The sequence below is a fragment of the Exiguobacterium sp. s141 genome (assembly GCF_018618085.1).
Classification (GTDB): Bacteria; Bacillota; Bacilli; order Exiguobacteriales; family Exiguobacteriaceae; genus Exiguobacterium; species Exiguobacterium mexicanum_A.
This window is the reverse complement of the sequence record NZ_JACSLJ010000001.1, coordinates 680,486-736,763: the sequence shown is the minus strand read 5'-3', so window position 1 is coordinate 736,763 and position 56,278 is coordinate 680,486. Positions and strand designations below refer to the sequence as shown.

Genomic DNA, 56,278 nt, shown 5'->3' with positions numbered 1-56,278 from the left:
GATCACGGCCGTGACGACACTGGGTTCATCGTTCCTGGACTTGATGATCCGTCAAGACATCGCGGATAACGGGGAATGGCACGTCAAATATGTCAACACGAACGAAGAACAAGTCGAGGCGATTCGGAATGACGCATCGACGAAGGACGTCATCCTATCGAGTGACGGCTATGCGACATTAACGGAATCGCAGAATGCGTATAAACCGTACTTATACGTCCGGAACTATAACACGTCGGGGCTGAAAAACTTTCCCATCGAGTTGACGGACGGGCGTTTGCCGAACAAAGAAGGCGAAGTCGTCATTTCCGAGGCCATCCGTCAAAATGCGCAAGTCACGTACAACATCGGTGATCAATTGACGCTTGATGTCGGTGAGCGCGTGGACGAGTCGTCCGGTCGGGTGTTGACCCAAAACGATGGATTGATCCGCGAAGGGGAGACAATTCTTGAACAGTTGAAGGTCGAAGATACGGTAACGTTGACCGTCGTCGGCACAATGACGCGCCCGGCCTGGGAGCCGACTTGGTCGCCAGGGTATACGGTCGTCGGATACATTGACGACAAAGCGTTGAACGGTGCGACCGTCGATACGTTCGTTGCCTTGAACGATGTCGATAACTCGATTTACTCGGATACGGAACGAGTGATGAACGAACAGAAAATTGAAGGGGTCGCCTATAACTCATCGTTGCTTCGCTATTACGGAGTGACAGACGACGGCGGATTGCGTAAGACGTTGTATGGTTTCGTCGGGATCATCATGACGGTCATCGTCATCGGCTCGATTTCGCTCATCTATAACGCGTTCGCCATCAGCGTATCTGAGCGCTCCCGTTATCTCGGGATGCTCGCGAGTGTCGGGGCGACGAAACGGCAAAAACGAAACTCGGTCTTCTTTGAAGGACTGATTATCGGAGGGATTAGCATCCCGCTCGGTATCCTTGCCGGGGTGACCGGGATCGGGGTCACGTTCCTGTTTATTAACGCCTTTGCTGAGAAAGCGCTCAATGTGACGGAGAAGTTTGAGGTCGTCGTCACACCAATCACGCTCCTGTTGACGGTGCTCATTTCGAGCGTGACGATTTTCATCTCGTGTTATCTGCCGGCACGCCGCGCTTCGAAGATTTCTGCGATTGACGCGATTCGTCAGACCCAGGACGTGCGACTGACGTCGAAGAACGTGAAGACGTCGAAACTCGTGCGACGAATCTTCGGATTGGAAGCGGAGATTGGGCTGAAAAACACAAAACGCAACCGGAAACGGTATTTGGCGACGGTGTTCTCGCTCGTCATCAGTATCGTGCTCTTTTTAGTCGTCAGTTACTTCACAGATCGACTCGAACAGTCACTCGAGATGTCACAAGGCACGTATGAGTTCGATATTCTCGTGAACGGGTCGAATCTCAGTAAAGATGACTTACGTCGCTATGAGACGTTGGACCATGTGACGAGCGGGACGTACTTCGAGAACACGACCGTCCAGACGATGGTCGACGAAGCACGGTTACCGAGCGCGGTCATCGAGAACGAAGACTTGGCATTCAACTTCGATGATGGGAAATTCATGTATTATGTCTCCCTCTATCAATTAGATGATGAAAGTTTCGATGCGTACTTGAAACAGATCGGGGCAGCCGCCAGCAATTTTGAAGAAGGAGAGATACCGGGTGCCGTCTTGATTGATGAAGTATCGTATCAAGACGTCGACAAGAAGAAATTTGTGAACTCGAAGACGATTGAGACCGAAATCGGCGATACGCTTGAACTCCGGGACGAGAACGCAACGGACGACACGGCACCGCTCAAAACAATCAAAATCGGCGCCATGACCGACGTCCCCCCGACCGGTGTGATGACGAGCTCACTTGGATGGCTTGATGTGATCGTTCGGGAAGGGACGTTTGAAGAGGATGCGATTGGTCAATTGATGAAACAATCAAGTCCATCAATCGCCTTGAACACGAGTAATCCTGAGGCGACGCAACAAGTGATTGAGGCGGAACAAAATATGGACCAATACATCTTCAACGTGTCGGAGCAGCGTGAACAACAAGAGCAGGTGTTGTTGCTGTTATCGATTTTCGTCTATGGATTCATCGTCTTGATCTCGCTCATCTCGGTGGCGAACATCTTCAACACAATCTCGACGAGCGTCTCACTCCGACGCCGCGAATTCGCGATGCTGCGGTCGGTCGGGATGACACCGAAGGGATTCAACAAGATGGTGTATTATGAGAGCATTTTCTACGGCATGAAAGCATTGGCGTATGGGGTGCCAATCAGTGTGCTCATCATGTACTTGATTTACCGGGCGCAAATCAACACGTTCGAAGCACCGTTCACATTGCCGTGGGGCGATATTGTGTTCGTCACGGTCGTAATCTTCCTCATCGTTGGTTCTTCGATGCTGTACGCGATTTCGAAAGTGAAGTCGGATAATATCATCGACCGGTTGAAGCAAGAGAACAATTGATGATTGACGGAGAGTCACTCAAAAAATAGATGGAACGGGATTCAGTGTCTACTGGGTCCCGTTTTTTGTAAAATGAGAAAGAAGAAAGAGGTGGGAGAATGGACATCCGAGAAGTATTGAGTGGTGGGGATTTGCGCTCGGTTGGTCATGTCGATGCGGTCGTCGCTTACGTCGGGAACGACCCGGACCGATTCAGCGAATTGATGACCGGCTTGACCGATGACCGTCCCGTCGTTCGGATGCGGAGTGCGGACGCGATGGAGAAAGTGACCCGCCGCCATCCAAAGCTGCTTCGAGCTCATCGGGCGTCCTTGTTCGAGCAGTTACAGATTGTCACCCAACAAGAAGTGAGGTGGCACTTGGCCCAACTCATGCCACGGATGACGTTGACAGAGGAAGAGGCGTCCGGCATCGTTCACGTGCTCACCGATTGGATTGACACGGGGACGAGCGCCATCGTCATCGTCAACGCTCTGCAGGCGATCTTCGACTTGAGCGCCGTGCATTCACGCTTCCGTGACGACCTGAAAACCTTGCTCGAGTCGCAATGCGAGACGGGAAGCCCGGCCGTGAAGAGCCGATCTAAAAAACTTTTACAGAAGTTGTGACCGATGGACTTCATTTCCGGTCTATAAAGATGTAAGTACATCGAGAGGGGGATTCGATTGGACGATCAAGCGATTATCGATTTGTATTGGCAACGTTCCGAGCGGGCGATTGAGGCGACGGCGCAAAAGTACGGCGGCTATTGTCGTACGATTTCTTATAACATTTTGCATAGCCGGGAGGACGCGGACGAGTGTGTCAATGATACGTACATGAAGGCGTGGCAAGCGATTCCGCCGACACGTCCAGCGCGGCTCGCCGCCTATTTGGCGAAGCTTGTCCGGAACGTCTCGCTCCATAAGTATGAGAAAACGAACGCGAAGAAGCGCGGAGCGGGACAAGTCCCGCTCATTGTCAGTGAGCTCGAGCACTGTCTCGCCTCCTCCGTCGCGACCGATTCAGAAGTCGTCGAGTTGTTGAACGACTTTTTGGCCCAGTTGCCGCAAGAGACCCGGCAGATCTTTATGGGGCGTTACTTTCACTTTCAATCGATTAAAGACATCGCGAAGATGCGCCAGGTGAGTGAGAGCAAGGTCAAGATGGTGCTGCTTCGGACTCGGAACGACTTGAAACAAATGCTCGAAGCGGAAGGGGTGGCGCTATGAACGGAGATCGGCTCACGCGTTTGATGGGGGACGTCGATGACCGGTTCGTCGAGGAATCGATGGTGGTTGAAGCCAAAAAGCGGAGACATTGGCATTGGATGGGTGGTCTTGTGGCAGCCGCCGCTGTCACACTCTTTGTCGTGACATGGGACGGTTTTAAAGAATTGATTCCGCTGTCGGACAGCTCGAGCAATATGTCGGTCGCTTATATCGATGAAGATGACATCGATGTCAGGATGTCGTCGGCAAACCTTGCCGAGATGAGTGAGGACGAGCTGTTCTCGAAATGGAATCCCGCCGTGGTGAGAGGCGTCGTGAAGCAGATTGACCACATCGAACTCGACTTCAATGGACAAGCGGAATATCAGTCGATTGTGACGATTGACGTGACAGACGTCTATCGGGGCGAAATCGAGCCGGGCAGAACGATTCAAGTCCTCACGGTTGCCGGTGCCGGTTCTGAAGTGCTTCAGTCGGATGCGGACGTCATCTCTGAACTTCGCCTCGGCATGGAAGGGATTTTTATGCCGATTCCACACGAAGCGTCACACATCTGGTCACAAAACGAAGCCACGCTTCAAGTGATGGATGTGAGTGATTACGGATTTCCGGACGGTGAGCGGTACATGTTCTTGAACACGGACGAAGGACTCGTCTTCAGTCGAGATGCCTATCCGTCGCTACGTGGCGCTGAAACACTCGATGACGTAGAAGCGTTTATGATGGAACGGTTCCGTTAACGGGAAGAAGATATGGAAGAGAGGGGGGACTACGATGACAGAGCAGAATTGGCAAGCGTCGGGTGTAGGACTCGGACTGGTGTTTGGAGCTGGGATTGGCATCATCAGTTCGCTCCTATTTGGATTTGAATTGGTGTACGGAATCGCGGCAGGTACTGCATTCGGCTATCTCATCGGACTCGTGGTGTCATTGACAGGAAAGACATGATTGAAGGGAAGGCTGACTCAAAGTGATCACAAAGAAAATAATCCAGTAGGTGAAGAAACAAGGAAGCTTTGAGATGAAGGAAAACTTTCGCGAAATCAGGTTTCGGGTAGGGGGGTTCGGCATTTCTTGAATCAGAAGGAGGACATCATATGGATCGCACCATCACTGTCAAAGGAACGGGAAAAGTATTGGCTAAACCAGATTTGATTGTCGTGAAAATGGAGTTGACCTCGAAGGCTGTCCGTTACGAAGAGACGATGAACGGGGCGGCAATCGCCGTCACACGTCTGCAAAAAGCGATTGAACAGGCCGGCTTTGCGAAGACGGATTTAAAGACGACCGACTTCTCGATCGACACCGACTATGAGAGCTATCGGGACAAACAAGGCAACTATAAATCCCGTTTCCGGGGTTACGTCTGTCAGCAGAAGACGAAACTCGAGTTTCCGCTCGATACGAAACAATTATCAGCGGTCATCGAACATGTCAGCAACTCGCTAGCCGAGCCGAAGCTGTCCATCTCGTTCACGATCAAAGACGCGGATTCGATTCAAGACGAATTGCTCGCGAGCGCGGCGGCGAACGCGCGTCATCGGGCCGAACTGTTGGCGAAAGGGGCCGGGGCGACGCTCGGTGACTTGCTTCAAATCGACTACACATGGGGCGAGCTTCATCTTTATTCGCCGACTCGTCTCACGCTCCATGACGAGGTTCTCTTCTCGGAGGCGGCGATGCCGGAACTTGAGCCGGATGAGATTGATCTGAGTGACTCGGCGACGTTCGTGTGGGCGATTCGATGAGACGCGTCATCGGATTAGTATTGCTCCTTCTGTCTGTCTCTTTGTCGGCTCAAGCTTTGTCGTGGGCGTATGCGTTCGTCGTGTTGGACGGACGGGTGTATGAAGTGATGGATGTCGCCGTATTGGAGGCTGACTTGGGAGAAGTCGTCGGCGAGGTCAAGACGATGGCCGACGATATGGATGGCAGCTATTATGGGGACGCCTCGAACATGTATCCGGTTGGGACAACATATCGGAAAGTGAACGGGGAAGCGATGGAGGACGTCCTTGCGGTCGAGGGTGGGTCTGGGTGGAAGCGGGCCGAGTATCGGCATGACGCCCCGTTCAGCATGCGTGACCATCTGGATAAGGTTGCGTATGCGGTGTTTGGAATTGGTGCTGTCCTTTTTGTGTCTACACGAGTGAAGAAAAGACATAAAAATTAACTGAATCCATGATGAGGCCTCGTTCATTAAGGGAAGAGTCATATATAGATACGTAGAGCTTTCGCACAATGGAGGGAGATTGTATGAAAATTCTCATCATCTTTGACTCGATGTACGGGTGTACCGAAAAAGTCGCATATGCCATCAAGGACGGATTCAGCGACTTACACCGCGTCGACATCATGCAAATCAGCCACGTCGGATACGGCGACCTCGCCAACCTTGATTTGTTCATCGTTGGTTCGCCGACTCACGGAGGGCGCGAGACCGAGGACGTGAAGACGTTTCTCGATGGCTTGTCGGACCATGCGCTGCGTGGTACGCGAGCTGCAGCCTTCGATACGAGTATGGCCGAAGAAGATCAAGGCTTTTTCGTCGGGAAAATCGTCAAATGGTTCGGTCACGCCTCGACCCGCATGGAGCAGTTACTGCTCGAAAAAGGAGCGGAACCGGTGCTGAAAGAGTCGTTCATCGTCCTTGATAAAGAAGGACCACTCAAAGACGGAGAGCTCAAGCGGGCGACCGAATGGGCCCGTCACTTGATGGACAAATAATCTGGCGTGTTCCTTATGGGACGCGTCTTTTTTGACGCAGAATTGTCCGAAGTGTTCGCAAAACGGGTAAATATAAGGGTAGCTCTTTTGTGTGGAACGGAGGGAGAATGATGAAAAAATGGGAACATGACGTCCTCATGGGTTGGATTGTCGTCTTATTGGTGCTCGTTGCGCATTATGTGATCACGGTATCAGTCGGCAACACGTATTTTGCCGAGTCCACGATGAACCGGATGCTTTGGCTCAGTAGCTTCCCGGCCTTTTTGATCGCCTTTCTCGCGGCCCTCTTCCAAAAAACGAACACGCTCACGCTCGCTGTTCGTCGTAGTGTCATTTGGACGGCCGAACTCGTCGTCGGCTTCTCGCTCGTTGCCTGGTTTTTCCGGGCGTTCGAGATGTTGTTTGTGAGCCCGGGCGCGTATTGGGTGTTCGGCGCCGTTCTGCTCGCTCCGCTCGTCTACTTGTTCGAGTTCCGGCGTCAAAACCGTGGGACGAAAGCCGGGGCCCACTAAATTTAGAAAACGTCTCCGCCATGGAGGCGTTTTTAGTCTGGTCTGGAATGGGAATGGGGTACAGAAGATTAGAATGGAGGGAATCACCATGAGTCATTATTTTTCATCATCATACGAAGAGTCGCGTGAGAAGTTTCTCGCCTTACTCGACAACGTTAAAACCTATTATCCGACGGCCCGCGTGATGTCCCACTCGATCGGCGAGGACACGATCGACTTGATCATCGGTGAGCCGGCGGGGTCACGCGAGGCGGTGCTCCTCATGACAATCGGCGAGCATGGCATCGAAGGGTATGCCGGTGCCGCCGTGACGCATCAGTTCGTCGAGACGCAGCTCGAAAATCTTCGGCATGAGTCGACGGGAATTTGTCTCATCCATGCGGTCAATCCGTGGGGGATGAAGCACTTCCGCCGCGTCAATGAACATAACGTCGACTTGAACCGGAACTACGTCATCGACCGGGAATCACTCCCGCGTAACGTCAATAAAGAGTATGAAGTCATGCGGCACTTGTTCGTCCCGGACGGCGTCATCGATGACTACCATGAATCGCGCGAACATATCTACTCGTTCCTCGGTTCTGGTATCAAGCTCGACGGCTTCGAGGCGATGACCGAGGCGAAAGGGATGGGACAATATCAGTTCCCGAAAGGCGTCTATTATGGCGGTGAGTCGGATGAGCCGTCCGCCATCTTTTTGAAGGAGATTCAACATGACCTGCTCGATCGCTATGACCGCGTCGTCCACATGGATTGGCATACGGCGCTCGGTCCGACGAACGAAGTGACGATGGTCATCAGTGAACGGGACGGGCGTGATGCGGACGAACTGAAGCGGACATACGGACTGAAAAATATCCAGACGTATGACCCGACCGACGTCCTCGGAGACTCGACGAACCATTTCTATTACGTACGGGACACGCACTATCCGGACAAACAACTCGTCTCGGCGTTGTTCGAGTTCGGGACATTCGGGACGTCGACGAAAGCGACGATTCGCGAGTTCTTGACAATTATTCTCGAGAACCGGCTCTACTTTGAAGGAACGAAAGACCCGGAAGCCCGCAACGGCATTCAAAAAGAATTCATGGCCATGTTTTATCCGGAAGATGAGTCGTGGCGGACGTCCGTATTACGCGAAGGAGCGGCGGCGATTGAGCATGTCTTGAAAGCCGAATCGCTCTGGCGCGACAGTTGACAGGTTTCCACTTCGGTCAAACGGGAAAAAGTGGGTTGTGGGCAAACACGCACGCCGCTCAACAATCCAACTGGGGGTTTTGACCAATGGGGAACTATATTACAGCACATGATGGAACGAGTATTTACGTGGAAGACGTCGGGACAGGCGATGCCGTCGTATTCTTGCACGGCTGGCCGGCAAACAACAACATGTTCGAGTATCAAAAGAATGCGTTGCTCGAAGCAGGCTATCGCTACGTCGGGATCGACTATCGTGGCTACGGCAAGTCGGATGCACCGGCGACAGGTTATGACTATGCGACGATGGCGTCGGACGTGCACATGGTCGTTGACGGGCTTGGCATCAAAGATTTCACACTCGTCGGCTTCTCGATGGGCGGGGCCATCGCCATCCGTTACGCCGTCGATTTCCCGGATGACGGGTTGAAGAAACTCGTCCTCTCAGGCGCAGCGGCACCAGTGTTCACGCAACGTCCGGACTATCCGTACGGGATGACGCAAGCCGAGGTCGACGCGTTGATTGAGGATACGTTGAAAGACCGTCCGAAGATGCTCGAAGGGTTCGGTGAGATTTTCTTCGAGAAAGAACATTCGAAACCGATGCAAAACTGGTTCCATCATCTGTCGCTCGTCGCGTCGAGTCACGGGACGATTGCTTCGGCGAAAGCACTCCGTGATGAGGATTTGCGCGAGGACTTGCCGAAAGTCAATGTCGAGACGCTTATCATCCATGGCGTCCATGACAAGATTTGTCCGTTCGAGTTCGCGCTCGAGATGGAAAAAGGCATCCCGAACGCCCGCATCGAGCGGTTCGAGGAGAGCGGTCACGGTACCGTCCTCGACGAGATGGACAAGTTCAACAAGACGTTGCTCGGATTTATTTGAGTGTGTGACAAGCCTAGGACGTTCCTAGGCTTTTTTTGATGGCCATCTGTAGCATGTTTGTTACGGATTTTGAGGCTAGAACGACTTGTACACGGGTATAGCTAAAATGAAGCACTTTGTTCGAGTTGAGATTGAACAAGTTTGCTGTATGTCGAGGTTTTGACATAGAGTCGTTGGTGTTCGTCACACGGTCAAGGATGGCTATGGAAAAGCCGCTCGGGACCGTGCCTGTTTTTGTGTTCTCACACAATTCGAACAGCTCGTCTGGAAACGCTTCACAAGAAAAAAGAAATAAGCCTCCTTTTGCTAGAACGGATGACATTTAGATGGTCAATTTGTGCTGACTAGACCTTAATACATGGTACAATGGAGAGGTGGATTTTTAGATTGAGGAGAGATTGTACATGAATATCGCTTTCTTTTTATATCCGAAAGAAGACGTCAAATATTTAGACCCGGAATCGACGGTGCGTCAAGCGCTCGAGAAGATGAAACATCATCGCTTCACCTCGGTGCCGCTCGTATCCGAGAACGGCTTTTACGCCGGGACGATGACAGAAGGGGATTTGCTCTGGGCACTCGCCGAACAGCTTCGCGGGGAAGAAGACTACGAAAAAGTGCTCCGGACACGCCTGAAAGACATCAAGCAACGCGTACGGTATAAGCCGGTCGCCATCACGGCGCAAATCGAGGAGCTCGTCGATGCGATCACGGATCAAAACTTCGTGCCGGTCGTCGATGACGGGAAGTATTTCATCGGCATCATCCGGCGCCGCGACATCATCGAGTACTATTCGACGAAGTTGCAACAGCTCGAGAATAAAGTGAACTGAACGAACGGACCAACCTGTGAAAGCGGGTTGGTTTTTGTATGCGTTAGTACAAGCAACGGGGAGGCGGACTATAGATGGAAGCACGAGTCATTGAATCGATTGAGCTATGGTTTCAAGAGGCAGGGTCTGAGGAAGCGGTGAACTTCATCGATTTCATGCTGTTTATGAATGAATCGGCTTGTTCTTTGCTTCACCGAGACACGTTACATGGCATCTTCACCTATCAGGTCCGCTACCAAGACGGGACCACTCAGTCCGTTTCGTACGATAAAGACGAGTGGGTCGCCTATGAACGGAATGAATGGCAAACCGGTATGAACGGCGGTGAGTGGGTATGGTGGCTCGTCGAGCGATGGCGTTTTGTCGTGGAGTGGTGGAGCGGTCGGGACTTCCGGACGGGTGACGAGATCGAGGAAAACTTCTATGGAATAATCCCATACGGTGAAGTTCAACCACTTGACGTTCTGTTGTATTCAATCATTGAAAATGATGCCCACAACACAGAAGCGTTAATCGAAGCGGGGTATTACCATGACCCGCTACTGCATGAATGGATGGCGATTCCCGATTCGACGGAGAGCCTACGACCGCTCGTCTTGGCCGTCTGTTACAACGAAGGAATCATCGAGACACCCCGAACCATCGAGCGAATTGAAGTGACGTTCACCAATCTGACGACAGGAGTTGTCCAATCGCTTGCGAGTGCACTCGAAGCGTATCAGAAGCCAGCAAACCTTGATTTAGATGATATGGAGTATCGCGATGACATGTTTTATCGCGACGAGTCCATTCAAGGGACGATTCGTTATGAGGTGACGTATAAAGGCGGAAGGGTCCAATATGTCGAACATGACAAATCAGAGATATTCATGGACTGGGACATGGCGATGATCAATTGGTTTTTCGAACATTGGAAGAAACTGTACGAAGCATATGCCGAAAAATCGTTTCCATCCGGTCAACCGTTGCAACGCTTTGAATCGGGCTATGATTATTGGAAAGCCAGACTGTCGCCTGAAGCGTGGGACGAGCTCATTCAATCGACAGACCCTTTCGACCAGCGGCTTTTGACGGATAGGGAACCACATGATGAGATTCGAGACGCAAAAGAGCAGTTTGAGATGATGTTCGATCAAGCAGCGGAGCTCTACCTTGAAGATTTGCGTCACGGATTCTATGTTGATCAACTGTTGGAACAACGAATCGACGTCGAAAGCTCGTTCGATGCCGTGATTGCGCTTTACAAAGAAATATCCGAGGCACAACAGAAAAGGCGAACGAGGGAGCAACTGCTTTATGGGGAAAAGGATGAAGGCAACCTTGATTGATTGAATAGAGGCTATGGAAAAATAGGGACATTCTTTATACTTGTATGTATAGAGTCAAGACATACAAGAAAGGAGTGACAATGGATGGCGATGCCCGATTTACATATGTTGCGTGAATCGCTCAAACCGGATTGTGCGAATTGTTTCGGTCTCTGTTGTGTGGCGTTCCACTACTTGAAATCTGAGGATTTCCCGATGGACAAACCGGCAGGACAGCCGTGTGTCCATTTGGCAGATTCGTATGCCTGCAACATCCATTCCGAACTGCGCGAGCGGGGCTTCAAAGGATGTACGGTGTATGACTGTCTCGGGGCAGGGCAGTTCGTGTCACAAGTGACGTTTCACGGACGAAGCTGGCGAGAGGGGAAGGTCGATGGGCCGCGCATGTTCGCGATAGTGCCAATCATGAGCCAAGTCCACGAGTTGCTGCTCTACATCACTGACATCCTGAGCCGGGACATCCCAGAGCACGATGCTCGGTTACTCGAGACACTATTGGAAGAACTGCTGTCATTCCGTGAGTTAGCGCCTGAACAGTTGACCGGGACGGCGCTGATGGCATTCCGACAACAGGCCCGCCCGTTGTTCGTCCGACTCAGTCAGCACATACGTGCGGAAGGACTGAAACTGGGCGGCCTGACGTTGACGTCACGACACGAGCAAGACCGTGCCGATTTGATTGGACGAAACGTGACCAAGCATGACGTGAGAGGAACGTGTTACCGAGGCGCCTTGTTGATTGGTGCTAACTTACGTGGGCAAGACCTGTCCTATGTCGATTTCATGGGGGCCGACGTACGAGATCTCGACGTGCGAGGAGCGGTGTTAACCGACAGTCTGTTTTTGACACAGATGCAAGTGAACGCGATGAACGGGGACCAGCATACGAGACTGGCGCCCGTTTTCACGCGGCCGAGCCATTGGCTGTAACGCAAGTGACGACTTCCACAATGGAAAGTGTCTTTTTGATGTGCTTGTGTTACGAGAGCGGCGAGAAATGATTCACCGAGCTCCTCGATGACCTCGTCTGGGTCATACCCCAAATTGAAATTGAGTCTGACCTGAATCGTGCCAATCACTGAGCACTTGTTGCTGGGAAAATGGGGACTGGGATAATACTTCCAACCGATTTTGAATATGATGTGTGCCTGGGGAAGACGTGATTTCCTGACGAAACGGTTGCTCGTGCCGAGCAGCCGTTTTTTGTTGCCTCATGTCGGGTACAGTCACAAGAGACAAAGGAGGGGATGACAATGGATATGAAGACATATCGATTTGAAGACGACGGTTCGATTCCGAACAATCCAGATTTTCCGGTGCTTTTATACCGAGGCGTGTTCGACGAGACGGACGGCATGCAAGAGACGTTCGAACATAACGGTTGGGGCAACAGCTGGGTCAACGGGGTGTTCGATTATCACCATTACCATAGCAATACGCATGAAGTGCTCGGCGTGAAGTCGGGCCGGGCGACCGTCCAACTTGGCGGTGCGACCGGGGACCTCGTCTCGCTTCAAGCAGGAGACGTCTTGATTTTGCCGGCCGGGACGGGACATCGCCGTCTCGAGGCGAGTGAAGACTTTGCCATCGTCGGTGCCTATCCGGAAGGACGCGATTATGACACGTTGACAGGGAAACCGGAAGAACGGCCGGACAGTGTGCAACGGATCGAACGAGTCGACAAACCGGCGACCGATCCCGTCTTTGGGACGACCGGGCCGTTACATGAACAATGGACGAAGGAGGAGATGGCATGAACCGCATTCCACATACATTAATTTTGGCGGCACTGAAACAACACGTGGCTGAATTGCCAGACGGGCGTGAAATGAGGGCCCTCGGGCAAGGCACATGGCGCATGGGAGAAGACGAATCGAAACGGGAAGCCGAGATCGAGGCACTCCGGACGGGACTCGACTGCGGGTTGCACGTCATCGATACGGCGGAGATGTACGGGGAAGGGAAATCGGAGTCGCTCGTCGGTGAAGCGATTCAAGACCGGCGGGAAGACGTGTTCCTCGTCTCGAAAGTGTATCCGCATAACGCCGGGGGCGACAAACTCGTCCAAGCTTGTGACGCCACGCTAGAACGGCTTGGTACGGACTACCTCGATCTATATCTCCTGCATTGGCGCGGGAACATCCCGCTCGAGGAGACGGTCGACGGGCTCGAACAGTTGAAGGCGGACGGTAAGATCCGAGCGTGGGGTGTCTCGAACTTTGATGTCGACGACATGAAAGAACTGCTCGCCTTGCCGAAGGGGAAACATTGCGCCGTCAACCAAGTGCTCTATCATCTCGGCAGCCGCGGCGTCGAATACGATTTGTTGCCATTTTTACAGGAGCAAGGAATCCCGATGATGGCTTACGCCCCGCTCGCGGAAGGCAGCGACGTGAAAGAGAAAGTCTTCAACGACGAGACGGTGAACCGGATCGCCGAGGCGTACAGTGCGACGCCGGCCCAAATTTTGCTTGCGTGGACGGTGCGGAGCGGAAACGTCATCGCCATCCCGAAAGCGGGTCAGAAAGCGCACGTCGAAGAGAACGGCGCGGCGTTGCTCCTCAACTTGACCGAGGACGACTTTAATGCGCTCGACGAGGCGTTCCCGCCACCGAGCCAAAAAGAACCATTAGATGTGATTTGAAAACACAGGTGGGCTCACAGGCTCACCTGTTGTTGCGTCTTGACCTCGGAGAAGATGAAATGTGTAACGGTCTGGGCGTAAGGGATGGCCGCATCGATGAACTGCTCGGCCTCGGCGAACGTCGCGAATTGCATCTTCAGCATATAGCAGGCGCTCCCGGAGATGCGATAACAGAATGACACGTTCGACTGCTGACCCAAAAACTGAGTGAACGCCTCATAGTTCCCGTTCTTCACGGTCGCCTCGATGAGACATTGAATCGGTCGACCAAGCAATTCATGATCGATATCAATCGTGTAGCCTTTGATGACGCCAAATGACTCGAGCCGGCGGACGCGTTCGCCGACGGACGGAGCCGATAAATTGATGCGGCGCCCGAGTTCGCTCATCGAGAGGCGGCTGTCGTTTGATAGTTCATGTAAGAGGAGACGGTCGATATCGTCGATTTTTAGCATGAAATGAATTCTCCTTTTTTTCGTATTATATGGCATGTATTGTACCTGGATTCCGTTATGAATGAAATGGGAAACACTGTAATCACCTTCTATACTTATATACAGGAGGTGTTGAAATGAGTCGAATCCAACCAGCTGTCATCGGAAAGACGCCGTTTGAACGATTGATTGGGCATGACGAGGGCGTGATGCGACAGTGGTCAGCGCTCGGAGACACGTTAACGGGCGAGGGGAGACTGTCCGCCGAGTTGAAAGAACAGGTACGACGGACGCTCGCCCAACAAAACGGCTGTGACTACTGCCAGGCGAAAGGAAAGCCTGAACCGCATATGTTCGACGAACGGACGGCACTCGCCGTTGGGTTCGCCGATGTATTTTTACAACTGAAAGGCGACATGCCGGCCTCATCAATTCGTGTGCTCCAAGACGTCTTCACGGATGCCGAGATCAGTGAACTTTGCGCTTTTATCGCCTTCATGACGGCCTCGCAATACGTCGGCGCCATGCTCGGGCTGGAACGCGAAAACCCACTCACGCTGACGTGAGTGGGTTCGTTTTAGTTCGCTAATGGGTGTTTCAATAGATAGTCTTCAATCTGTCCGACCGTCTGTTTCAACACGCCGTCCTCGAACGGCGACTTGAGACCGGCCAATTCGACGAGCTCGAGGAACGAGCGGCTGCCGCCGGCTTGGCAGAGCGTGAGGTAATCGCTCCACGCCGCCTCACGGTCCTCATGCATGCGCACCCAGAATTGGAAGGCGCACACTTGCGCGAGCGTGTAGTCGATGTAGTAGAACGGGCTCTGGAAGATGTGTCCTTGTTGGTGCCACCAAGCGCCTGTCTCGAGGTAGTCGTTCGTCTCATAGTCACGGTGCGGCAAGTACACCTTCTCAAGGTCACGCCATGCCTGGCGACGCTCAGCGACCGTCATGTCAGGGTTGCGGTAGACGACGTGCTGGAACTCGTCGACGAGGACGCCGTACGGGAGGAACGTGATGCTTCCTGCCAAATGATTGAACTTGTATTTGTCGACTTGATCGCCGAAGAACAGTTCCATCCATGGCCAGCAGAAGAACTCCATCGACATCGAGTGGATCTCACACGCCTCGTAAGTCGGGAACGCGTATTCCGGCGTCGTCAAATGACGGCTCTCGTAAACTTGGAAGGCGTGACCGACCTCGTGCGTGAGCACGTCGATATCGCCGGCCGTCCCGTTGAAGTTCGAGAAGATGAACGGCAGACCTTCCGACGGGAGGTACGTGCAGTAACCGCCGCCGGCCTTGCCCGGTTTCGCCGTCAAGTCGAGGGCGCCGCGCTGTTGCATGAATTGGAAAAATTCGTCCGTCTCTTTTGAGAGTTCACGATACATCGTGTTCCCGCCTTCAATGATGAACGCCTCGTCGCCCTGTGGCGTCGCGTTGCCGTCTGGGAAGACGAACGACTCGTCGTAGTACGTGAGCGTGTCGACACCGATCCGTTTCGCCTGCTTCTCTTTTAAGGTCGTCGCGAGCGGGACGATGACGTCGCGCACTTGTTTGCGGAAGTTGTCGACGTTCGACTCGTCATAGCCGACACGTTGCATCCGGGCGTAACCGAGCTCGACGAACGACGGGAAGCCGAGCGCGTGCGCGATGTCGGTCCGGACGCGGACGAGTTCGCCGTAGATGCGGTCGAGTTCGTCTCCGTTGTCGGCCAGATATGTATAACGGGCCTCGGATGCCGCTTTTCGTAGCGAGCGGTCAGGAGATTGTAGATAAGGTCCGAACTGGGACAAGTTGAGCGTCTTGCCGTCGAATTCGATTTGGGCCGCCGACATGACTTTCTGATAGGCGGTCGCCAATCGGTTCTCTTCCTGCAGTTTCGGGATGAGCGACTCCTCGAACGTTTTGAGTGCGCGCTCGGCGAGTTCGAACAATTGGCTGCCCCATTCCTGTTCGAGTTGGCTCCGCAGGTCGTGCTCGGTCAAGACGCGATAATACGCTTGGACCTCTTTCTCGTAAACCGGTAACGCGTCGTCAAAAAATGTCTGCTCGGCCTCATAGAACGCGTCACGCGTATCGATCGAGTGGCGGATTGCGACGAGTTGACTTTGCGTCTCGAACGCGTTCCGTTCCTGGTTGATTTGGCGAATCAATTCGTTCGCCTCTTCGAGTGTGCTCGCTTGTTGCAATTCGACTGAATAGTCCGACAAGCGGCTGTTCAAAGCGTCCAAGTCGGGCCGTTCATATGACAATTTTGTGAAAGTCGTCATTGTAAGCGCCTCCATCATGTGAAATTTTTATAAAGTGTAAAAAGGGCTTGCAAAAGCGGTTGCACACTCGTATTCTTACGATGTGTAAACGAATTCGCACTACCTTATTACAACTATACCGTTTATAGGGTAGGGATTGAAGAGGAAGCTTTTCGGGTATAAAAGCTAAGACTTTGATTAACAGAACATGTTGGAGGGATTAAGCTATGGGATTCTTTAAAAAACTATTTGGTGGTAAAGAAGAACAACTTAACGCGGTTTCACCGCTTACAGGGAAGGTCATTGACATCACAAACGTTCCTGACCAAGTGTTCTCGCAAAAAATGATGGGTGACGGCATCGCCGTCGAACCGACAGACGGCAAAGTCGTCTCGCCGGTCAACGGTACAATCGCGACTGTCTTCCCGACAAAACACGCAATTGGGATCAACGCTGACAACGGTGCAGAGTACTTGATTCACATCGGTCTCGACACGGTCAACCTTAAAGGTGAAGGCTTCGAAACGCACGTGACAGAAGGTCAAGCGGTTAAAGCTGGCGACACGCTCGTCACGTTCGACCTCGACTTCATCAAAGCGAACGCGCCGTCGACGATTACACCAGTCATCATCACGAACCACGACAGCTTTGGCGTGAACAAACTCGTTGCTGAAGGCGACACGGTCACAGCCGGTTCTTCAGAAGTCGTCGAATTGACGAAAAAATAAGTTGAACATTTTACTCGGAGGCATACGCTTCCGAGTATTTTTTTATGGATTCGGGAACTATACTAAGAAGAGAGGGGGAGAGAGACATGGATGGAAAGAACGCACCGTATCGGGGATATGGGGATCGGATTCGAATTTTACGTGAGCGGGCCGGCATCTCGGTCGAGGCACTCGCCGACCGCATTGGCGTCGCCCCGTACTTTATTCGCCGGACCGAACTGAGTGAAGTCTACCCGACGATGCCTTACATAGAGGCGCTCGCCGAGGCGCTCAAGATCGACGCGAACTATTTGGCCCGCCATATTTGGACGGGCGAGTCGCTTAAAGTGCTCATGAAAGGGACGGTCCCGGAGCTCGAGCAGATGAAGCTCGCCTATGATGAGGCGATGCACGGCAAGTCGACCGAGGACATGCAGCGGCAGCTCGAGGCACGCATGCGCATCTTCGACCTCATGCATGAGGAAGAACTCCGTCGCATCTTCGCCGAAGACGAGGAACCGACGACACATCATGCGCTCGAGGCGCTCGTCGATGCTGTGCTCGACCTGGGACGCTCGCACGAACCGACGCATCGGATCGTGCCGTTCGCTCGCTATATCGAGCAGCTCGTACCGGACCAGTTCGTCGACAACTCGTTCCAATATACAGAGTTCGGGGTCGTCGATAAATCGTATAAATTGCAGTGAGGGCCGTGGGGGACCACGGTTTTTCATTATGGATGAAAGGAACAATGTGATGATTGCTGTTCAAGTACTGAAACGACGGTTGGTGAACAACCGGCTCGATGTCCAGTTAGAAGAAGGATACGTGAATCAACTGACATTCTCCTTCAACGGTCCAGCTACTGCGACGGAGTTAGAGCGGTTGCCGAAAGAAACACCGGCAGCGGTCCGTGCATGGTTAACCGAACAGAACGGTGCCAAACTGTTCGAAGACCCGGAATACGGCGGAGCAATCGAATTGTTCTCGATCGAGGACATCCTTGAGCACCAACAATTATGGGACTGTCCGGCGCGTTTTCTACCGATAGGGGCGGGGCGTGACGGAGAATGGATGGTTTGTGAATACATAAGTGAGACGGACAATCGGATGTGGATTGGAGAATTTTTGAGCTTTGATGAAGAGGGCGCTAAATTACATCGTTTTCCCTTCAACTTTTCGCAATGGTTGGACTATGTGATTGTGGCACAAGGTGCTTCATTTTGGGATTGGTATCGAGCATAAAAAAGAACGGCCGCCCATTTGGGTGGCCGTTCTGTCGTTCAGCGCACAGAACGTGCGTCATATCTTACTTTCGGTCGTGTCCCGGCAAGTAGGAAGCCGAGCACGATGTTGAGAATCGTGAGCACCCAACCGACGTAACCGAACGTGTAGGCGAGGCTCGCGAGCATCGTCTGCCAGTCGAGTAAGGACGCGGCGTCACCGCGAACGGTGAAGCGGATCACGGTGAATCCGATGAGCGTCGTCGTCGTGATCAAGATGCCGATCCACGCGCCGCCGAACCGCGACGTCTCTGGACGCCGGCTGACCGGATACCAAAAAGCGAGCGTCCCGAGGAACGTGCTTCCCGCATATGCGAGCAAGATTTGCCACAGCGCATCGGCGTCCAAGAAGACGGTATAACAGATGAACGTCGTGAGCGTCGTCATGAAAGTAAAGATTAAAGCTGCGAGTAATCGTGATCGCATTGTTCGTTTCCTCCTCATTTTGCACATTCTTTAGAGTATACGAAAACGAAAATGCTGTAAACGTTATTGTCGATTCTGTAATATTTGTCGCCATTGTTTAATCGCGTTGTTGCCGTAGAATAGGACTCCGCCGCGATAAAATTTCGAGCCGACCCACAAAATCACACCGATCGTGGCAATCATGATGCCAATCGACAACGCTACTTCCCATACCGGCACATCGACGAGCATGACACGAAGGAACATGAGCATCGGCGTGAAGAACGGTACGTACGACAAAATCGTGACGATCGGTGCTTCCGGGTTGTTCAAGCCGAACATGGCGGCGAGGAACCCGGCGACAAGCAGCATGATGACCGGCATCGTCATCTGTTGCGATTCTTCGACCCGGCTGACGAGTGAGCCGAGCACGGCGAACATGGCCGCATAGAGCAGGTAGCCGAGCGTGAAGAACGTCAACAGATAGACGACGGCCCGGACGTTGCCGGCGTTATCGATGACCGACTGGGCCATCTCGTTGCTGCGGGCGCTGAAGTACCCGAAGCCGAGGAAAATCGCGATTTGAAGCAACGCGAGCGTCCCGATGGCCGAGATTTTGGCGAGCATGTGCGTCACCGGATGCGTCGTCGAGATAATTAGCTCCATGACGCGTGACGACTTCTCGGTCGTGACCTCGGTCGAAATCATCGAGCCGTACGTGATGATTGAGACGTAGAGCAACATGAGCATGACGTAGACGAAGGCGAACGACGAGAACAGCTCGTCCGAGTTCTCACCGCCGCGGCCGAGGTACGATTCTTCGACCGTGACAGGCTCATTCAATGCCGCGAGGACGGCCGGATCGATGTTCGACGTCTCGATCAGTTCGGCGTTCCGGATTTCGCGGAGTGCCGTCTGTAACACCGTCGTGAAGTCTGGTTCTGGACGTTCCGATAGAACGCGGGCCGAATCGCCCTCGATGAAGGCGACGATCTCATAGTCGCCGTTATCGAGCCCAGCGCGCGCTTCGGACTCGGAGATCGCGGACGATTCGATGTCCTCATAACCGAGCGACTGCATGAGCGTCGTCAGTTCGCTGTTTTCAGTGACGAGGATGGCTTGGGCCTGGTCGGTATCCTCGAAGTTCGCGAGCAGACGGTCGATATTCGTGAAGCCGAGGATGAACAGGATCGTCAACAACGTCGAGATGAGGAACGCCTTTGAGCGTAGCTTCGAGCGTAACGTGAACGAGTAAAGTGGTCCGAAGTTATGAAACATGTTGACCGACCTCCTTGATGAAGATGTCGTTTAATGAGACGGGTTGGCGCATGAACGTCTTGATGGCGGCCCCGTTCGCCACGAGGGCCCCGAGCACCGCATCGCTGTCGTCGAATGAGTCGAGTCGGACGAAATGGCCGTCTTTATGCGGCTCGATCGCCCGGACGACCGGGAGGGCTTGGAGCACGTCAGGTCGGTCCGTTTCGATAAAGAGCACCGGTTCAGCGTAACGTTCCTTGATCGTCGGAACGTCGCCGCTGACGACCGCGCGGCCGCCTTTCAAGATGCCGATATGTTGGCATAGCTCCTCGACGTGTTCCATCCGGTGACTCGAGAAGACGATCGTCGTCCCGGCGTCACGGAGGGCGAGCACTTCACGTTTTAAAATCTCGACGTTGACCGGGTCGAGCCCGCTGAACGGTTCATCGAGGATGAGCAGCTCCGGGTTGTGGAGCAGGGCGGCCACGAGTTGAATCTTCTGCTGGTTCCCTTTGGACAGTTGTTCGACGCGCATCTTCTCATACTGCGGGATTTCGAGTCGTTCGAGCCATGACTTGACCGCCCGTTTCGCCTCGGCTTGGCGCATTCCTTTCAAGCTTGCTAAAAAGACGAGCTGGTCCCGGACGGGTGACTTCGGATAGAGGCCCCGTTCTTCCGGCAGATAGCCGACGATGCGGCGGTCGACTTTTCGGCCGTCCCAGAGGATCGTCCCGTCACTCGGTTTTAGAATGTCGAGAATCATGCGGAACGTCGTCGTCTTGCCAGCCCCGTTCGCCCCGAGCAGGCCAAACATCTCGCCTTTCGGGACGTGGAAGCTCAAGTCGTCGACAGCGGTGAAGTCACCGAACTGTTTTGACACACGATCGATTTGTAACGTCATATATGTACCTCCTTATAGGTGTCTACTATTAGCGTACGCCATATTGAGCAAAAAGTTTCACATTTCTTCGAAAATGATTTATCTTGAAATCAAGATAATAAAAAGGAGGACATGAGATGACGAAGCAATCAGCGGGTATCCATCACATCTCGGCGATGGTGAAAGACCCACAACGCACATTAGACTTTTACGGGAATGTCCTCGGACTCCGGTTCGTCAAACAGACGGTCAACTTCGATGACCCGGGCACGTACCATTTCTACTTTGGGGACGAGCAAGGGTCACCGGGGACGGTCATCACGTTCTTCCCGATTCCAGGGATCGGTAAAGGCAGCGTCGGAAGCGGACAAGTCGGGGTCACGGCTTATCTCGTCCCGGAAGACAGTCTCTTGTTTTGGGAGAAACGATTGAACGACCATGGCGTCGGCACGGTCGCGACCGAACGGTTCATCGAGCCGTCGCTCTTGTTTGAAGACCCGGACGGACTCGTCGTCGAGCTCGTCGCCCGGGCGAGTTCGAAACAGACGAGTTGGGTCGTGCCGGGCGTGACATCAGCTGAAGCAATCACCGGTTTTGCCGGAGCGACGCTGTTGTCGAAAGACCCTGAGGCGACGGTCCGCTTGTTGACGGGACTGTTTGGCTTTGAGACGGTAGGGGAAGATTCAGAATGGATTCGCCTACAAGCCTCTGCCGACTACGGCAACGTCATCGACGTGAAAAAGACCATCCTGCCGAACGGGGTGCCCGGTTCGGGGACGGTCCATCATATCGCGTGGCGTATTGGCGACGGGGAAGACTACACGACGTGGCAAGACGCCATCTTCGAGCTCGGGCTCCGTCCGACCGAAGTGAAAGAGCGCCACTACTTCCGCTCGGTCTACTTCCATGACGCTGGCCGAATTCTTCATGAACTGGCGACCGATGCGCCCGGCTTTTTGATTGATGAGAGTTTGGAGGGCCTCGGCTCGACGCTCAAGCTCCCGGCCTGGTTCGAACAAGACCGTGACGCGATCACCCGTACGTTACCGACGATTACAATCCCGAGAGGAGATATGACATGATACATCAATTCATTCAAGGCACGACCGAGACGACACTCGTTTTATTGCACGGCACAGGGGGGACGGAGCAGGACTTGATTCCGCTCGCACGAAGACTCGCTCCCGAGGCGAACATTTTGACGCTCCGCGGGGACGTGCTCGAGAACGGCATGTCTCGCTTCTTCCGCCGTCACGCGGAAGGGGTCCTTGACCTCGAGGACTTGAAGCAGCAGACGGAACGGTTCTTGACGTTCTTGGATGATGCGGCGGCGGAATATGGCATCGACCGCGACCAGATGATCCCGCTCGGCTATTCGAACGGGGCCAACTTGATCGGATCGGCGCTTTACCGGAAGAATGCGTTCCACGCATCCCTTTTGTTCCACCCGATGGTGCCCGACCGTTCACTCACGTTGCCAGACCTTACGGGGGCGAACGTGTTCATCTCGGCCGGGGAGCGTGACCCGATTTGCCCGAAAACAGAAACAGAAGAGCTCACATCGACGCTCCGAAGTGCCGGAGCGGACGTTGAACTCTTCTATCACGAAGGCGGGCACGAGCTGCGTATGGAAGAAGTCGAGGCAGCACAGACCTGGCTGGCGCCGTATCTCGGTTAAGCCATCTTCTTCGGTTTCGATGGTCTCGAGTAGACGACAAGCACACCACGATCAATCAAATAGGCGGCGAACAGACGCTTCGCCTCTTCAGAACGGACAGTTCGGTCGATTTGGATATACAATCGGCCGAGCTTTTTTTGTGACGTGCGGGTCAATAACCAGATGGAGTCGAGCGTGTACTGCCAGCTACGGAGCGTGTCGGCCCCGATGTACATGTATCGGTTCGATGTGCGTTCGAGCAGGTAGTTGAGCCACCAGACGTCACGCGCGAGTTTCATGGCGACGCCGATGAAGAACGAAAGGAACACAAAGGACAGCACGGACAGAATCGGATGGATGGCAGTGAATCGTTCCCGGATCGGTTCGAAGGCGACGATGAGCAGTCCGACGGAAAAGGCGCCGGTGAACCACCAAAATCCGAAGTTAGAGAATGAACGTTTCGGGTCATGTACCATGTGGTGACGGTTACGAATGACGGAAGCCATTCTCCACACCTCCTTTTATTAGAATATTCTGATTATTTGGTAAGACTACTATACTATACTGTACCCACTCTCGTCTATTTGAATACGCTTGAAACATGCTGTCGGATGAAGATTTCTTGACGTTTCGGCTTGCGAAGGGCAAATCCGGGGAATGATGACAGTGACGTCATCATTTTTTTGTGGAAACGTAATTTCACCCGTTCAAAAAATCGGCTATGATGAATGAGGCAAAAAAAGAGAGTACAATCAGAAAACTAACAGAGAACTAGAGGGAAAGACATGCGAAATCATTGGTACGATAATATTAAAGGCGTGCTCGTCTTGCTCGTCGTGTTCGGTCACTTGTTGACGGACGTGCGCGGTGCTTACGACGACATCTTGCCGAAATGGGTCTATTTATTCTTATACACGTTCCATATGCCGTTATTCATTATGCTGAGCGGTTACTTCTTCCGGGAGAACCGCTATTTGCGCGTCATCCAGCTGTTCGTCGTCTACGTCATCTGGCAAGTAATCCTCGGCTCATGGTTTGCCTTCACCGAGGGCATCCCGCTCTTGTCGCTCGAGAACCCGGGACTGATTCTATTGAAGCCGTATTGGGCGCTCTGGTACTTGATGGCGATCATCATCTGGTACGTCATCACCCCGTATGTGACCCAGTTGAAAGGATACGTGCTGTACGCGCTCCTATTCGCGCTCTTGTTCGGCTTCCAAGCTGAATCGACCGGCTTCTTCGCCCTGCGGAAAGTCATCATGTTCTATCCGTTCTTCTTGATCGGGAACTGGATGAGCGCGCGGAACACGATGAACTTCTTCGAACTGCCGAAGCGGGCCGAGCAACGGAACCGGTATCGGATCGGCGGATTTGCCGTCTTCACGGCGCTCACGCTCGGGCTGCTCGCCTCGATGAGTCTTCAGAACGAGAGCGCGTTCTATCATATCGGTAACTTGTTCAAGTTCCGGTTCGCCTATGAGACGGCGGTGCCGGAGGCGATCTGGAGCGGACCGTTCGCCTTCTTGATTGTCTATACGGTATCGATCCTCATGGCGATCAGTTTCGCACTCATCATCCCGGGGCGCGAGCTACCGGTCATCACTCGGGCCGGAAAGTACAGTCTCTACATTTATTTGGTGCACGTCTTCCTCGTCGTCGCCTGGAAGGCGTTCGTGCCGGCTGGGTTCATGCCGACGTCATGGCTCCAATTGCTCGTCTTGTTCGGTGTCGCCTTCTTGATTGTCCTATTGATCATCAGCCCGCCGGTCGTCAAGCTATTGAAGCCGCTCGTCGAGATCGACGTCCGCCGTGCCCAAGATGTGAAAGATGCAAAACCGTAAACCCTTTTCTAAACGGACGTTTTCCGCTACACTTTATAAAGGGAAGCGAAACTAGAGTTAAGGAAGTGACACCATGCCATACGAAAATGGAATGCATAGCACAGAAGGAGACGTCAACGTCTCACGTCACGTCGTCGAAATGATCGCCGCAGTCGCGGTCAAAGAGACGAAACACGTGTCGTTCACGCAAGAAGATACGAAACTGTCGGAGCGTGCGCTCATGAAGCACGTCAAAGTCGACGAATCGTCAGAAGGCGTCACGATCAACTTGTCGCTCTACATCGCTTACGGTCAATCGATCGTCAAGACGGTGACAGCCGTACAAGAACGCATCACGCAAGACATGGATACGATGCTCGCGATGACACCGCTATCGGTCAACGTGAAAGTCGTCGGCATCCAGTTGTAAGCAGTGGGAGAGGCGAATGCTTCTCCTGCTTTTTTATTTTTTTGCGAAAGCGGTTGCATGATGATGGCTTTTTCATTTATAATAGAAATCGAACAAGTGCAACCGTTTGCATCAATGACCAATCGTGCAACGGGTACTTGTCAAGTTCCCTTAATGTAGTCTGACGACAGAAACATTAGAAGGAAAGGCGGAAAGCATGTATGTCGACGATTGAAGCAGTCATTTTTGATTTGGACGGTGTCATCACTGACACCGCGGAGTACCATTACCTCGCTTGGAAACAACTCGGAGAAGAGCTCGATATTCCGTTTGACCGCGAGTTCAATGAGACGTTAAAAGGCGTGAGTCGGACGGACTCGCTCGAGCGCATCCTCGCGCTCGGTGGGAGACAGGACGATTTCACACCGGATGAGAAAGCGGAACTCGCACAGAAGAAGAACGAGCATTACGTTGAACTCATTCAACACATCTCTTCAGACGATTTGTTGCCGGGCATCATTTCATTCCTCGATGAAATCAAAGAGGCTGGTCTCAAAATCGGAATGGCCTCGGCTTCTAAAAACGCATTCGCGGTCGTAGACGCACTTGGTGTCCGTCATTACTTCGATCACATTGTCGATGCAGCAACTGTCGCCGAATCGAAACCACATCCCGAAGTGTTTTTGAAGGCTGCCTCTGCCCTTGGCGTGAAACCCGAACATGCCATCGGTGTTGAAGACGCAGCCGCAGGCGTGACTGCAATCAAAGCGGCAAACATGTTTGCTGTCGCCGTCGGGGAAGAATCGATGCTTGGTCATGCAGACCTCATCGTCGCTTCGACCGACGAACTCTCGCTCGCACGCATCCTCGAACGCGTCGGCGCGTAAAGACTACGACCATCTTCCGTGAGATGACGACTGCCCCGAACAGTCGTCATCTTTTTGTGTTGGGTCAAAAGGCCTAAATAGATAAAAGTGCCTAAAAACAGATGACAAGCACATTACAAAAACGTTACACTTTTAATTGGGAATAAGTAATAACTGGCAATAATTGATGAAATTGGGTAATGGGGAACATCAATTAAGTGTAGAGGAGGACTTGTGCATGGAATCTACGGACGTCAATGAGAATATCTATCGGGAACTGATGGAAATCGAAGAGTCGTATCGTCAGTTGCAGCGTCGGGCGGAATACTTGATTTCAGAGTTGAACCGAAACAAGCGCGAAGAGGAATCACTCCTCGATCCGGCGAAACGACTGCGCCCGCGTCGCGTCAATCAACGTTATCCGCTCGAGGTCTACGTCCATCAGGTAACAGACCTGTTGAAAGAACGGAAAACGATGAGCGTGCGGGACATCCAGATGGAGCTCGAATTGCGCTATCGGCATCATATTAGTAATATTTACCAATTGATGGTGAAAATCGAATCGGTCAATCCTGACATCAAAAAGATTGGCCGCGGCTTGTATACATACGAGGCCACGGATGAAGTGACGACGCATCCGGCCCACGCCTGAACGTGACCCGACGAGACGACCTCGTCGGGATTTTTTCGTTGTAACATTTCTGATACGTCTCGCCTCACGGGAAATATGCTATAATTCGCCAGAGTCTATTTTTTTATGAGAGAGGAACGTTGGCCCATGCTATGGATTGCCATGTTGGTCAGTTTTGTGATGGCCATCTTGATCACGCCGCTCGTTCGCCGGTTTGCTTTTCTGATCGGAGCGGTCGATCACCCGAACGCTCGAAAAGTACATTTACGGACGATGCCACGGATCGGCGGCCTCGCCATCTTCATCGCTTTTTTCATCGGCTACGCCTTGTTGCTGCCGACGAGTCGATATAACGATGCCATCTTGATTGGGGCGGTCGTCATCATCTTGACCGGCTTCATCGATGACCGGTTCCAGTTGACGGCCCGCGTCAAGCTGATGGGGCAGATGATCGCGACGGTCATCGTCTTGAACGCCGGTATGCGCATCGAATTGATTAACCTCCCGTTCGACCAGCAGCTCTATCTCGGTTCATGGAGCATCCCGGTGACGGTGCTCTGGTTGATTGGGATCACGAACGCGATCAACTTGATCGACGGTCTCGACGGTCTCGCCGCAGGCGTCTCGAGCATCGCCCTCGGGACGATTTCCTTGCTCGCCATCATCCAAGGCAACGTCTATTTGACGATGATGGCGTTGTTGCTCCTCGCGAGCACGCTCGGTTTTCTCGTCCATAACTTCTATCCGGCGAAGATCTTCATGGGGGACACGGGGGCGCTCTTCCTCGGCTATATGCTCGCCGTGTTCTCCTTGATCGGGTTCAAGAACGTAACGCTGTTCTCGCTCGTCGTGCCGGTGCTCTTGCTCGGACTGCCGATCTCGGACACGATCTTCGCGATCGTCCGCCGGCTCGTGCAAGGCCGTCCGCCGATGTCGCCTGATAAGTCGCACATGCATCACCAGTTGATCGACATGGGCTTCACGACACGGCAGGCCGTTCTGCTCATGTACGGGATGACATTCTTCTTCGGTATCGCCTCGATTCTGTTCGCCAAGACGACGATGCTCGGGGCGGTCATCACGTTCGTCATCGTGCTCATCGTCATCGAGCTGATCGTCGAATCGACCGAGTTGATCCATCCGAACTATAAGCCGATCATCCAGACATCACGACGCCTGCTCGGCCGGCCGAAGGCCTGATTTGACCATATGAAAACGACCGGGGACACGCGTCCCCGGTCGTTTTTTGGTATCAGTACGTCGTCGTCTCGCTGAAACCGTCTTCCGTTTCATTCAAGCCGTCGCCGGTTCCGTTGTCACTGTCTTCCTCCGTCACCGGCAGGCCGAGCTCGCTCTTCAAGAGCGTGCGTTTCTCGCTCAAATCGGCCGGGTCGAGTTCGTAGTAATACACACCGCCGAGCGTCAAGTCACCGCCTGCGAGCGTCTCTTGGTTGAACGAGCGGAGCGACTTCGTATACGGCTGCAGCTGTGACGCCTCGGACAAGGACATATTCGTTCGGATGTTATCGCCGACCGCATTCATGATCCGGTTGAGCTTCGTGAACGAATTGATCGTCGTCGCCTCGTTGATGATGGCCTCGAGCACCTGCTGTTGACGTTTCGCCCGTCCGACGTCACCCTCGGGGTCGTCCTTGCGCATGCGCGCGTAGGCGAGTGCTTCTTTTCCATCTAACATTTGGACGCCGGGTTCGAGCTCGACGTTACCGGTCGCCCGGCCCGAGATTGGGACGAGCACATCGACCTCGACGCCGCCGACCGCATCGACGAGATCCTCGATGCCGTCAAAGTTGATCGTCGCGTAGTAGTCGATCGGGATGTCGAACAGCTTCTCGACCGTCGCGATCGTCGTGTCGATGCCGCCGTAGGCGTAGGCGTGGTTGATCTTGTCTTTGAACTCGCCGTCCGTCGTCATGATGTCGACGTATGAGTCGCGCGGGATGCTGACGAGCGTCACTTGGCGCGATTCCTTGTTGAACGTCGCCACCATGAGCGAGTCGGTCCGTCCTTCCTCGAGCGAGGCGCCGCCATCGACGCCGGCGAGTAGGATGGAGAAGTGATCTTTCGTCAGGTCGACCGTCTCTTCCCGACGGTCCGACTTGTCACCTCGTGTCAGCTCGCTGTTCGTGTTCTCCGCCGTCTCGTTCGCCTTAAAGACGAAGTAGCCGAAGGCCGACCCGCCAATCAACAGGACGAGGCCGAGCACGAGCAGGACGATCTTCCACACGGGGCGTTTCTTGCGGGAGTCTTGTTCCATGTCGTCTCCTCATTTCATTCGTTTCCTTTAGTATACGTGACCTACCGCACAAAATCACGTTCGATGATGCGTTGGTCCTGGGTCTCGAGTCCCCCTTGTCCGTTCGTCAAATCGACGAGCCATGCCATCGCGGCCTCGGTCTCTTCGACCGGCACCGAGATGTGGAACGTGACGGTGTCCGCGTAGACGATGTCGTCGAGGAGGTACGATGATTGCCGCAGTTCGTTCTCGACCTTGCCAATCCAGCCGTAATCGACCGTGAGCGTCAAGCGTTGCATCGGGATGCGCTCGACGATGCCGATCGCGTCGAGACCTTCGCTCACCGTGCCGCCGTATGCGCGGATCAGTCCGCCGCCACCGAGCTTGATGCCGCCGAAGTAGCGGGTGACGACGACGACCGTGTCTTTCAACTCGCGTTTCCGGAGCACCTCGAGCATCGGCAGCCCGGCCGTCCCGCTCGGCTCGCCGTCATCGTTCGCTTTTTGGAACTCGTTCCGCTCGCCGATGATATAGGCCGAACAGTTGTGAGTGGCGCTCCAATGCGCTTTCTTGATGGCTTGGATGAACGCCTGCGCCTCTGCTTCAGAGGTGACCCGTTTGAAGTGGGCGATAAATTTTGACTTTTGAATGACGACCTCGTATTCTCCGTCTTGTTTTATAGTATAATTTTGTTCAGTAGACATTTCTGAAAATTCTCCTTTCTATTTTTGAATATTTTTTTTAAAATTCAAGTAGGCGTCAACGCCTGGTGCGGCGAATGGGAAGGAGAGCCTCCATTTTTTACTGTAAACGAACGTTCCGCAGTCGATAATAGGAATAGATGAAGACTTACTACCGAATTATTAGGGGATGGCATCGTGAATCATATTACCGATCGTACAGCTTTAGAACATATCATAACAAATATGATTGATACGGTGACGGAAAGTAAAGAGGAGATCGTCCGGATTACCGAGAGTTCGGCCAACGAGTATTCGTTGATTCAAAACGAACTGAAAGAGTTGACGCAAAAGATCGAGTTTTATATCGAGGAGTCGGAACGACTCGACCTGCTCGTGAAAGCGGCGAAGAACAAACTCGTCCAAGTGAGCAAGAAGTTTCATATACATAGCGAGCAAGAGATTCGAGAGGCGTACGAACGCGCCAATCAAATGCAGCTCGAGCGCTTTCTCATCCAAAAAGAAGAGATGGCCGGCCAACAGCGTCGCAACGACCTCGAACGCCGCCTGCTCGTCCTCGAGGACACGATCGAACGGGCCGACAAACTCGTCAGCCGTGTCTCCGTCGTGCTGAACTTCCTTCGGGACGACCTGCAACAAGAGTACTCGGACATGATGAAGAAACAAGAAATGGCGATCAGCGTCTTCGAGGCGGCCGAACGGGAACGGCGCCACCTCGCCCGTGAGATGCACGACGGACCGGCGCAATCGCTTGCTCATATTTTGATTCGAGCCGATTTGATCGAGAAGACGTTCGACAAGCGCGGGAAAGACGAGGCGTTCGCCGAACTGCACGAGCTGAAACGCCTCATCCGCGGCGCACTCGTCGACGTCCGGCGGCTCATCTACGACCTTCGTCCGATGTCACTTGACGACCTCGGCTTCTTGCCGACGCTCGAACGATACCTCCACCAGACCGAGGAATATACAACCATCAAGACACGGCTCAACTACCGGGGGTCTCGGGCCAGATTGCCTGAAAAACTGGAGATCAACGTGTTCCGGCTCGTCCAAGAGGCCGTCCAAAACGCGATCAAACACTCGAAGACGGCGGAGATCATCGTCAACGTCGAGCAAGCGCACGACGCGATACATATTCATGTACGGGACCATGGGGTCGGATTCGTGCCGAGCACGATTGGCGAGGAGTCGTTCGGGATCGTTGGGATGCGGGAACGGATTGAGCTTGTGAACGGAAGCATGACCATTGATTCGGAAGTCGGCAAAGGGACGGTCGTCCGCATGTCGATTCCAATCACGTAAGACAAGAACAAGGGGGAGTATCCAGATGGAACAATTACAAACACGTATCGCAATCGTGGATGACCATGAGCTGTTTCGAGAAGGCTTGAAACGGATCTTTGATTTAGAGGACGAATTCACGGTCGTCGCCGAAGGGCGGACCGGCACCGAGGCGATTCGCATCGCCGCGGACCACAAGCCGGAAATCTTGATTCTCGATATCAACATGCCTGAACTGAACGGGATCGAGGCGACGAAACAGTTGTCGGTGCTGTCACCGGATACGCGTGTCCTCATCCTGTCGATCCACGACGACGAGTCGTACATCACGCACGCGCTCGAAGCGGGCGCATCGGGCTTCCTGCTCAAAGAAGTGGCTTCGACCGAGCTCATCTCGGCCGTCCGTTCGGTCGCGAAAGACGGGGCGTACCTGCACCCGAAAGTGACGACGAACGTCTTGAAGGAATACCGTCGCTTGCTCCAATTCAAAGGCGAACAGGCCGGCCGTAACGTCGAGAACCGCACGGACGATCCGGTCTACCAATTGTTGTCGCGTCGTGAAGTCGAAGTGTTGCACTTGCTCGCCGAGGGCCGCTCGAACCGTGACATCAGCGACATGTTGTTCATCAGCGAGAAGACGGTCAAGAACCACGTCTCGTCGGTGCTTCGCAAGATGGAAGTGAACGACCGGACGCAAGCCGTCGTCGATGCCATCCGCCGCGGATGGGTTGAGATTTGACCTCTACCGATGCAATACATCGTTTTTATGCTACAATATGGAATGGAATCCACATTCAATTGGAAAACGAAACGATGTAAAGTGAGGATATAGCATGGGAAACATAGCCATTTTGACCGACAGTACTGCTTATTTGCCGGCCGAATTTTGTGAGCGGCACGACATCCACGTCGCCCCGCTCAGCGTGATCTTTGACGGGGAGTCATTCCGCGAAGCCGTCGACATCACGACCGAGGCGTTTTATGACCGGATCGAGGCAGGGAACTTGCCGACGACTTCCCAACCGAGCATCGGGGAAACGATCGAATTGATTGAACGTTTGCCGGACGAGGTGACGGATGTGATCGCGATCACCCTCTCGAGCGGAATCAGCGGCACGTACCAGTCGATGATCGCCTTGAACGGTATGGTCGACGTCAACGTCCACGCGTTCGATTCGGAGATCTCATGTATGCCTCAAGCGTTCCTCGTCGAAGAAGCGATTCATCTGCGTGACGCAGGCGCGTCGGCACAGGAGATCATGGCTCACCTTGAAAAGATGCGCGAGTTGATTCGCGCGTACTTTGTCGTCGATGACCTCGATCATCTCCAACGAGGCGGACGACTCAGCGCGGCACAGGCGCTCGTCGGATCGTTCCTTCAAATCAAGCCGGTGTTGCATTTCCAAGACCGGTTGATCGTCCCGTTCGAAAAGATTCGGACGTACAAGAAGGCGGTCCGCCGCATCGAAGAGATGATGGAACAATCGATCGAGGGCGACGGTGCAGGCTACTGTATCGGCATCATCCACGCCAACTGCCCGGACCGTCAGGCCGAGGAGATCGCATCGATGAAACAGAAATTCCCACAGGCCCATGTCACGGGCGGTCATTTCGGACCGGTCATCGGGACACACCTTGGACCTGGTGCAATCGGCATCACGTGGTATCGCCGCGAGTGGTAAATAAAAGACGGCCATCCGGTCGTCTTTTTCGATAGAGAGGAGTGAGCCTGTGGCCAAATATCGTCAAATCTATGAGCGCCTCGCCGAGCGGATGAAGACCGGGGAATATGCGGCTGAGTCGAAGCTGCCATCCGAGACCGAGCTCATGCATGAGTATGAGGCGAGCCGAGGCACGGTCCGGAAAGCGCTCGACCTGCTCCAAGAGCACGGGTACGTCCGGAAGCATCACGGGAAAGGCGTCTTCGTGCTCCGGCGCGACCAAATCGAATTCCAATTCAACGGCATCGTCAGCTTCTCGGAAGTGTACGCTTCCTTGCTCGGCCGCTCGATCCAGACGTCGGTCGCCTCGTTCGAGGACATCGAGGCGCCGACTTGGCTCGCCGACCGGATGAACCTGGAGCCGGGGACGCGGATGTACCGGATCGAACGGGTCCGAAACTTCGACGGGGAGGACGTCATCCTAGACGTGAACTATTTCGTCAAAGACCTCGTTCCTGGGCTGACGGAAGAGATCGCCGCCCGCTCGATCTATGAGTACGTCGAGCATGAGCTCGGGCTCCAGATCAGTTACGCCAAGCGGAAAATCGCGGCCGAGGATGTGACCGAGCTCGACCGGATGCGGCTCGACCTCCACGATTACGAGTACGTCATCGTCATCACGAACGACACGTTCCTCTATGAGGGCAGACAGTTCGAGTATACCGAGTCCCGGCACCGGCTCGACAAGTTTCAGTTCAGTGACGTGGCTCGCCGCTAGCGCTCCTTCTTTCGAAGGGGTCTTTTTTTCGTTTTGAATCGAGGGGAGAGGGAACAAAAATAGTGAACGCCTGTCACGAATTTGTCACGCATAACTTATATAGATAAGTTGTTGACAGAACTCGTCTATATAAATTAAACTTTGTTTGTACTCATAAGTAACCGTTTTCAACAAACGCTTTCAAACAAAGGAGGCCAAGAAATATGAAGGCAGATTATCGTCAAATCGCCGCGGATATCCTTGAAGCCATCGGGGGCAAGGATAACGTCGACAAAGCGGCACACTGTGTCACGCGGCTCCGTCTTTCGTTGAAAGACCAGTCGCTCGTCAATGAAGCAAAAGTGAAAGAAGCTGATCTCGTCAAAGGGGCATTCGAAAACTCGGGTGTCTATCAAGTCGTCATCGGGGCCGGTGACGTCGAACGCGTCTACGCCGAATTCATCAAACTCGCCGGGCTTGAAGCAGCGACGGTCGCCGAGGTCAAATCGTCCGGCGGCAAGAAGATGAACCCGCTCCAGAAACTCGTCAAAGTGTTCTCGGACGTGTTCATGCCGATCATCCCGGCCATCATCGTCGCCGGTCTCTTGATGGGGATTAACAACTTGCTCGCCTCAGAAGGACTGTTCGTCGAAGGCGCGACGCTGATTGAGGAGTATCCGAACCTGCAAGGGTTATGGGACCTCGTCAACATGATGGCGAACACGGCGTTCGTCTTCCTCCCGGCGCTTGTCGGTTGGTCGGCGACGAAACGGTTCGGCGGCAGCGAAGTGCTCGGGATTGTCATGGGTCTCTTGCTCGTCCACCCGGACCTCTTGAACGCATGGGGCTACGGACAAGCGGCGCTTGAAGGCGAAGTTCCGACGTTCAACATCCTCGGCTTGTTCGAAATCGAGAAAGTCGGCTATCAAGGTCAGATTCTTCCGATTTTGGCAGCGGCCTTTATTTTGAGCCATATTGAGATGTTTTTGAAAAAACACGTCCCGAACGCGATTCAATTGCTCGTTGTGCCGATCACGACAATCGTCATCACCGGTTTCCTCGCCCTCTCAATCGTCGGACCGCTCACACGCGGCCTCGGTAACGTGATTGCGACGGGAATTGTCAACGTGTTCGAAGCGGTACCGGTCGTCGGGGCACTCCTGTTCGGTCTGCTTTACGCACCGCTCGTCGTCACGGGAATGCACCACTTGTTCCTCGCCATCGACTTGCAGCTCATCGCGGAGACGAACGGGACGTTCCTCTGGCCGATGCTCGCCTTGTCGAACATCGCCCAAGGTGCAGCCGCACTCGCGATGTTCCTCGTGTTCAAACACGACGCCAAACAAAAGAGCATGGCGTCGACGTCATCGATCTCGGCCTTCTTCGGGATCACCGAGCCGGCCATGTTCGGGGTGAACTTGCCGAACAAGTTCCCATTCTACTCAGCGATGATTGGATCGGCCGTCGCGGCGGTGTTCATCACATTGAACGACGTCCAAGCGTTCGCTGTCGGGGTCGGGGGTCTTCCTGGATTCCTGTCAATCTTCACCGATAAGATTCTCATCTTCATCGTCGGGATGGTCATCGCCCTCGTCATTCCGTTCGTGTTGACGCTCGTCTTGTCGAAGCGTTACATGAAGAAGGGTGAAATCGAACAAAACAAAGTAGCATAAGAAAATCACGGACAAGGGGAGGGACGGAGGTTCTTCCCCTTTTCCTGTACAAATGAAAACTCTTACAAAAGGAGACTACACCTATGACACAACCAAATTGGCGCAAATCTGTCGTCTATCAAATCTATCCGAAAAGCTTCTATAGCCCGGAAGGCAATGCCACCGGCTCCATCAAAGGGGTGACGGCGAAGCTCGATTACTTGGCCGAGCTCGGCATCGAATACATCTGGATGACCCCGGTGTACAAGTCGCCGCAAAACGACAACGGCTATGACGTCAGCGACTACTATGCGATCGACCCATCCTACGGGACGATGGATGACCTCGATGAGCTCGTCCGTGAGGCCGAGGCGCGCGGCATCGGGCTCATGATGGACATCGTCGTCAACCACTCGTCGACCGAGCATGAGTGGTTCCAAAAGTCGCTCGCCGGCGACGAGCGCTACCGCGACTATTACATCTGGCGCGACGAACCGACGAACTGGGAGTCGAAGTTCGGCGGCAACGCCTGGAAGTATGATGAGAAGAGCGGCCAATATTATCTCCACTTGTTCGACGTGACCCAGGCCGACCTCAACTGGGAGAACGAGCAGATGCGCGAGGACGTCTATGAAATGATGCGCTTTTGGCGTGACAAAGGCATCAAAGGGTTCCGCCTCGACGTCATCAACTTGATCTCGAAGCAGCAGGACTTCCCGGAAGACGACTCGGACGGCCGCAAGTTCTATACGGACGGGCCGCGCATCCATGAATATTTGAAAGAGATGAACCGCGAGGTGTTCGACGGCCACGACGTCATCACGGTCGGCGAGATGTCATCGACGACGCTCGACCACTGCGTCCGCTACTCGAGCCCGGACGAGCGCGAGCTCAGCATGACGTTCAGCTTCCATCACTTGAAAGTCGACTATCCGAACGGCGAGAAGTTCGTCGCCGCCCCGTTCGACTTCATCCAACTGAAAGACATCATGTCGACGTGGCAGGAAGGGATGCACGGCAAGGGCTGGAACGCTATCTTCTGGTGCAACCATGACCAGCCGCGCGTCGTCAGCCGGTTCGGCAACGACACCGACCATCGCGTCGAGAGCGCGAAGATGCTCGCGACCGTGCTCCATGGCCTCCAAGGGACACCGTACATCTATCAAGGCGAGGAGATCGGCATGACGAACCCAGGCTTCGACTCGCTCGACGAGTATCGTGACATCGAGACGCTCAACGCCTATAACTTGAAACGCGAACAGGGCGTGTCGCACGAGGACATGATGGCCGCCATCAAACAGAAGTCGCGCGACAACTCGCGGACGCCGATGCAGTGGGACGCGACGCCGCACGCCGGCTTCACGAGCGGGACGCCGTGGATCAATGTGGCGCCGAACTATACGGACGTCAACGTCGAGACGGCGCTCGACGACCCGAACTCGGTGTTCTACCACTACAAGAACTTGATCTCGCTCCGCAAAGAGTTCGACGTGTTGACGGACGGGGACTATACGCTCCTCTCACCGGACGCGCTCGACGTCTGGGCGTACACGCGGAAGACGGAAGACGAGGAAGTGCTCGTCGTCGCCAACTTCTACGGCCCTGAGACGACGTATGAGATCCCGGCAGGTTTCTCGCAGGCCGAGGTCGTCAGCCACAACTATGACGTGCCGCAGATCGACGGGACGACGTTGTCGCTCCGGGCGTATGAGGCGATCATGTTCTACAAACGGAATGCATAACGAGAAAAACTCGCCAGACGAAATCGTCTGGCGAGTTTTTTGATTATAGGTGTTAGTCGAAGGCGTCGCGTCGGTCCAATGACCGTGAGACGTTCGCGACATCCCCGATATTGTCGTCCACGACGTCTCCGGCTCGAGTGACGCGCACCCACAACTCAGCTTCGACATGGGACGGGGACGCGAACAAGACGTAATACTTCGCATCGTACAGGGATAAGTACGTCACGTCGGTCACGACGAGTTCCATCTCGGGATACGTCTTGTCGACATACGTTTCGGCTGCTCGGACGGCTCGTTGTTCGGCCGCCTCACTGCCGTTCAGCACATACCACACCCACCAACCGAGACAGAACACGGCCATCATTCCGAGTACGGTCAAGACGTTATGAAGCGGTCGTTTGTGCATCGGACACCTGCTTTCCAATTATTGGACTACGCTTAGTATAAAAGAGATGTTGCACCGTTCGCCTCGGTCGTAAGTCGCAATTGGCTCAGGTTCCATACGGGAATGGTGCCGCTACATGCTGACAACGCCTCATGTCCGACGGCTTCTCACATGATATCCTCATTCAAAAAGGACTGATTGTATTGGGACAACTCATCATCGCTCCGACCGGCACGCCCGCCATCCGCTTCGGCATCTGTCAACGCTGTCTGAGCGCGGACACCCGCTCGTTCACGTGCCACCACGGTGCGTGCCGCTATTGCCGGAATTGCCTCCATCTCGGCCGTGTCTGTCAGTGCGACCGTCTCGGGGAAGAAGACATCACGACACCGGTCGAACCGACGGAACTCGTCATGCCGTTCGAGCTGTCGACCGACCAGCAACACATCAGCCGGCAGTTGCTCACCTGGTGGGAATCTCGGACGAGCGGGCTCGTCCATGCCGTCTGCGGAGCCGGGAAGACGGAGATGACATTCCCGGTCATCGCGCGCGTCGTCAATGAAGGGAAGCGTGTCCTCATCGTCTCGCCGCGCCGTGACGTCGCCATCGAATGGGTCGACCGGCTCGAGGCCGCCTTCTCCGTCCCGGTCACCCGGCGCTACGGGGGCGGGGACAAGGACACGATTGGGATGGTCACTGTCGCGACGGCGCCGCTGCTCGTGAACTTACGATATGTGTTCGATTACGTCCTCGTCGATGAGTCTGATGCCTTCCCGTTCGCCTTCGATCTGGCACTTTGGTGGACGCTCCGCCGAGCCGGAAAAGGTCTATTTTTGTTCGTGACGGCGACGCCGACCGTCTGGCAGCGCCAGTTCCCGACCGTGCAGCTATCGCGTCGCTATCACGGCCACGACTTGCCGGTGCCGCGACTCGTGCGTGAGACGGGGCAGGCCATCCTCGACTTCTGTCAGCGTCATGAGTCGACGCCGCGCCTGTTGTTCGTCCCGACGAAGCCGGATCTTGCCCGATACAGGGAGCTGCTTGAGACAAACGGCTTCCCCTGCAAAGCCGTCTCGGCCGATACGGACGAGCGGACGGATACACTCGAATGGCTCGAAGCGACGAACGGAATCGTGCTCGCGACGTCGATTTGGGAGCGGGGCATGACCGTGACCGGGGTCAACGTCGCCGTCCTTGACAGCAGCCACGCCTTGTTCTCGTCCCGTGCCCTCGTCCAGATGGCGGGTCGGGCCGGTCGGAAACCGACCGCGCCGACCGGGGACGTCGTCTTCTTCTACCACGAGCGCACGTTCCGGCAAGACCGGGCTATCCGCGAGATTGAAGAGGCGAACCGGCGATGAACTGTCTCGTCTGCCGGAAACCGTTCGCTATTCCGTGGAGCCCGGCGACGCTCTTAAAACGGGACTGGGTCTGTCCGGACTGTGAGGGGATGTTGACGCCGCTCGTCGCGGGCTGCCCGCGCTGCGGCCATCCGACCGAGGACGGGGCGACATGCGACGATTGCGTCCGGTGGCTTGCCCTCGGTCTCGATTTGACCGTGCGCTCGCTCTACCTATATGACGAGGCGGGTGTGAACTGGCTCCACCGCTACAAGTTCGGCGGTGACGTCGTCCTGGCCAATCAGATGCGCCCGGTACTAAGGCAGCTGCGAGAACCAGACGTCGTCTACGTGCCGATCCCGCTCAGCGAGGAGCGGTTACGGACGCGGCGTTTCAATCAGGCCGAGGTGCTCGCCCGATTGATCGGACCGATGGAACGGACGCTCGTGAAAGCCGAGGTTTCAAGTCAGCGCGAACTTGGGAAAGAAGAAAGGCGGCACCGTGCGAACCCGTTCACTGTACAGCGGTTACCGCGCTGTGGCAAAATTGTCCTCGTCGATGACGTCTATACGACCGGGACGACGTTGCATCAAGCGGCGCTCACCTTGCGTCAGGCTGGGGTGGAACAAGTTTCTGCCGTTTGCCTGTTCCGGACGCTAAACAAATCAAAAATGCGTCCGATATAAAGGGCAGAGGTGAATGACTGTGGAAGCAACAACTTGTCAAACATGCGGACGGCTGTTCATGAAACAAAGCCGCTCGCCTTACTGCCCATCCTGCGCGGAAGTCGATTTCCAAAACTTCTTGAAAGTCCGGGACTTCATCCGCGAACCCGCCAACAAACAGACGACGATTGGGGCCCTTGTCGAAGCGACAGGTGTCTCCGAACTTGATATCACGCGATATATCCATGAAGGACGCTTGATCATCAAGGACAACCCGTCCCTGAACATCGCCTGCGTGCGCTGCGGCAATCCGACGAACCAAGGAAAGGTATGCGCGGACTGTCAGACCGACATGCAGCAAGAACTGAAAGGGCTACAAGCCACCGTCACGAAACAAAGCGTTCGCGCTTATCGTTTGGACTAACAACTGAGAAGAGGGGGGACACGTATGCGCATCGATTCTGCAAAGTGGGTACACTTACCGAACACTTACGAGAAGAAAACGCAACCTGAGACGAAGCCCGAGCTGACACGCCAAACGGACCAACTATCGATATCGGCCGAAGCCCGCGCCCGGTTTGAAGAACCGGTGAAACATCCGGAGCGCCTGGAGAAGATTAACGCTTTGAAGGCGGAAATCAACACCGGGACGTATTCACGGGACGCGCGCGAAATCGCCAAACGCTTTCTACAAGGATGAATGAAAGCGAGGTCCGAGGGAGACCTTCGCATAAATATGATGGCACGGAAGCTGACTAAACAAGGGACACCCTTTCTTTAGTCGGCTCTTTTTTTGGAAAAAGGAGAGACTTATGCTCACATTACATACACGTTTACTCGAAATCGCTTATGAAAAAGAACGACTGCTCGTCAACGGCGATATGCCCGCGTTCAGCGCGCTCGTCAAGGAAGAGGCGACGCTCGTCCGACAAATCAAACAAAAAGAGGCGGAACGACTTCAAGGAACGTACATTTTGGACGATGAAGAGAAAGAAGCACTACGACCGATCGTCCTCGAGCTGAAACGGCAGAATGAATTGAACGCCGTCTTGCTCGAACAGTCGCTCCGGTATATCGAATGGCATTTGGATATGCTCCTGCCAGAGGCAGATGATTTCACGTACGGTCAACAGGCGCTCGAGACGCGCTCGTTCAGCCGGGATGTATAAGGAGGAAGTTTAATGGGCTCAACATTTATGGGATTAGAGACGGCGCGTCGCAGTTTGACGACGCACCAGTGGGCGCTCCAGGCGACGGGGAACAACGTCGCCAACGCCTCGAACCCGGGTTACTCACGCCAGCGCCTATCGCTCGGCATGACCGAACAACTCAGCGTCAACTTCGGCGGAACGAAGGCCGGGCAGTTCGGGACGGGTGTCCGCGGGGAGACGCTCGCTCGGATCCGTGACTTGATGATCGACCAGCAATATCGTGACGAATCGGTCAAGAACGCCTACTACGCCACGAAAGAGGCGGCGTTCGGCCGGATGGAGGACATCGTCAATGAGCCGTCCGAGACGGGCCTCGCCAAATCGCTCGACTTGTTCTGGGCCTCGCTCCAAGACTTGTCGGTCAACCCGGACGACGCCGGCGCGCGGAGCGTCGTGCGCCAACGGGCGATGACGCTCGCGGAAACGTTCAACTACATGTCGTCCTCGCTCCAAAAAGTGCAGGTCGACTTGGCGTCCGAGGCGGACGTCGTCGTCAAGAAAGTGAACGACTTGATGACGAAGATCAGTGAGGTCAACCGTCAAATCGGTGACGCGGAGCCGCTCGGCGTGCTCCCGAACGAACTGTATGACGAGCGTGACCGCTACATGGACGAGCTTGCCCAATATATGGACTTCAAACGCGTCCCGGTCGACTATACGAACGGGGAATCGCGCGGGAACTCACAGAAAGTCGCGGAAGGGCGGATTGACATCGTCGTCACGATCGGTGGCGTCGACCATAAGCTCGTCGATGGGATCAACGGCACGGTCGGCTCGTTCGACGGTCTCGACATGACCGATGCGAGCGGAGCGGACGTGGCCCTCACGCATGCATCGATGCCAAACGGGAAATGGAAAGCGCTCGTCGAGATGTACGGTACGGACACACCCGAATCAGGCAGCGTGAACGGCGCGTATGCGACGATGTTGAAAGACTTGGACGAGATGGCCAGCCAGTTCGCCTCGGCCTTCAACACGGCCCACAGCAACAACATGGACGCCAAAGGCAACGCCGGGACGGCGAACTTCTTCGAAGGGACGGCGAGCGCCGCGACGATCAAAGTGAGCGACGCCGTCATGAACAACCTCGATTTGATCGCCGCGTCTCAAGACGGCAACATCGGGGACGGCAGCGGGGCACTTGCCTTGGCGAACTTGAAGTCGGCCACGCTCAGCTTCGACGGATCGGTCCAGACAGAGACGTCGATCGGGAAGTACTATCAGAACGTCATCGGGAACATGGCTGTCGCCGCCGACCAGAGCGGACGACTCGCGACCAGCACGTTCGCCCTCATGGCGAGCTCGGACCAGCGCCGCCAGGCAGTGAGCGCCGTCTCGCTCGACGAAGAGATGACGATGATGATTCAATATCAACACGCCTATAACGCGGCGGCCCGCAACATCACGGCCGTCGACGAGATGCTCGACAAAATCATCAACGGCATGGGTGTCGTAGGGAGGTAATGCTTGATGCGAGTCACACAGACGATGCTCACACAGACGAACTTGAAACACTTATCGAGCAGCTATAACAAGCTCGCCCAAGTGCAAGAACAGCTCATCAGCGGGAAACGGATTCAACGGGCCTCGGAAGACCCGGTCGTCGCCATGCAAGGCATGCGCTACCGGACCGAGGTGCGTGAGGTCGACCAATTCCGCCGCAACGTCAGCGAAGCGACGAGCTGGATGGACTTGACCGACTCGACGTTGAACGAAGTGACGGAGGCCGTCAAACGGATTCGCGAACTGACGACGCAGGCGGCGAACGACACGTACGAGTCGTCGCAACGTCAAATTATCCAAAGTGAGGTCAATCAGTTGATCGAACATATCGGCTCACTCGCGAACGCGAAGTCGGGGGAGAAATATATTTACAACGGCACGAAGACGGACCAACCACTCGTCGACATGGACGCCTTGAAGGCGTTCCTTGCCGACCCGAACGGGGACGTCAACAGCATCTATCCGGACGGAGCGCCGGCAGCGAGCGGGAAAGTCGCCTTTGAAGTGTCGAAAGGCATCACCGTCCAAGTGAACATGCAGCCGGAGACGGTGTTCGGCAGCGACGTGTTCGCCGGACTCCACGACCTCGTCTCGAAACTGGCCGACCCGAACACGACCGGTGAGGTTCTTTCGAACGAGCTCGTCGACCTCGACGTGATCGCCCAAAACTTGATCACGGAACGGGCCGAGCTCGGGGCGCGCGCCAATCGGCTAGAACTCGTCGACAACCGCCTGCAAGAACATGAGATCATCGCCAAGACGATTATGTCTGATAACGAAGACATCGACATCGAAAAAGTCATCATGGAGCTCAAGTCTCACGAGACGGTGCACCGGGCCGCGCTATCGGCCGGCGCCCGAATCATTCAACCGACGCTCCTCGACTTCCTCCGGTAAACGATGAACATCGCCCGGCTTGAGATGCGGCAGACGCAGGCCGCGATTCAAATCACGTCGAACCGGCCCCACCTCGAGATGAGGCAAGGCCGGGCCGATGTGTCGATGACGCAAGGCAAGGTCGAGATGACCCAACAGACGACAGGTGGTACGCTCGAGGTCGACTCGTCGGTCGCGCGCAGTGAAAGCAACTTGAAGGCGGCGCTCGAGCTCGGGCGCCATTTCGGTCAGCTCGGGGAACAGGCGGCCCGGGAAGCGATCTCGACTACGGCCCGGGACGGGGACCGGCTCATGCGCATCGAGAACGGCAACCCGATCGCCGCGATGGCTGCTGAGAAGACGAGCGCCCCGTACCCGGTCGTCGACATGGACTTCATGCCGAAATCGCTCGACCGCGTGAAGTTGACGTATACGCCGGCGGATGTCAAAATCGAGTGGAACCTGACGCCGGCACAGATTGATGTATCACTCACCCCGGCCGACATCTCGTTCACGCCATGGACGACGGACATCTCGCTCCGTCAGCAGGCGTCGCTCGAGATGTGGCCGGTCGGTGGCATGTATGATGAGACGCGTTGAAAGTGAGGACAACCCATGTTCATTGAGACAGACTATTTTGGCAAAATCGAAGTAAATGAAGAAGAGACGATCTCGTTCGTCAGCGAGATTCCCGGATTCCCGGACTCGAAGACGTTCACCCTCATCCCGTACGGCGACGAGCTCCCGTTTTGGTCGCTCCAGTCGCTCGAGGACCCGGCCTGCGCCTTCGTCGTGACGAACCCGTTCTGGCACAAGCCGGACTATGCGTTCGAATTGACCGACGGCGCGAAAGAGCAACTTGGCATCGATGAGGCGGAGCACGTCTCGGTATATGCCATCGTGACGCTCCGTGAGCCGTTCGACGCCTCGACGCTCAACTTGAAGGCCCCAATCGTCATCGAGACGAAAGAGCGCCGCGGGAAGCAAGTCATCTTGGATGACGTCTACCCGGCCCGGTTCCCGCTCGGCGGTCAGAAAGAAGAGGTGCGCTGATGCTCGTATTGAAACGAAAACAAGGCGAGGCGATCCATATCGGGGACGATGTGACGCTCACCGTGCTCGCCATCGAAGGCGACCAGGTCAAGCTCGGCATCGACGCCCCGCGCCATATCGACATCCATCGTCATGAGGTGTACGTCCAGATGCAGACCGAGAACGAATCGGCCCGCGACAGCGCCAACTTGATGAAACAGATGATGCAAAACAAGTCGGAAGCGTGAGCTTCCGGCTTTTTAGCTGTCCTAAAATTTGGATAGGGTGACATGCGTCACTTTTGTACGATAGGATAGGAGGAAAGAAATGGCGGGAGAGGACAAGGCTTGGGTCAAGTCATCAACATCTTTTTCATCAATGTCAGTATCATCTATCTCGTTTTATCACTGGCCCTGTATCTCATGCGCCAGCTGTTGCCGATTCAGGCAGGTTCTCCTTATGCGGTCCGCATCTGGTTTGGTCTCGCCATGGGGCTCGCGGCCGTACTGTTGACGGTCAACTCGTTTCAAGTCGGAGAGGCAAGAGTCGACCTCCGGATTATCCCGCTCGCGCTCTCAGGCGCCTATGCCGGACCGGTCGGAGTCGCCGTCACGATGGGGTTGACTCTTCTCAGTCGCTTCGGTCTCGACGGCATGACCGACCAATTCATCCGCTCGTTCGGCACGCTCGGCTTGTTCTTCGTGTTGTCGCTCGTGTTAAATCGACTGGTGATGCGACGCGGTCACTTGTATTCGGCCTATCTCGTGTTCGGGGCCGTGCTCGTCTTGTTTCGAATTGCTGGCAACGTCCCGATTCAGGCGTTCACGACCGTGTTCTTGCCGTATTTCGTCATGACGTTCCTCGGTGGCTGGATGTGTTACTGGGTCGCGAAACAGATTGAGACGCACCTGCGCATGTTCCGGCTGCACGCGCAGCGGGCGACGATTGACGAGCTGACGGGTCTCCCGAACCGCTATATGACGCTCGAACGTTTGAACGAGGTCGAGATGTCGGGTCTCCCTTGGGCGCTGTTCGTCATCGATGTCGACCGGTTCAAGCAGTTGAACGATACATATGGTCATCGAGCCGGTGACGCAGCGCTTCACCACATCGGTCAAACGTTACAGGCGAACTGTCCGCCGGACGGTTTCGTCGGGCGCTACGGCGGGGAAGAGTTTCTGATGGTGCTCGAGGATGCCGGTGACGTCCGGTTGATCGCGGACGATATCGTCAAGGTCATCCGCGACACCCCGTTCTCGTTTGAAGGGATGCACATCCCGATGACGGTTTCGCTCGGGGCATCGCTCGCCGGGGCCGAGCCGGGCACGGTCGTGTTCGAAAGGGCCGACGCCGCCCTTTACGCGGCGAAGACGAGCGGGCGCGATCAAGCAAAAATCGGATAAACAAAAAATCGGTCCCGGGGGGCCGATTTTTTTAGTGGATATTTTTCTTTTTGAACTGGCCGCCTCGGACGTCATGGATATTGCCGATGGCGAGGAACGCCTTCTCGTCATAGTCGTCGAGGATGTCTTTCAGTTTCGTCTCTTCAAGTCGGCTGATGACGGTGAAGACGACCTTCTTGCCGTCGCCGGTGTAGGCGCCTTCCCCGTGCAAATACGTCACACCCCGGCCGAGTCGGTCCATGATGGCTTGACCGACGTCATCGGGTGAGGTGGTGATGATCCACGCGGCCTTCGACTGATCGATTCCTTCGAGCACGATATCGATCGTCTTGAAGGCGATGAAATACGTGAGGAGCGAGTACATGGCCCGGTCCCAGCTGAAGATGAACCCGGCCATTCCGAGGATGAAGATGTTGAAGAACATGACGATCTCACCGACGGAGAACGGCAACCGGTCCGTGAACGATACGGCCAAAATCTCGGTCCCGTCGAGCGACCCACCGGCCCGGATGACGAGCCCGACCCCGGCGCCGAGCAAGAAGCCGCCGAACACGGTCGACAACAGCAAATCGTCAGTGAACGGCTCGACCGAATGGAGCAAGATCGTGAAGCCGGACATGAGCGTAATCGCCAACAACGTGACGACGGCGAACGTCTTCCCGATTTGGCGATAGCCGAAGAAGATGAACGGGATGTTGAACAAGACGAGCCAGATGGCGAGCTTCGTGTCGGTCAAATATGACGTGATGATCGAGACGCCGACGATGCCGCCGTCGATGATCTGGTTCGGGACGAGGAATGCCTCGAGCCCGACCGCGAAGATGAAGGCGCCGAGCAACAGGAGCAGCCCCTTGGCGAGAAGCTCGGTCGGTTTGATCGGGTTATGGACACGTTTCAAGCGGAGCACTTCCTCCGGAGTCGGGGAAGGCATCGGTGGACGCTGCATCGGGGGTCACTCCCTTTTTCTTTTTAGTATAGCAAAACTCACACGGGATGAAGCAGAAGCGGCAGACAATCTGACACAACTTTTTGTCGATATCGAATATGTTATTCTACTATTTTTTTATACTAGACTAGGAAAGTTAAAACAAAAAGGAGGACGTTACTCATGAAACGTGACAATCGAGCCTGGCTCATGGGCTTTCAAATCATCATGAACATCATCGGCGGGATGATCGCGGCGTACGGCCTCGAGTCGGTCTTGATCCCGAACAGCGTATCGGACGGGGGTATCACCGGGATCAGCATCGTCGTCTCCCAACTCACGGGTCTCCCGCTCGGCGTGTTCCTCGGGATTCTCAATATCCCGTTCGTCTATCTCGGCTATAAGCAGATCGGGAAGAGCTTCGCCATCCTGTCGGTCACCGGCATCGCCTCGCTGTCGGCCGGGACGCTCATCATGCACCGCGTCCCGACGATCATTGATGGGGACACGCTCCTCGTCACGGTCGTCGGCGGAATCATTCTCGGACTCGGGATGGGGCTATCGCTCCGCAACGGGGGCGCGCTCGATGGCATCGACATGCTGGCCGTCTTGTTATCACGGAAGTTGCCGTTCGGGACGAGCGACTTGATTCTCTTCTTGAACGTGTTCGTCTTCATCGTCGTCTCGACGGTGTTCGGCCTGCAAGGAGCGGTGCTGTCGGCCATCGCCTACTTCATCGCCTCGAAAGTGATTCATATCGTTGAGGAAGGACTGAGCGGTGCGAAGACGTTCAAGATCATCACGGGCGCGCCTGAGGTCATGGTCGAGACGATTCGCGACCGGCTCGGTCGGAGCGCGACGCTCAACCAGATTCAAGGTGCGTACTCAAAAGAGTGCTATTACGAGATCACGTGCGTCATCAACCGGCTCGAGGAGCGGAAGATGAAAGAAATCATCAACCAAGTCGACCCCGAGGCTTTCGTCGTCGTATACGAGGTGTCCGAGGTCAAAGGTGGGAATTTCCGAAAACGCGATATCCATTGAGACGAATCAAGCAGCCGGCGCTGCTTGATTTTTTTGGTGGAGGCAGGGAAATGCGGGACGGATAGGGAACAAGTGGGGATTCAGAAAGGAGAGACCGTATGCGTCCGCTGTTATTAGGTGTACTCGCCGCCTTGTTTTTCGCGAGCACGTTCGTCTTGAATGAATCGATGCAGGTCGGCGGAGGCAGTTGGGCGTATAGCGCCTCGCTCCGCTTCCTGTTCATGATCCCGCTGCTCATGGTCGTCGTGGCCGTCCGGGGTGGCATGACCCGGGTGCGCCACGCCATCGTCGACGAGCCGTGGCCGTGGCTTGTCTGGGGGACGGTCGGCTTCGGTCTGTTTTACGTCCCGATCTGTCTCGCCGCCGAGGTCGCCCCGCCTTGGCTCATCGCCGGCACGTGGCAAGTGACGATTATCGCCGGGGCGCTGTTGTCACCGCTGTTCCGTCGGAGTGACGGGACGCGGGAACGGATTCCGTGGAAGGCGCTCCGCTTCTCAGGACTCATTCTGTTCGGCGTCGTCTTAATGCAAGTCGAGTTCCTCGCCGACTTTGAGCCGCGCTTTTTGTGGATCGGGGTGGTGCCGGTGTTGATTGCCGCGTTCGCCTATCCGCTCGGTAACCGGAAGATGATGGCCCACACCGACCTCGACGTGTTCGAGCGCATCCTCGGCATGTGTATCGGTTCGCTCCCGGTCTGGCTCCTCTTGTTCGGCTACGCGCTGACGACGGGTGCGCCCTCGAGCTCGCAACTGACGCAGACGCTGCTCGTCGCCCTTTTATCGGGCGTCGTCGCGACAGTGCTCTTCTTCAAGGCGACCGACCTCGTCAAACACGATATGGGGAGACTGGCCACGGTCGAGGCGACTCAGGCGCTCGAGGTGCTGTTCGCGCTCATCGGCGAATTGATTTTCCTGCAAGCGTATCTGCCGTCGGAATTATCCCTCATCGGCATCTCGCTCGTCATGGTCGGGGTCGTGCTGCATAGTCGTAGCCAATTCAACGTAAAGGAGACTGTCGTACCAGTGACGAATCGATATGGGAAGGAGGGATGAACATGTCCTATGGATTGATTGGGAAACTGACCGCCGTACCAGGTGAGCGCGAGACGCTGCTCGCGATTTTGCTTGAGGCGGCGACGGCGATGGAACGAGAGCCGACGTGCGCGGCGTACCGGGTGAATGTCTCGCTTGATGACGAGTCGATCGTCGTCTATGAGGTGTGGGAAAGTATGGAAGCGCATCAACAATCGCTGTCGCTTGAGACGACACAGACGTTGATTGGGAAGGCAAAGCCGATTCTGGCCAATATCGAGCGCTTGGCGGTGTTCGAGCCGCGGGACGGTCATTAAAAAAATCCACGTCCGTGGACGTGGATGAAAGGTCATGCTTTCGTCAAGCTGCCTTTGACTTGCTCATAAAACTCGTCCATCATCCCAGTCCGGCTACCGAGCTGGCAGATGAGTTCGAGCGTCTCTTTATAGAACTTTTTGACGAGTCCCTTGTTTTTGATGTTGTCCATCGACGCCATCGTCTTGTCGAGGTTTTGGAGAATCTCTTCAATCTGGTCGTCCGAGTCCGGTTTCACGACCGTCATATTGTCCGGGATTTTGACGACTTTGTCTTGCTCCTGATGACGGAACGACGCGCCGAAGCCAAGGTTCTCGATGAACAAGTGCGGCATCACTTTCTGACCGAAGAACTGCTTATGCCATTCTGTCGCTTTCATCGTATCCATGTCCTGTTTGAACGTGGACGCTGTCGAGACGTACTTTCTGAACAAGTCGGTCATGAACTTCTCGATGACCGGGATTTGAAGGGCGAAGACGTTTTTTAAGAGCGCGTCGAGCTGTGCGCGTGACAATTGTTGTTCGTTTGACATATCAGTTCCTCTTTTCTATAATACGATATCTTCATCGTATGGGATTGATGGACGTGCGTCAACGCATCCTAAAACATTTTTTCAGAATATTTAGTGTACGCTCGATGAGATATGAGATAATCAAGTCATGACAGACTTCACAGAAGGAGTGGTTCAGATGAATAAAACAATGAAATGGGCGGTCGCGCTTGGCGTGACGGGTGCCCTCGTCGCAACGGTCGGTGTCGTCTCGTCCCGGGGACGGACTGACGATACGACGCAGACGATCCGTGACCGTGAGCTCGGTTATGAGATCATTCTCCCGTCGAAAATCGTCGAGGCGATTGAGCGTGGGGACGTCTATATCGAGAAGGCGCAGGACGTCGTCGATGTCGGCGATCAGAACAGCTACGGCACGTTCGACCTCTACTATAACGTCGAGGACGGCGACGACCAGTTGTTGTTCCATTTGGACTTGATTGACCGTGAACTATCGGAAGCGGCGTTCGCAGAGGAAGTCGGCTACGGCAACTACCTCGGTGCGAGCGACAAGACGTTCTTCTGGGTCGAACCGACCGAGGCCGTCCCGGGTGCCGAGGCGCACACGGACGAGATTGCCGAACTGCTCGAGACATTACCGGAGCTCGAGTTCCGTACGTTATGAGCCTGCCCGCTACGGCGGGCTTTTTCGATTATGCTACAATATGACGTGAGGTGATCACATGAATTGGACAGTAGAAGAAGTGAGACAAGCAGAACAGGTGGCGGCGCTCGAGGCAGCGGTCAATGCATTTGACAAGATTGACGTGAAACTCGGACATGTGGCGGTCGGTCAGAACGATTACGCCGTCTATGACAATGATGCGCTCGTCGGGTATATGGTACTTTTCCCATATCTCCCGAACGAGTATGAAGTGAATGCGCTCGTGCATCCGGACTACCGGAAGCAAGGTGTCTTCACGGCACTCTTTGAAACGGCGAAACAGGATGCGAAACAGAACGGTTGTGAGGCGTTCACGTTCGTCATCGATCGCAAATCGAAGGACGGCAAAGCGGTCATCGATCGTCTTGGCGCGGCGTATCAGTTCTCGGAATATAACTTGGTGCTCAAAAAAGCCGAGCTGTTCTTGAAGCCGGACGAGGTGTCGCTCCGCGAGGCGACGGACGCCGACCGTCCGCTTATCATCGAGACGCTCTCTGAAGCGTTCGGTGACCCGGTCGACGTGACGGAGAACATCTATCAACAGATCGACACACCGGACCGCGTGACGTACATCGGTGAAGTCGACGGTCGTCCGGTCGGAATCATCCGCGCGCTCCTATCGGGCGAAGATGCCGGCAGCATCCATGCGTTCGGCGTCAAGGCGGACGAGCAGGGCAAGGGCTACGGCACGAAGATGTTGAAGCAGATGGTCCAGCAACTGTTCCGCATGGGCCGGACGAAGCTTGAGCTCGACGTCGAGACGGAGAACAAGGCCGCGCTCGAGATTTACAAGCGGGCCGGGTTCGCAGAGAACGGCGGCTATGAGTTCTATCTATTAGAACTGTGAGGTGAGATAAATGGTTCGGAATTTGAAATGGCTCGGGGCCGCCTTTGAGGCGTTTCTCGGCATCCCAGCACTCGGTGGGCTGTTCATCATCAGCATGGGCTACACACCGCTCGGGTTCATGCTCGTGTTCCACATCGTCTTGCTCGTCGTGTCGCTGTCGCGGCTGAAACGAATTTCGGTCGGGGCACTCGTCGGGATTACGGCATCGGTGCTCGGGTTCATCCCGTTCCTCGGCATGATGCTACATTGGGCCGCCGCGATCGCCCTCGCAATCGACGCACTCATGACCCCGCGCGAACAGGTGCACATGACAAAAGAAGATGACCGTTTTTAATCAAGACGCTCTCGGTGACGAGGGCGTTTTTTCATTGACCAAAACTTCAACTGAAAACGCTATACAAAAGCTGGGGTTCGGACGATATAAAAGGTGATGAAGACATAAGAGGAGGAACTCATAGTGAAGCTATTCAAAAACTTTACGACCCAACTGCTCGCTTGGATTTTGGTCACATCCTTTATCACGGGCGGAGCGGTCGGCTGGATCACGCTTTTGCTGCTCACCGAGCTTGAGATGGAGAAAGGGCAGGTCATGCTCGTCGGGACGGCCGTGGCCTTGCTTATTTCAGGGATTGGTGGGGCCGTCATCTACTTAATCGCCCGTCGCCCGCTCAAGGCCATCGAATTGGCGTCGGAAAAGGCGGTCGAAGTCGGTAACGGCGACTTGACGGTCCTGTTCGCGGACGAGACGACGACAGACCGTTCAGAGATGGGCCGTCTGCTTCTCTCGATGGACAACATGGTCGGACACCTTCGTGAACAAGGGACGAACATGCGCTACACAGCGGACCAGCTCACCGGTTCGGCGCAAGAGATTGCGGCAGCGGTCCAAGAAGGCAATGTCGCCGGCGAGAACATCCGTCAAGCGATGGACGCCTTGAACAAGATGCTCGAGGACAACGTCAGCGCGACGTACAGCTCGATGGATCTGCTCGGGGCCGTCGCCCGGACGATGGAGAATATCCGTAACGAGATGGGCTCGGCTCTAAATTCAGCAAGTGAAATGCAACAAGAGGCCGAGAGCGGCAAAGGCCTCGCCTCGTCGTCGGTCGATGCGATGCATGCGATTGCCGGCAAGGTCGAGCAATCATCGACACTCAACAGCAAGTTGACAGAGATGACAGGCGAGATCTCGCGCATCACGGACGTCATCAGCGATATCTCAGCGCAGACGAACTTGCTCGCCTTGAACGCGTCGATTGAAGCGGCACGGGCTGGCGAACATGGACGCGGCTTCGCGGTCGTAGCGGCCGAGGTCAAGAAGCTCGCGGAACAGACGGCGAACTCGACGCAAGAGATCACCGATTTGATTGTCGACGTGAAACGTCTCGTCGGCGACACGTCGTCATCGATGGCGAACGTGAAAGCGGAAGTGGAGACGGGCGTCGGTCTCGTCGAAAAGGCAGGCGGCGCGTTCGCGTCAATCCACAACTCGGCGAACGAAGTGTACAGCCACGTCCATTCGGTCGATGCGCTCTTGGATGAGTCGCGCGGACAGATCGACTCGGTCGTCACGAACTCGGCCGGCATCGTCGGCATGGTCGAAGAGGCATCACGCTACGCGACGGAAGTCACGACAGCGGCAAGCCAACAGGCGGCGAGCCTTGGTGAAGTGAACGGCGCGATGACGGAGCTCGTCCGTGTCGCGGAGAGTTTGCAGAACGAGACGGAGCAAGTGAAAGTAGAAGTGTAAGGAGGAGCGGCCCAGCGATGGGTCGTTTTTCTGTAGACAACGATTTGACAGAGCGTTATGGCGTATACTGAGTGTATTCGTAATTGAGGGGTGACCAGGGTGGAGAAATTTAACGTCGGCAAGGTGAACGAATTAACCGTCGAGAAAATGAATGAATTACTCGATTGGACGTATGAGAAGTCGTTGAATGGTGTCCCGACGATGGACACGGCGTATGAACTGGCGGAGGAATATACGCGGAAGTATGGCGTTGAAAAAGGGATCGATCGCTTGATCACGACGCAGTTAGCCGCATGCGGGACGAGCGGTTTCTTGGCAGGAGTGAGCGGCCTGATTTTGATGCCGGTCGCAATTCCGGCGAATGTCGGATCGGTACTTTATATTCAAATGCGTATGATTGCAGCGATTGCCGTCATGCGAGGATACGACTTGAAGGATGATCAAATTCGGACGTTCGTCTATATTGCATTGACTGGAAAGGCAGCCGGCGAAGTAGTTAGGAAAGCCGGCGTTCAGGTCGGACAGAAACTGACCGTCAATATGATTAAGAAGATTCCAGCGGCGACCGTTCGGAAGATTAATCAAAAAGTTGGATTTAAGTTGGTAACGAAGTTTGGGAGCACCGGTGTGGTCAATCTAGGGAAGATGGTTCCGCTAGTCGGAGGTGTCATCGGGGGCGCGTATGATGCGACAACGACGAAGGTGATTGCTAAGGCGGCGAAAGAACTGTTTGAAGAGCTGACCCCTGAAGTGGTAACTATAACTGAATAATGAGAGTAGAGCGTATGCGTAAGCATGCGTTTTTTTTGTGTGTGATTGAGGAGTGTGTGAAAGGGGACATTAATAAGTCTCGGACAGTGTCGGGACTAAAAGGTGGAGATTCCTTTTTGTACACGGAATGAGAAGAAGTACACAGTTTGAGAATAAATTTTGCAAAAACACTAAACAGATTCGCAATGACTCCGATATAGAGTATGGAAACGCAAAAACGTTACCAACTAATACAAGGTGAGGGGCCGGCCTAAGCCTTGTATGCTCGGACAAATGGATTTGGAAGAGCGGAAAAAACTCAAACCTATGGAGGGAAATTACAATGATTATTAACCACAACCTTAACTCGATGAACGCACACCGTAACATGTCATTTAACACAGCACAAACTGGTAAAGCGATGGAGAAATTATCTTCAGGTCTTCGCATCAACCGTGCTGGTGACGATGCTGCAGGTCTTGCAATCTCTGAAAAAATGCGCGGACAAATTCGCGGTCTTGATATGGCTTCGAAAAACGCACAAGATGGTATCTCAATGATTCAAACAGCTGAAGGTGCATTGAACGAGACTCACTCAATTCTTCAACGCATGCGCGAACTTGCTGTTCAAGCATCAAACGACACTAACGTAGCTGTAGATCGTGGTGCAATCGGCGACGAATTGGCTGAGCTTGGAAAAGAAATCACACGCATTAAAGGCAATACAGAGTTCAACGAACAAAAATTACTTGATGCTTCTGCTGGAGACGGTGCAGGCCTTGTAACGTTCCAAGTAGGCGCAAACAATGGTCAAACAATGAGCGTTGACTTTGCAACTATGGGTATCAACTTGACAGATGTTGAAACAAACGTAGGTGCCTTGACTGCTACTGACGTAGCAGACTCAGCGACTGCTACTGCATTAATCGAAACAATTTCTACTGAAATCGAGTCTGTTTCTAAAGGTCGTTCACTCCTAGGGGCTACTCAAAACCGTCTTGAGCATACAATCAACAACTTGAACGTTGGCGCAGAAAACCTTCAAGCTGCTGAATCACGTATCCGTGATGTAGACATGGCTAAAGAGATGATGAACTTCACAAAGAACAACATCCTTAACCAAGCTGCTCAAGCAATGATGAGCCAATCTAATCAGCAACCCCAAGCAGTACTTCAACTCTTACGTTAATTTAAAAACTTATTTATTAAGCAAAAAGTCACTATTTCTTTTTAGAAATAGTGACTTTTTGCTTAATTTTTTTTATTCCCATCCGATACTACTAATGGAATATAATTCATTATTTAATTTAAAAAATACAAATTAAGGATTGTGATACTATGAATGTACAAATTAAGAAGACTATAACATTATTAGTGATTTTCATGATGGTGTTTATTCCAATAGTTCAGGCAATGGATATTATTATTGAAGATCCCAAACCTGATACTACGGCCCCCACTTTAGTTGCTGTAGAAATTAATGAAGCCACAGTTACTCCAACGCAGTCTCAGAAATTTAGAATCGAAACCACAGATGACTTATCTGGTGTAAAAACAGTCGCAGCAGTTTTTAGACATGATTCAGGGGTAACCAAATATGTATCTCTTCAGAAAAAAGAAGGAGATTTCTTTGAAGGTTTATTTTCGGTAGATCGTTACGAAAAAGTGGGAAATTGGAAGTTGAATACTGTTGAACTAACAGATAACAAAAATAACAGAACTACATACTATTCGAACGATTCAAATTATTCTAAGACGTTTGACTTTTCAAAAAATGTTTTTGTAGTATCAGGGACTGAGATACGACCACCGGTTGTACGTCCAGACGATTTTGAAGCGCCCACATTATCCACAATCAATGTAAATACTGAGACAGGAGACTTTTTAGTTTCTCCTACAATGCCGTTATCAGTAAAAGTAGAAGCGACAGATAATATGCTGGGAGTGGATCGGGTATATGTAAGCTTTACAACTCCAAGAGGAACTAGCACTACATCATATCTAACATACAAAGCTGCCACCAATTCATTTGAAGGCTCTTTTTATCCAAATCAATTTGAAGAGTTAGGAACTTGGAGAATCTCTTCTGTATATTTAAGTGATGGATGGAATGCAAAAACGGTTTATAATTCATTGTTTTACCCAACTGCCACTGAAAAAATTGATATGGAAGTCGATAGTTTTAAAGTGATCAACACGACTCCCGATTTTTCACCTCCAACGTTGGATGGTTTAGAAAGGTCTCTCACCCAGGTCTCTTCAAAGATGGCTATCTACAAGTTAATAGCTACTGTCAATGATAATTTATCTGGAGTGTATTCAGTAAGTGCAACATATTTAAAACCCGATAATTCAAGTTTTAATCTCCAATTCAGTAGACTAAGTGACGGAAGGTATTACGCGGAAATCCCGATTGATCAGTATGACCAGTTAGGTAAATGGACAATGCGTTCGATGACATTAAGAGATGCGAAGTTCAACGATATTACTATATATAATTCTGAATTGAATACGTATGCGAGCAATAAGAGAGACTTTAGCCCCTATAACTTTACTGTTAGAGGATTAATTTCATTAGAACCAGTAGTTCCTTTTGGAATTGATTCTAATTACTCACAAATTGAAATTAACCCAGGTGGGACTCAAGCGCTCACGACGTATCTAAATTATTCAGATGGAAGTAAAATTGATGTTAGTGCAACGAAAACTGGCACCATATATTCTACAAATACAGAAAAACTAAGTGTTGATGAAACCGGAGTAATTACTGCAAGCACGGACCTCGCTCCAGGAGAATACTTTATTGACGTGAAATATGGTGCCTTCTATAAACGAATTAAAGTTTTAGTGCCTGGAGAATACGAAAAGGGAAATCAGCTGATAGTATCTCCATCAAATTTGTCACTTTCTAAAGGGGCGTCTCACCAGCTTAATGTCTCAGCTGAAATCAATGGTAACTTATATGATATTAGTGGTTCTGGTAACGGTGTTACGTACGTCAATGAATACCCCCAATTAATATCTATTGATTCTAACGGACTAATTAAGAATTTAACTGATGCTGTTTTAAAAACTAAAATTGCAGTACGATACAAAGACTTGACGGCTTCGATCGAAATAAATTTAACTGGTACACCTTCAATAGAAAAAATAGTAAGTTCCCCCTCAGAAGTCGAATTATTCAAAGGTGGAAATATTCAACTTAATAGTCGAGCGTTGTTTTCAGACGGTTCGTCAGAAAACATATCTAGTTCTTTGAACACTACTTATACCAGTTCTTTAACCAGTAGAGTGACTGTTAGTGGAACGGGACTTGTTACAGTTCCATTAGATGCATCGTATGGATATGCTACAGTTACAGTAAAAAATGGTTCTAATTTTTCAAAAGTTTTAGTAAAAGTGATTGAAGATTTAAGTAATGTCATGTCTGGAATTGAGGTAGTTGGTCCAGACTTTACAATGTATCGTGAAGATAGTTATCAACTAGAGGTAAATGGTATCTATCCGACGGGTCAACGAG

Annotated in this window: 65 protein-coding genes (1 of these 65 only partly in view); 54 read left to right on the top strand and 11 right to left on the bottom strand. The window is 53.7% G+C overall.

Annotated features, from left to right (window positions below; all coding sequences use genetic code 11):
- The 16 genes from KNP74_RS03805 to KNP74_RS03730 form a co-directional block, all read left to right on the top strand.
- A protein-coding gene (locus KNP74_RS03805; RefSeq protein ID WP_214763434.1) for an ABC transporter permease crosses the window boundary here: on the top strand, positions 1–2,476 show its 3' portion. 95 nt of this gene lie to the left of the window's left edge; only the last 2,476 of its 2,571 coding nucleotides appear in the window; its start codon lies beyond the left edge, outside the window; its stop codon occupies positions 2,474–2,476.
- Positions 2,477–2,574: 98 nt separating this feature from the next.
- Entirely contained in the window at positions 2,575–3,084 is a 510-nt protein-coding gene (locus KNP74_RS03800; protein WP_214763432.1) for a hypothetical protein, read from the top strand.
- A 57-nt stretch (positions 3,085–3,141) separates the two neighbouring features.
- On the top strand, positions 3,142–3,687 hold the full coding sequence (locus KNP74_RS03795) for an RNA polymerase sigma factor (RefSeq protein WP_214763431.1): 546 nt from the start codon (positions 3,142–3,144) through the stop codon (positions 3,685–3,687).
- Positions 3,684–4,427: a hypothetical protein gene (locus KNP74_RS03790; RefSeq protein WP_214763429.1), complete on the top strand. Its 744-nt coding sequence runs from the start codon at positions 3,684–3,686 to the stop codon at positions 4,425–4,427. Before KNP74_RS03795 ends, KNP74_RS03790 begins: the two co-directional genes overlap by 4 nt.
- Before the next feature lie 34 nt (positions 4,428–4,461).
- Positions 4,462–4,635 (top strand): hypothetical protein, encoded by a 174-nt coding sequence (locus KNP74_RS03785; protein WP_165569434.1) that lies wholly within the window; start codon positions 4,462–4,464, stop codon positions 4,633–4,635.
- 149 nt (positions 4,636–4,784) lie between these two features.
- The gene (locus KNP74_RS03780; RefSeq protein WP_131471936.1) at positions 4,785–5,435 is read left to right on the top strand and encodes an SIMPL domain-containing protein; all 651 of its coding nucleotides are present in this window, start codon (positions 4,785–4,787) and stop codon (positions 5,433–5,435) included.
- Positions 5,432–5,860, top strand: a complete 429-nt coding sequence (locus tag KNP74_RS03775; RefSeq protein WP_131471938.1) for a hypothetical protein — start codon at positions 5,432–5,434, stop codon at positions 5,858–5,860. Before KNP74_RS03780 ends, KNP74_RS03775 begins: the two co-directional genes overlap by 4 nt.
- Before the next feature lie 83 nt (positions 5,861–5,943).
- Entirely contained in the window at positions 5,944–6,414 is a 471-nt protein-coding gene (locus KNP74_RS03770; protein WP_240731303.1) for a flavodoxin family protein, read from the top strand.
- Between the two features lie 110 nt (positions 6,415–6,524).
- Entirely contained in the window at positions 6,525–6,926 is a 402-nt protein-coding gene (locus KNP74_RS03765) for a hypothetical protein (protein WP_214763427.1), read from the top strand.
- Positions 6,927–7,014: 88 nt separating this feature from the next.
- The gene (locus KNP74_RS03760; protein WP_214763425.1) at positions 7,015–8,127 is read left to right on the top strand and encodes a M14 family metallopeptidase; all 1,113 of its coding nucleotides are present in this window, start codon (positions 7,015–7,017) and stop codon (positions 8,125–8,127) included.
- 86 nt (positions 8,128–8,213) lie between these two features.
- Positions 8,214–9,014: an alpha/beta fold hydrolase gene (locus KNP74_RS03755; RefSeq protein WP_131472910.1), complete on the top strand. Its 801-nt coding sequence runs from the start codon at positions 8,214–8,216 to the stop codon at positions 9,012–9,014.
- A gap of 404 nt (positions 9,015–9,418) precedes the next feature.
- On the top strand, positions 9,419–9,847 hold the full coding sequence (locus KNP74_RS03750; RefSeq protein WP_021066516.1) for a CBS domain-containing protein: 429 nt from the start codon (positions 9,419–9,421) through the stop codon (positions 9,845–9,847).
- 74 nt (positions 9,848–9,921) lie between these two features.
- Positions 9,922–11,175: a hypothetical protein gene (locus tag KNP74_RS03745; protein ID WP_214763423.1), complete on the top strand. Its 1,254-nt coding sequence runs from the start codon at positions 9,922–9,924 to the stop codon at positions 11,173–11,175.
- 84 nt (positions 11,176–11,259) lie between these two features.
- Entirely contained in the window at positions 11,260–12,105 is an 846-nt protein-coding gene (locus tag KNP74_RS03740) for a pentapeptide repeat-containing protein (RefSeq protein WP_138859011.1), read from the top strand.
- A gap of 323 nt (positions 12,106–12,428) precedes the next feature.
- Entirely contained in the window at positions 12,429–12,932 is a 504-nt protein-coding gene (locus KNP74_RS03735) for a cupin domain-containing protein (RefSeq protein ID WP_214763422.1), read from the top strand.
- Positions 12,929–13,819: an aldo/keto reductase gene (locus KNP74_RS03730; RefSeq protein WP_138859013.1), complete on the top strand. Its 891-nt coding sequence runs from the start codon at positions 12,929–12,931 to the stop codon at positions 13,817–13,819. Before KNP74_RS03735 ends, KNP74_RS03730 begins: the two co-directional genes overlap by 4 nt.
- Before the next feature lie 14 nt (positions 13,820–13,833).
- Here KNP74_RS03730 and KNP74_RS03725 read toward each other — a convergent pair whose 3' ends face one another.
- The gene (locus KNP74_RS03725; RefSeq protein WP_214763420.1) at positions 13,834–14,274 is read right to left on the bottom strand and encodes an Lrp/AsnC family transcriptional regulator; all 441 of its coding nucleotides are present in this window, start codon (positions 14,272–14,274) and stop codon (positions 13,834–13,836) included.
- Between the two features lie 116 nt (positions 14,275–14,390).
- Between KNP74_RS03725 and KNP74_RS03720 the strand changes: the two genes are divergently transcribed.
- Entirely contained in the window at positions 14,391–14,819 is a 429-nt protein-coding gene (locus KNP74_RS03720; protein WP_214763418.1) for a carboxymuconolactone decarboxylase family protein, read from the top strand.
- 11 nt (positions 14,820–14,830) lie between these two features.
- On the opposite strand, the gene KNP74_RS03715 is transcribed toward KNP74_RS03720, so the two are convergent.
- A complete protein-coding gene (locus KNP74_RS03715) occupies positions 14,831–16,525 on the bottom strand; it encodes a M3 family oligoendopeptidase (RefSeq protein ID WP_214763417.1) in 1,695 nt (564 codons plus the stop codon).
- A 206-nt stretch (positions 16,526–16,731) separates the two neighbouring features.
- Here KNP74_RS03715 and KNP74_RS03710 point away from each other — a divergent pair, with 206 nt between their 5' ends.
- From KNP74_RS03710 to KNP74_RS03700, 3 genes are all read left to right on the top strand, one after another.
- The gene (locus KNP74_RS03710) at positions 16,732–17,232 is read left to right on the top strand and encodes a PTS sugar transporter subunit IIA (protein WP_029594982.1); all 501 of its coding nucleotides are present in this window, start codon (positions 16,732–16,734) and stop codon (positions 17,230–17,232) included.
- Between the two features lie 86 nt (positions 17,233–17,318).
- Positions 17,319–17,918 (top strand): helix-turn-helix domain-containing protein, encoded by a 600-nt coding sequence (locus KNP74_RS03705; protein WP_214763415.1) that lies wholly within the window; start codon positions 17,319–17,321, stop codon positions 17,916–17,918.
- 49 nt (positions 17,919–17,967) lie between these two features.
- A complete protein-coding gene (locus KNP74_RS03700; protein ID WP_214763413.1) occupies positions 17,968–18,456 on the top strand; it encodes an SMI1/KNR4 family protein in 489 nt (162 codons plus the stop codon).
- 38 nt (positions 18,457–18,494) lie between these two features.
- On the opposite strand, the gene KNP74_RS03695 is transcribed toward KNP74_RS03700, so the two are convergent.
- The 3 genes from KNP74_RS03695 to KNP74_RS03685 form a co-directional block, all read right to left on the bottom strand.
- Entirely contained in the window at positions 18,495–18,920 is a 426-nt protein-coding gene (locus KNP74_RS03695; protein WP_214711662.1) for a hypothetical protein, read from the bottom strand.
- Between the two features lie 63 nt (positions 18,921–18,983).
- Complete coding sequence (locus KNP74_RS03690) at positions 18,984–20,177, bottom strand: ABC transporter permease (protein WP_214763411.1); 1,194 nt, start codon at positions 20,175–20,177, stop codon at positions 18,984–18,986.
- On the bottom strand, positions 20,167–21,057 hold the full coding sequence (locus tag KNP74_RS03685; RefSeq protein ID WP_214763410.1) for an ABC transporter ATP-binding protein: 891 nt from the start codon (positions 21,055–21,057) through the stop codon (positions 20,167–20,169). The genes KNP74_RS03690 and KNP74_RS03685 overlap by 11 nt, the downstream gene beginning before the upstream one ends.
- Positions 21,058–21,173: 116 nt before the next feature.
- On the opposite strand from KNP74_RS03685, the gene KNP74_RS03680 reads away from it, so the two are divergent.
- Both KNP74_RS03680 and KNP74_RS03675 read left to right on the top strand, forming a co-directional pair.
- On the top strand, positions 21,174–22,118 hold the full coding sequence (locus tag KNP74_RS03680; protein WP_214763409.1) for a VOC family protein: 945 nt from the start codon (positions 21,174–21,176) through the stop codon (positions 22,116–22,118).
- Positions 22,115–22,714, top strand: coding sequence for an alpha/beta hydrolase (locus KNP74_RS03675; protein WP_214763407.1), 600 nt, complete (start codon positions 22,115–22,117; stop codon positions 22,712–22,714). The genes KNP74_RS03680 and KNP74_RS03675 overlap by 4 nt, the downstream gene beginning before the upstream one ends.
- On the opposite strand, the gene KNP74_RS03670 is transcribed toward KNP74_RS03675, so the two are convergent.
- The gene (locus KNP74_RS03670) at positions 22,711–23,199 is read right to left on the bottom strand and encodes a hypothetical protein (RefSeq protein ID WP_034778666.1); all 489 of its coding nucleotides are present in this window, start codon (positions 23,197–23,199) and stop codon (positions 22,711–22,713) included. The two genes, KNP74_RS03675 and KNP74_RS03670, sit on opposite strands and share 4 nt — an antisense overlap.
- A 279-nt stretch (positions 23,200–23,478) precedes the next feature.
- Here KNP74_RS03670 and KNP74_RS03665 point away from each other — a divergent pair, with 279 nt between their 5' ends.
- The 5 genes from KNP74_RS03665 to KNP74_RS03645 all read left to right on the top strand — a co-directional run bounded on the left by KNP74_RS03665 (position 23,479) and on the right by KNP74_RS03645 (position 27,619).
- On the top strand, positions 23,479–24,534 hold the full coding sequence (locus KNP74_RS03665; RefSeq protein WP_138859025.1) for an acyltransferase family protein: 1,056 nt from the start codon (positions 23,479–23,481) through the stop codon (positions 24,532–24,534).
- A 91-nt stretch (positions 24,535–24,625) separates the two neighbouring features.
- On the top strand, positions 24,626–24,943 hold the full coding sequence (locus KNP74_RS03660) for an Asp23/Gls24 family envelope stress response protein (RefSeq protein ID WP_251127521.1): 318 nt from the start codon (positions 24,626–24,628) through the stop codon (positions 24,941–24,943).
- Positions 24,944–25,143: 200 nt separating this feature from the next.
- Positions 25,144–25,809 carry a beta-phosphoglucomutase gene (gene pgmB, locus KNP74_RS03655; RefSeq protein ID WP_138859026.1) on the top strand — a complete coding sequence of 222 codons (666 nt, stop codon included), beginning with the start codon at positions 25,144–25,146 and terminating at the stop codon, positions 25,807–25,809.
- A 217-nt stretch (positions 25,810–26,026) separates the two neighbouring features.
- Positions 26,027–26,440, top strand: coding sequence for a Rok-like winged helix domain-containing protein (locus KNP74_RS03650; protein ID WP_034778654.1), 414 nt, complete (start codon positions 26,027–26,029; stop codon positions 26,438–26,440).
- Positions 26,441–26,566: 126 nt separating this feature from the next.
- Positions 26,567–27,619 carry a glycosyltransferase family 4 protein gene (locus tag KNP74_RS03645; RefSeq protein WP_034778651.1) on the top strand — a complete coding sequence of 351 codons (1,053 nt, stop codon included), beginning with the start codon at positions 26,567–26,569 and terminating at the stop codon, positions 27,617–27,619.
- A 52-nt stretch (positions 27,620–27,671) separates the two neighbouring features.
- Here the strand turns inward: KNP74_RS03645 and KNP74_RS03640 are convergent, their stop codons facing one another.
- Both KNP74_RS03640 and KNP74_RS03635 read right to left on the bottom strand, forming a co-directional pair.
- Positions 27,672–28,694, bottom strand: coding sequence for an LCP family protein (locus KNP74_RS03640; protein ID WP_214763405.1), 1,023 nt, complete (start codon positions 28,692–28,694; stop codon positions 27,672–27,674).
- 41 nt (positions 28,695–28,735) lie between these two features.
- A complete protein-coding gene (locus KNP74_RS03635) occupies positions 28,736–29,377 on the bottom strand; it encodes a YigZ family protein (protein ID WP_214763404.1) in 642 nt (213 codons plus the stop codon).
- Positions 29,378–29,551: 174 nt separating this feature from the next.
- On the opposite strand from KNP74_RS03635, the gene KNP74_RS15080 reads away from it, so the two are divergent.
- From KNP74_RS15080 to treC, 6 genes are all read left to right on the top strand, one after another.
- Positions 29,552–30,676 carry a sensor histidine kinase gene (locus tag KNP74_RS15080; RefSeq protein ID WP_200881489.1) on the top strand — a complete coding sequence of 375 codons (1,125 nt, stop codon included), beginning with the start codon at positions 29,552–29,554 and terminating at the stop codon, positions 30,674–30,676.
- 25 nt (positions 30,677–30,701) lie between these two features.
- Positions 30,702–31,394 carry a response regulator transcription factor gene (locus KNP74_RS03625; protein ID WP_214763402.1) on the top strand — a complete coding sequence of 231 codons (693 nt, stop codon included), beginning with the start codon at positions 30,702–30,704 and terminating at the stop codon, positions 31,392–31,394.
- Positions 31,395–31,488: 94 nt separating this feature from the next.
- Positions 31,489–32,337 (top strand): DegV family protein, encoded by an 849-nt coding sequence (locus tag KNP74_RS03620; RefSeq protein ID WP_034778644.1) that lies wholly within the window; start codon positions 31,489–31,491, stop codon positions 32,335–32,337.
- A 91-nt stretch (positions 32,338–32,428) separates the two neighbouring features.
- Positions 32,429–33,094, top strand: coding sequence for a trehalose operon repressor (gene treR / locus KNP74_RS03615; protein ID WP_052090231.1), 666 nt, complete (start codon positions 32,429–32,431; stop codon positions 33,092–33,094).
- Positions 33,095–33,297: 203 nt separating this feature from the next.
- On the top strand, positions 33,298–34,746 hold the full coding sequence (gene treP / locus KNP74_RS03610) for a PTS system trehalose-specific EIIBC component (RefSeq protein WP_214763400.1): 1,449 nt from the start codon (positions 33,298–33,300) through the stop codon (positions 34,744–34,746).
- An 83-nt stretch (positions 34,747–34,829) separates the two neighbouring features.
- On the top strand, positions 34,830–36,467 hold the full coding sequence (gene treC, locus KNP74_RS03605; protein ID WP_214763399.1) for an alpha,alpha-phosphotrehalase: 1,638 nt from the start codon (positions 34,830–34,832) through the stop codon (positions 36,465–36,467).
- Positions 36,468–36,519: 52 nt separating this feature from the next.
- Here treC and KNP74_RS03600 read toward each other — a convergent pair whose 3' ends face one another.
- The gene (locus tag KNP74_RS03600) at positions 36,520–36,873 is read right to left on the bottom strand and encodes a hypothetical protein (protein ID WP_214711615.1); all 354 of its coding nucleotides are present in this window, start codon (positions 36,871–36,873) and stop codon (positions 36,520–36,522) included.
- A gap of 182 nt (positions 36,874–37,055) precedes the next feature.
- On the opposite strand from KNP74_RS03600, the gene KNP74_RS03595 reads away from it, so the two are divergent.
- The 11 genes from KNP74_RS03595 to KNP74_RS03545 all read left to right on the top strand — a co-directional run bounded on the left by KNP74_RS03595 (position 37,056) and on the right by KNP74_RS03545 (position 44,882).
- Positions 37,056–38,213, top strand: coding sequence for a helicase-related protein (locus tag KNP74_RS03595; RefSeq protein ID WP_214763396.1), 1,158 nt, complete (start codon positions 37,056–37,058; stop codon positions 38,211–38,213).
- On the top strand, positions 38,210–38,878 hold the full coding sequence (locus tag KNP74_RS03590) for a ComFC family protein (protein WP_214763395.1): 669 nt from the start codon (positions 38,210–38,212) through the stop codon (positions 38,876–38,878). Before KNP74_RS03595 ends, KNP74_RS03590 begins: the two co-directional genes overlap by 4 nt.
- Before the next feature lie 58 nt (positions 38,879–38,936).
- Entirely contained in the window at positions 38,937–39,281 is a 345-nt protein-coding gene (locus KNP74_RS03585; RefSeq protein WP_052090149.1) for a flagellar protein, read from the top strand.
- A 24-nt stretch (positions 39,282–39,305) separates the two neighbouring features.
- The gene (locus KNP74_RS03580) at positions 39,306–39,557 is read left to right on the top strand and encodes a flagellar biosynthesis anti-sigma factor FlgM (RefSeq protein WP_214753909.1); all 252 of its coding nucleotides are present in this window, start codon (positions 39,306–39,308) and stop codon (positions 39,555–39,557) included.
- Between the two features lie 112 nt (positions 39,558–39,669).
- Positions 39,670–40,026: a flagellar export chaperone FlgN gene (locus tag KNP74_RS03575; protein ID WP_214763394.1), complete on the top strand. Its 357-nt coding sequence runs from the start codon at positions 39,670–39,672 to the stop codon at positions 40,024–40,026.
- 12 nt (positions 40,027–40,038) lie between these two features.
- Positions 40,039–41,532: a flagellar hook-associated protein FlgK gene (flgK, locus tag KNP74_RS03570; protein ID WP_214763392.1), complete on the top strand. Its 1,494-nt coding sequence runs from the start codon at positions 40,039–40,041 to the stop codon at positions 41,530–41,532.
- Between the two features lie 6 nt (positions 41,533–41,538).
- Positions 41,539–42,468 (top strand): flagellar hook-associated protein FlgL, encoded by a 930-nt coding sequence (flgL, locus tag KNP74_RS03565; RefSeq protein ID WP_214763387.1) that lies wholly within the window; start codon positions 41,539–41,541, stop codon positions 42,466–42,468.
- A gap of 3 nt (positions 42,469–42,471) precedes the next feature.
- Positions 42,472–43,047, top strand: a complete 576-nt coding sequence (locus KNP74_RS03560; protein ID WP_214763382.1) for a DUF6470 family protein — start codon at positions 42,472–42,474, stop codon at positions 43,045–43,047.
- Between the two features lie 15 nt (positions 43,048–43,062).
- Positions 43,063–43,500, top strand: coding sequence for a flagellar assembly protein FliW (gene fliW, locus KNP74_RS03555; protein ID WP_138859041.1), 438 nt, complete (start codon positions 43,063–43,065; stop codon positions 43,498–43,500).
- Positions 43,500–43,727 carry a carbon storage regulator CsrA gene (csrA, locus tag KNP74_RS03550; protein WP_214763381.1) on the top strand — a complete coding sequence of 76 codons (228 nt, stop codon included), beginning with the start codon at positions 43,500–43,502 and terminating at the stop codon, positions 43,725–43,727. The genes fliW and csrA overlap by 1 nt, the downstream gene beginning before the upstream one ends.
- Positions 43,728–43,826: 99 nt before the next feature.
- Positions 43,827–44,882 carry a GGDEF domain-containing protein gene (locus KNP74_RS03545; RefSeq protein ID WP_251130070.1) on the top strand — a complete coding sequence of 352 codons (1,056 nt, stop codon included), beginning with the start codon at positions 43,827–43,829 and terminating at the stop codon, positions 44,880–44,882.
- 31 nt (positions 44,883–44,913) lie between these two features.
- Here KNP74_RS03545 and KNP74_RS03540 read toward each other — a convergent pair whose 3' ends face one another.
- Positions 44,914–45,828 carry a YitT family protein gene (locus tag KNP74_RS03540; protein ID WP_214707187.1) on the bottom strand — a complete coding sequence of 305 codons (915 nt, stop codon included), beginning with the start codon at positions 45,826–45,828 and terminating at the stop codon, positions 44,914–44,916.
- 162 nt (positions 45,829–45,990) lie between these two features.
- Between KNP74_RS03540 and KNP74_RS03535 the strand changes: the two genes are divergently transcribed.
- The 3 genes from KNP74_RS03535 to KNP74_RS03525 all read left to right on the top strand — a co-directional run bounded on the left by KNP74_RS03535 (position 45,991) and on the right by KNP74_RS03525 (position 48,199).
- A complete protein-coding gene (locus KNP74_RS03535) occupies positions 45,991–46,851 on the top strand; it encodes a YitT family protein (protein WP_214763380.1) in 861 nt (286 codons plus the stop codon).
- Between the two features lie 98 nt (positions 46,852–46,949).
- Positions 46,950–47,903, top strand: a complete 954-nt coding sequence (locus tag KNP74_RS03530; RefSeq protein WP_214763378.1) for a DMT family transporter — start codon at positions 46,950–46,952, stop codon at positions 47,901–47,903.
- A 2-nt stretch (positions 47,904–47,905) separates the two neighbouring features.
- Positions 47,906–48,199 (top strand): putative quinol monooxygenase, encoded by a 294-nt coding sequence (locus KNP74_RS03525; protein ID WP_214763376.1) that lies wholly within the window; start codon positions 47,906–47,908, stop codon positions 48,197–48,199.
- 32 nt (positions 48,200–48,231) lie between these two features.
- On the opposite strand, the gene KNP74_RS03520 is transcribed toward KNP74_RS03525, so the two are convergent.
- Positions 48,232–48,729, bottom strand: a complete 498-nt coding sequence (locus KNP74_RS03520) for a hypothetical protein (RefSeq protein WP_021066568.1) — start codon at positions 48,727–48,729, stop codon at positions 48,232–48,234.
- Between the two features lie 157 nt (positions 48,730–48,886).
- On the opposite strand from KNP74_RS03520, the gene KNP74_RS03515 reads away from it, so the two are divergent.
- The 7 genes from KNP74_RS03515 to KNP74_RS03485 all read left to right on the top strand — a co-directional run.
- Positions 48,887–49,372: a hypothetical protein gene (locus KNP74_RS03515; protein ID WP_214763374.1), complete on the top strand. Its 486-nt coding sequence runs from the start codon at positions 48,887–48,889 to the stop codon at positions 49,370–49,372.
- 58 nt (positions 49,373–49,430) lie between these two features.
- A complete protein-coding gene (locus KNP74_RS03510) occupies positions 49,431–50,258 on the top strand; it encodes a GNAT family N-acetyltransferase (RefSeq protein ID WP_214763372.1) in 828 nt (275 codons plus the stop codon).
- Between the two features lie 10 nt (positions 50,259–50,268).
- Positions 50,269–50,592: a hypothetical protein gene (locus tag KNP74_RS03505; RefSeq protein WP_138859049.1), complete on the top strand. Its 324-nt coding sequence runs from the start codon at positions 50,269–50,271 to the stop codon at positions 50,590–50,592.
- A gap of 123 nt (positions 50,593–50,715) precedes the next feature.
- A complete protein-coding gene (locus KNP74_RS03500) occupies positions 50,716–52,008 on the top strand; it encodes a methyl-accepting chemotaxis protein (RefSeq protein WP_214763370.1) in 1,293 nt (430 codons plus the stop codon).
- Between the two features lie 99 nt (positions 52,009–52,107).
- On the top strand, positions 52,108–52,779 hold the full coding sequence (locus tag KNP74_RS03495) for an EcsC family protein (RefSeq protein WP_371816311.1): 672 nt from the start codon (positions 52,108–52,110) through the stop codon (positions 52,777–52,779).
- 322 nt (positions 52,780–53,101) lie between these two features.
- Positions 53,102–53,947 carry a flagellin N-terminal helical domain-containing protein gene (locus tag KNP74_RS03490; RefSeq protein ID WP_214763369.1) on the top strand — a complete coding sequence of 282 codons (846 nt, stop codon included), beginning with the start codon at positions 53,102–53,104 and terminating at the stop codon, positions 53,945–53,947.
- A 149-nt stretch (positions 53,948–54,096) separates the two neighbouring features.
- The coding region (locus KNP74_RS03485) for an Ig-like domain-containing protein (protein ID WP_214763368.1) at positions 54,097–56,278 on the top strand (2,182 nt) is incomplete at its 3' end.

Bases quoted from the DNA above. Each gene is read 5' to 3' on its own strand.
- KNP74_RS03790 (WP_214763429.1), top strand. From the start codon at position 3,684: ATGAACGGAGATCGGCTCACGCGTTTGATGGGGGACGTCGATGACCGG.
- KNP74_RS03650 (WP_034778654.1), top strand. From the start codon at position 26,027: ATGGAATCTACGGACGTCAATGAGAATATCTATCGGGAACTGATGGAA.
- KNP74_RS03645 (WP_034778651.1), top strand. From the start codon at position 26,567: ATGCTATGGATTGCCATGTTGGTCAGTTTTGTGATGGCCATCTTGATC.
- KNP74_RS03715 (WP_214763417.1), bottom strand. From the start codon at position 16,525: ATGACGACTTTCACAAAATTGTCATATGAACGGCCCGACTTGGACGCT.
- KNP74_RS03695 (WP_214711662.1), bottom strand. From the start codon at position 18,920: ATGCGATCACGATTACTCGCAGCTTTAATCTTTACTTTCATGACGACG.
- KNP74_RS03760 (WP_214763425.1), top strand. From the start codon at position 7,015: ATGAGTCATTATTTTTCATCATCATACGAAGAGTCGCGTGAGAAGTTT.
- KNP74_RS03725 (WP_214763420.1), bottom strand. From the start codon at position 14,274: ATGCTAAAAATCGACGATATCGACCGTCTCCTCTTACATGAACTATCA.
- KNP74_RS03660 (WP_251127521.1), top strand. From the start codon at position 24,626: ATGCATAGCACAGAAGGAGACGTCAACGTCTCACGTCACGTCGTCGAA.
- KNP74_RS03625 (WP_214763402.1), top strand. From the start codon at position 30,702: ATGGAACAATTACAAACACGTATCGCAATCGTGGATGACCATGAGCTG.
- KNP74_RS03590 (WP_214763395.1), top strand. From the start codon at position 38,210: ATGAACTGTCTCGTCTGCCGGAAACCGTTCGCTATTCCGTGGAGCCCG.
- KNP74_RS03575 (WP_214763394.1), top strand. From the start codon at position 39,670: ATGCTCACATTACATACACGTTTACTCGAAATCGCTTATGAAAAAGAA.
- KNP74_RS03640 (WP_214763405.1), bottom strand. From the start codon at position 28,694: ATGGAACAAGACTCCCGCAAGAAACGCCCCGTGTGGAAGATCGTCCTG.
- fliW (WP_138859041.1), top strand. From the start codon at position 43,063: ATGTTCATTGAGACAGACTATTTTGGCAAAATCGAAGTAAATGAAGAA.
- KNP74_RS03535 (WP_214763380.1), top strand. From the start codon at position 45,991: ATGAAACGTGACAATCGAGCCTGGCTCATGGGCTTTCAAATCATCATG.
- KNP74_RS03540 (WP_214707187.1), bottom strand. From the start codon at position 45,828: ATGCAGCGTCCACCGATGCCTTCCCCGACTCCGGAGGAAGTGCTCCGC.
- KNP74_RS03705 (WP_214763415.1), top strand. From the start codon at position 17,319: ATGGATGGAAAGAACGCACCGTATCGGGGATATGGGGATCGGATTCGA.
- KNP74_RS03685 (WP_214763410.1), bottom strand. From the start codon at position 21,057: ATGACGTTACAAATCGATCGTGTGTCAAAACAGTTCGGTGACTTCACC.
- KNP74_RS03620 (WP_034778644.1), top strand. From the start codon at position 31,489: ATGGGAAACATAGCCATTTTGACCGACAGTACTGCTTATTTGCCGGCC.
- flgL (WP_214763387.1), top strand. From the start codon at position 41,539: ATGCGAGTCACACAGACGATGCTCACACAGACGAACTTGAAACACTTA.
- KNP74_RS03775 (WP_131471938.1), top strand. From the start codon at position 5,432: ATGAGACGCGTCATCGGATTAGTATTGCTCCTTCTGTCTGTCTCTTTG.
- KNP74_RS03735 (WP_214763422.1), top strand. From the start codon at position 12,429: ATGGATATGAAGACATATCGATTTGAAGACGACGGTTCGATTCCGAAC.
- KNP74_RS03710 (WP_029594982.1), top strand. From the start codon at position 16,732: ATGGGATTCTTTAAAAAACTATTTGGTGGTAAAGAAGAACAACTTAAC.
- KNP74_RS03520 (WP_021066568.1), bottom strand. From the start codon at position 48,729: ATGTCAAACGAACAACAATTGTCACGCGCACAGCTCGACGCGCTCTTA.
- KNP74_RS03750 (WP_021066516.1), top strand. From the start codon at position 9,419: ATGAATATCGCTTTCTTTTTATATCCGAAAGAAGACGTCAAATATTTA.
- KNP74_RS03580 (WP_214753909.1), top strand. From the start codon at position 39,306: ATGCGCATCGATTCTGCAAAGTGGGTACACTTACCGAACACTTACGAG.
- KNP74_RS03765 (WP_214763427.1), top strand. From the start codon at position 6,525: ATGAAAAAATGGGAACATGACGTCCTCATGGGTTGGATTGTCGTCTTA.
- KNP74_RS03770 (WP_240731303.1), top strand. From the start codon at position 5,944: ATGAAAATTCTCATCATCTTTGACTCGATGTACGGGTGTACCGAAAAA.
- csrA (WP_214763381.1), top strand. From the start codon at position 43,500: ATGCTCGTATTGAAACGAAAACAAGGCGAGGCGATCCATATCGGGGAC.
- KNP74_RS03510 (WP_214763372.1), top strand. From the start codon at position 49,431: ATGAATTGGACAGTAGAAGAAGTGAGACAAGCAGAACAGGTGGCGGCG.
- KNP74_RS03505 (WP_138859049.1), top strand. From the start codon at position 50,269: ATGGTTCGGAATTTGAAATGGCTCGGGGCCGCCTTTGAGGCGTTTCTC.
- KNP74_RS03700 (WP_214763413.1), top strand. From the start codon at position 17,968: ATGATTGCTGTTCAAGTACTGAAACGACGGTTGGTGAACAACCGGCTC.
- KNP74_RS03665 (WP_138859025.1), top strand. From the start codon at position 23,479: ATGCGAAATCATTGGTACGATAATATTAAAGGCGTGCTCGTCTTGCTC.
- treR (WP_052090231.1), top strand. From the start codon at position 32,429: ATGAAGACCGGGGAATATGCGGCTGAGTCGAAGCTGCCATCCGAGACC.
- KNP74_RS03635 (WP_214763404.1), bottom strand. From the start codon at position 29,377: ATGTCTACTGAACAAAATTATACTATAAAACAAGACGGAGAATACGAG.
- KNP74_RS03745 (WP_214763423.1), top strand. From the start codon at position 9,922: ATGGAAGCACGAGTCATTGAATCGATTGAGCTATGGTTTCAAGAGGCA.
- KNP74_RS03525 (WP_214763376.1), top strand. From the start codon at position 47,906: ATGTCCTATGGATTGATTGGGAAACTGACCGCCGTACCAGGTGAGCGC.
- treP (WP_214763400.1), top strand. From the start codon at position 33,298: ATGAAGGCAGATTATCGTCAAATCGCCGCGGATATCCTTGAAGCCATC.
- KNP74_RS03600 (WP_214711615.1), bottom strand. From the start codon at position 36,873: ATGCACAAACGACCGCTTCATAACGTCTTGACCGTACTCGGAATGATG.
- KNP74_RS03720 (WP_214763418.1), top strand. From the start codon at position 14,391: ATGAGTCGAATCCAACCAGCTGTCATCGGAAAGACGCCGTTTGAACGA.
- pgmB (WP_138859026.1), top strand. From the start codon at position 25,144: ATGTCGACGATTGAAGCAGTCATTTTTGATTTGGACGGTGTCATCACT.
- KNP74_RS03785 (WP_165569434.1), top strand. From the start codon at position 4,462: ATGACAGAGCAGAATTGGCAAGCGTCGGGTGTAGGACTCGGACTGGTG.
- KNP74_RS03800 (WP_214763432.1), top strand. From the start codon at position 2,575: ATGGACATCCGAGAAGTATTGAGTGGTGGGGATTTGCGCTCGGTTGGT.
- KNP74_RS03755 (WP_131472910.1), top strand. From the start codon at position 8,214: ATGGGGAACTATATTACAGCACATGATGGAACGAGTATTTACGTGGAA.
- KNP74_RS03675 (WP_214763407.1), top strand. From the start codon at position 22,115: ATGATACATCAATTCATTCAAGGCACGACCGAGACGACACTCGTTTTA.
- KNP74_RS03490 (WP_214763369.1), top strand. From the start codon at position 53,102: ATGATTATTAACCACAACCTTAACTCGATGAACGCACACCGTAACATG.
- KNP74_RS03530 (WP_214763378.1), top strand. From the start codon at position 46,950: ATGCGTCCGCTGTTATTAGGTGTACTCGCCGCCTTGTTTTTCGCGAGC.
- KNP74_RS03560 (WP_214763382.1), top strand. From the start codon at position 42,472: ATGAACATCGCCCGGCTTGAGATGCGGCAGACGCAGGCCGCGATTCAA.
- KNP74_RS03740 (WP_138859011.1), top strand. From the start codon at position 11,260: ATGGCGATGCCCGATTTACATATGTTGCGTGAATCGCTCAAACCGGAT.
- KNP74_RS03680 (WP_214763409.1), top strand. From the start codon at position 21,174: ATGACGAAGCAATCAGCGGGTATCCATCACATCTCGGCGATGGTGAAA.
- KNP74_RS03690 (WP_214763411.1), bottom strand. From the start codon at position 20,177: ATGTTTCATAACTTCGGACCACTTTACTCGTTCACGTTACGCTCGAAG.
- KNP74_RS03670 (WP_034778666.1), bottom strand. From the start codon at position 23,199: ATGGCTTCCGTCATTCGTAACCGTCACCACATGGTACATGACCCGAAA.
- KNP74_RS03585 (WP_052090149.1), top strand. From the start codon at position 38,937: ATGAAACAAAGCCGCTCGCCTTACTGCCCATCCTGCGCGGAAGTCGAT.
- KNP74_RS03515 (WP_214763374.1), top strand. From the start codon at position 48,887: ATGAATAAAACAATGAAATGGGCGGTCGCGCTTGGCGTGACGGGTGCC.
- treC (WP_214763399.1), top strand. From the start codon at position 34,830: ATGACACAACCAAATTGGCGCAAATCTGTCGTCTATCAAATCTATCCG.
- KNP74_RS03730 (WP_138859013.1), top strand. From the start codon at position 12,929: ATGAACCGCATTCCACATACATTAATTTTGGCGGCACTGAAACAACAC.
- flgK (WP_214763392.1), top strand. From the start codon at position 40,039: ATGGGCTCAACATTTATGGGATTAGAGACGGCGCGTCGCAGTTTGACG.
- KNP74_RS03780 (WP_131471936.1), top strand. From the start codon at position 4,785: ATGGATCGCACCATCACTGTCAAAGGAACGGGAAAAGTATTGGCTAAA.